At 53.4% G+C, this 55620-nt stretch carries 62 protein-coding genes and 1 rRNA gene (1 of these 63 only partly in view); 27 read left to right on the forward strand and 36 right to left on the reverse strand.

Going from position 1 to position 55620, the window contains the following annotated elements; genetic code table 11:
- The 7 genes from ACFQI7_RS28265 to ACFQI7_RS28295 all read right to left on the reverse strand — a co-directional run.
- A 16S ribosomal RNA gene (locus ACFQI7_RS28265) occupies window positions 1-105 on the reverse strand; the annotation flags it as partial.
- 493 nt (window positions 106-598) lie between these two features.
- Window positions 599-1459, reverse strand: a complete 861-nt coding sequence (locus ACFQI7_RS28270; RefSeq protein WP_218100831.1) for an inositol monophosphatase family protein — start codon at window positions 1457-1459, stop codon at window positions 599-601.
- 258 nt (window positions 1460-1717) lie between these two features.
- The gene (gene fabI, locus ACFQI7_RS28275) at window positions 1718-2485 is read right to left on the reverse strand and encodes an enoyl-ACP reductase FabI (protein ID WP_218100832.1); all 768 of its coding nucleotides are present in this window, start codon (window positions 2483-2485) and stop codon (window positions 1718-1720) included.
- Between the two features lie 120 nt (window positions 2486-2605).
- A complete protein-coding gene (gene uvsE, locus ACFQI7_RS28280) occupies window positions 2606-3604 on the reverse strand; it encodes a UV DNA damage repair endonuclease UvsE (RefSeq protein WP_218100833.1) in 999 nt (332 codons plus the stop codon).
- 151 nt (window positions 3605-3755) lie between these two features.
- A complete protein-coding gene (locus tag ACFQI7_RS28285; protein ID WP_218100834.1) occupies window positions 3756-4073 on the reverse strand; it encodes a hypothetical protein in 318 nt (105 codons plus the stop codon).
- 76 nt (window positions 4074-4149) lie between these two features.
- On the reverse strand, window positions 4150-5274 hold the full coding sequence (locus ACFQI7_RS28290; protein ID WP_218100835.1) for a D-alanine--D-alanine ligase: 1125 nt from the start codon (window positions 5272-5274) through the stop codon (window positions 4150-4152).
- 73 nt (window positions 5275-5347) lie between these two features.
- Window positions 5348-6367, reverse strand: coding sequence for an amidase domain-containing protein (locus tag ACFQI7_RS28295; protein WP_218100836.1), 1020 nt, complete (start codon window positions 6365-6367; stop codon window positions 5348-5350).
- Window positions 6368-6607: 240 nt separating this feature from the next.
- Here ACFQI7_RS28295 and acnA point away from each other — a divergent pair, with 240 nt between their 5' ends.
- The gene (acnA, locus tag ACFQI7_RS28300; protein ID WP_218100837.1) at window positions 6608-9316 is read left to right on the forward strand and encodes an aconitate hydratase AcnA; all 2709 of its coding nucleotides are present in this window, start codon (window positions 6608-6610) and stop codon (window positions 9314-9316) included.
- Window positions 9317-9566: 250 nt separating this feature from the next.
- Here acnA and ACFQI7_RS28305 read toward each other — a convergent pair whose 3' ends face one another.
- Window positions 9567-10310 (reverse strand): IclR family transcriptional regulator, encoded by a 744-nt coding sequence (locus ACFQI7_RS28305; protein ID WP_218100838.1) that lies wholly within the window; start codon window positions 10308-10310, stop codon window positions 9567-9569.
- A 349-nt stretch (window positions 10311-10659) separates the two neighbouring features.
- On the opposite strand from ACFQI7_RS28305, the gene ACFQI7_RS28310 reads away from it, so the two are divergent.
- On the forward strand, window positions 10660-11685 hold the full coding sequence (locus tag ACFQI7_RS28310; RefSeq protein ID WP_218100839.1) for an alpha/beta hydrolase: 1026 nt from the start codon (window positions 10660-10662) through the stop codon (window positions 11683-11685).
- 82 nt (window positions 11686-11767) lie between these two features.
- The gene (locus tag ACFQI7_RS28315; RefSeq protein ID WP_218100840.1) at window positions 11768-13045 is read left to right on the forward strand and encodes a Fe-Mn family superoxide dismutase; all 1278 of its coding nucleotides are present in this window, start codon (window positions 11768-11770) and stop codon (window positions 13043-13045) included.
- Window positions 13046-13205: 160 nt separating this feature from the next.
- Here the strand turns inward: ACFQI7_RS28315 and folE are convergent, their stop codons facing one another.
- From folE to ACFQI7_RS28355, 8 genes are all read right to left on the reverse strand, one after another.
- Entirely contained in the window at window positions 13206-13796 is a 591-nt protein-coding gene (folE, locus tag ACFQI7_RS28320; RefSeq protein ID WP_218100841.1) for a GTP cyclohydrolase I FolE, read from the reverse strand.
- Window positions 13797-13856: 60 nt separating this feature from the next.
- Window positions 13857-14069 (reverse strand): YneF family protein, encoded by a 213-nt coding sequence (locus ACFQI7_RS28325; protein WP_218100842.1) that lies wholly within the window; start codon window positions 14067-14069, stop codon window positions 13857-13859.
- 114 nt (window positions 14070-14183) lie between these two features.
- Entirely contained in the window at window positions 14184-15215 is a 1032-nt protein-coding gene (locus tag ACFQI7_RS28330) for an HD-GYP domain-containing protein (RefSeq protein ID WP_218100843.1), read from the reverse strand.
- Entirely contained in the window at window positions 15212-15745 is a 534-nt protein-coding gene (locus ACFQI7_RS28335) for a methylated-DNA--[protein]-cysteine S-methyltransferase (protein WP_218100844.1), read from the reverse strand. The genes ACFQI7_RS28330 and ACFQI7_RS28335 overlap by 4 nt, the downstream gene beginning before the upstream one ends.
- Window positions 15726-16952, reverse strand: coding sequence for a tRNA epoxyqueuosine(34) reductase QueG (queG, locus tag ACFQI7_RS28340; protein WP_218100987.1), 1227 nt, complete (start codon window positions 16950-16952; stop codon window positions 15726-15728). The genes ACFQI7_RS28335 and queG overlap by 20 nt, the downstream gene beginning before the upstream one ends.
- 14 nt (window positions 16953-16966) lie before the next feature.
- Window positions 16967-17563, reverse strand: coding sequence for a signal peptidase I (lepB, locus tag ACFQI7_RS28345; protein WP_218100845.1), 597 nt, complete (start codon window positions 17561-17563; stop codon window positions 16967-16969).
- 1 nt (window position 17564) lies between these two features.
- Window positions 17565-18116, reverse strand: a complete 552-nt coding sequence (locus ACFQI7_RS28350; protein WP_218100846.1) for a DUF402 domain-containing protein — start codon at window positions 18114-18116, stop codon at window positions 17565-17567.
- A 219-nt stretch (window positions 18117-18335) separates the two neighbouring features.
- Entirely contained in the window at window positions 18336-18773 is a 438-nt protein-coding gene (locus ACFQI7_RS28355; protein WP_218100847.1) for a GNAT family N-acetyltransferase, read from the reverse strand.
- Between the two features lie 350 nt (window positions 18774-19123).
- Between ACFQI7_RS28355 and ACFQI7_RS28360 the strand changes: the two genes are divergently transcribed.
- Both ACFQI7_RS28360 and ACFQI7_RS28365 read left to right on the forward strand, forming a co-directional pair.
- Window positions 19124-19336 (forward strand): hypothetical protein, encoded by a 213-nt coding sequence (locus ACFQI7_RS28360; RefSeq protein WP_218100848.1) that lies wholly within the window; start codon window positions 19124-19126, stop codon window positions 19334-19336.
- An 80-nt stretch (window positions 19337-19416) separates the two neighbouring features.
- Entirely contained in the window at window positions 19417-20031 is a 615-nt protein-coding gene (locus tag ACFQI7_RS28365; RefSeq protein WP_218100849.1) for a superoxide dismutase, read from the forward strand.
- A 391-nt stretch (window positions 20032-20422) separates the two neighbouring features.
- Here ACFQI7_RS28365 and mutY read toward each other — a convergent pair whose 3' ends face one another.
- Window positions 20423-21559 (reverse strand): A/G-specific adenine glycosylase, encoded by a 1137-nt coding sequence (gene mutY / locus ACFQI7_RS28370; protein ID WP_218100850.1) that lies wholly within the window; start codon window positions 21557-21559, stop codon window positions 20423-20425.
- A gap of 81 nt (window positions 21560-21640) precedes the next feature.
- Here mutY and ACFQI7_RS28375 point away from each other — a divergent pair, with 81 nt between their 5' ends.
- The 3 genes from ACFQI7_RS28375 to ACFQI7_RS28385 all read left to right on the forward strand — a co-directional run bounded on the left by ACFQI7_RS28375 (window position 21641) and on the right by ACFQI7_RS28385 (window position 23648).
- Window positions 21641-22495 (forward strand): AraC family transcriptional regulator, encoded by an 855-nt coding sequence (locus tag ACFQI7_RS28375; RefSeq protein WP_218100851.1) that lies wholly within the window; start codon window positions 21641-21643, stop codon window positions 22493-22495.
- A 160-nt stretch (window positions 22496-22655) separates the two neighbouring features.
- Entirely contained in the window at window positions 22656-23258 is a 603-nt protein-coding gene (locus ACFQI7_RS28380; protein ID WP_218100852.1) for a hypothetical protein, read from the forward strand.
- On the forward strand, window positions 23259-23648 hold the full coding sequence (locus ACFQI7_RS28385) for a c-type cytochrome (protein ID WP_218100853.1): 390 nt from the start codon (window positions 23259-23261) through the stop codon (window positions 23646-23648).
- A 191-nt stretch (window positions 23649-23839) separates the two neighbouring features.
- Here the strand turns inward: ACFQI7_RS28385 and tatC are convergent, their stop codons facing one another.
- The 11 genes from tatC to ACFQI7_RS28440 form a co-directional block, all read right to left on the reverse strand.
- The gene (gene tatC / locus ACFQI7_RS28390) at window positions 23840-24574 is read right to left on the reverse strand and encodes a twin-arginine translocase subunit TatC (protein WP_218100854.1); all 735 of its coding nucleotides are present in this window, start codon (window positions 24572-24574) and stop codon (window positions 23840-23842) included.
- Window positions 24571-24819, reverse strand: coding sequence for a twin-arginine translocase TatA/TatE family subunit (locus ACFQI7_RS28395; protein WP_218100855.1), 249 nt, complete (start codon window positions 24817-24819; stop codon window positions 24571-24573). The genes tatC and ACFQI7_RS28395 overlap by 4 nt, the downstream gene beginning before the upstream one ends.
- Before the next feature lie 24 nt (window positions 24820-24843).
- Entirely contained in the window at window positions 24844-26517 is a 1674-nt protein-coding gene (locus ACFQI7_RS28400) for a PhoX family protein (RefSeq protein WP_218100856.1), read from the reverse strand.
- Window positions 26518-26734: 217 nt separating this feature from the next.
- A complete protein-coding gene (gene acpS / locus ACFQI7_RS28405) occupies window positions 26735-27154 on the reverse strand; it encodes a holo-ACP synthase (RefSeq protein ID WP_218100857.1) in 420 nt (139 codons plus the stop codon).
- A 20-nt stretch (window positions 27155-27174) separates the two neighbouring features.
- Window positions 27175-27984, reverse strand: a complete 810-nt coding sequence (gene nadE, locus ACFQI7_RS28410; RefSeq protein WP_218100858.1) for an ammonia-dependent NAD(+) synthetase — start codon at window positions 27982-27984, stop codon at window positions 27175-27177.
- A gap of 115 nt (window positions 27985-28099) precedes the next feature.
- Window positions 28100-28534: a BrxA/BrxB family bacilliredoxin gene (locus tag ACFQI7_RS28415; protein WP_218100859.1), complete on the reverse strand. Its 435-nt coding sequence runs from the start codon at window positions 28532-28534 to the stop codon at window positions 28100-28102.
- A gap of 84 nt (window positions 28535-28618) precedes the next feature.
- Window positions 28619-29080 (reverse strand): DUF3905 domain-containing protein, encoded by a 462-nt coding sequence (locus tag ACFQI7_RS28420; protein ID WP_218100860.1) that lies wholly within the window; start codon window positions 29078-29080, stop codon window positions 28619-28621.
- Window positions 29081-29111: 31 nt separating this feature from the next.
- Window positions 29112-29255 carry a hypothetical protein gene (locus ACFQI7_RS28425; RefSeq protein WP_218100861.1) on the reverse strand — a complete coding sequence of 48 codons (144 nt, stop codon included), beginning with the start codon at window positions 29253-29255 and terminating at the stop codon, window positions 29112-29114.
- A 161-nt stretch (window positions 29256-29416) separates the two neighbouring features.
- On the reverse strand, window positions 29417-30664 hold the full coding sequence (locus tag ACFQI7_RS28430; protein ID WP_218100862.1) for a DUF445 domain-containing protein: 1248 nt from the start codon (window positions 30662-30664) through the stop codon (window positions 29417-29419).
- Window positions 30665-30822: 158 nt separating this feature from the next.
- A complete protein-coding gene (locus ACFQI7_RS28435) occupies window positions 30823-30993 on the reverse strand; it encodes a hypothetical protein (RefSeq protein ID WP_218100863.1) in 171 nt (56 codons plus the stop codon).
- A 63-nt stretch (window positions 30994-31056) separates the two neighbouring features.
- Window positions 31057-31215 carry a hypothetical protein gene (locus tag ACFQI7_RS28440; protein ID WP_218100864.1) on the reverse strand — a complete coding sequence of 53 codons (159 nt, stop codon included), beginning with the start codon at window positions 31213-31215 and terminating at the stop codon, window positions 31057-31059.
- A gap of 584 nt (window positions 31216-31799) precedes the next feature.
- Here ACFQI7_RS28440 and ACFQI7_RS28445 point away from each other — a divergent pair.
- Window positions 31800-33125 (forward strand): hemolysin family protein, encoded by a 1326-nt coding sequence (locus ACFQI7_RS28445; RefSeq protein ID WP_218100865.1) that lies wholly within the window; start codon window positions 31800-31802, stop codon window positions 33123-33125.
- 155 nt (window positions 33126-33280) lie between these two features.
- Window positions 33281-34552 carry a BaiN/RdsA family NAD(P)/FAD-dependent oxidoreductase gene (locus ACFQI7_RS28450; protein ID WP_218100866.1) on the forward strand — a complete coding sequence of 424 codons (1272 nt, stop codon included), beginning with the start codon at window positions 33281-33283 and terminating at the stop codon, window positions 34550-34552.
- A 35-nt stretch (window positions 34553-34587) separates the two neighbouring features.
- Here ACFQI7_RS28450 and ACFQI7_RS28455 read toward each other — a convergent pair whose 3' ends face one another.
- On the reverse strand, window positions 34588-36282 hold the full coding sequence (locus tag ACFQI7_RS28455) for an ankyrin repeat domain-containing protein (RefSeq protein WP_218100867.1): 1695 nt from the start codon (window positions 36280-36282) through the stop codon (window positions 34588-34590).
- 278 nt (window positions 36283-36560) lie between these two features.
- On the opposite strand from ACFQI7_RS28455, the gene ACFQI7_RS28460 reads away from it, so the two are divergent.
- The 4 genes from ACFQI7_RS28460 (at window position 36561) to ACFQI7_RS28475 (ending at window position 38439) form a co-directional block, all read left to right on the forward strand.
- Window positions 36561-36785 (forward strand): PspC domain-containing protein, encoded by a 225-nt coding sequence (locus ACFQI7_RS28460; RefSeq protein ID WP_218100868.1) that lies wholly within the window; start codon window positions 36561-36563, stop codon window positions 36783-36785.
- Between the two features lie 47 nt (window positions 36786-36832).
- The gene (locus ACFQI7_RS28465; RefSeq protein WP_218100869.1) at window positions 36833-37531 is read left to right on the forward strand and encodes a PspA/IM30 family protein; all 699 of its coding nucleotides are present in this window, start codon (window positions 36833-36835) and stop codon (window positions 37529-37531) included.
- 237 nt (window positions 37532-37768) lie between these two features.
- The gene (locus ACFQI7_RS28470; RefSeq protein ID WP_218100870.1) at window positions 37769-38074 is read left to right on the forward strand and encodes a ferritin-like domain-containing protein; all 306 of its coding nucleotides are present in this window, start codon (window positions 37769-37771) and stop codon (window positions 38072-38074) included.
- 14 nt (window positions 38075-38088) lie between these two features.
- A complete protein-coding gene (locus ACFQI7_RS28475; RefSeq protein ID WP_218100871.1) occupies window positions 38089-38439 on the forward strand; it encodes a spore coat protein in 351 nt (116 codons plus the stop codon).
- Window positions 38440-38602: 163 nt separating this feature from the next.
- On the opposite strand, the gene ACFQI7_RS28480 is transcribed toward ACFQI7_RS28475, so the two are convergent.
- Window positions 38603-39031 (reverse strand): SgcJ/EcaC family oxidoreductase, encoded by a 429-nt coding sequence (locus tag ACFQI7_RS28480; RefSeq protein ID WP_218100872.1) that lies wholly within the window; start codon window positions 39029-39031, stop codon window positions 38603-38605.
- Window positions 39032-39181: 150 nt separating this feature from the next.
- On the opposite strand from ACFQI7_RS28480, the gene ACFQI7_RS28485 reads away from it, so the two are divergent.
- The 3 genes from ACFQI7_RS28485 to ACFQI7_RS28495 all read left to right on the forward strand — a co-directional run bounded on the left by ACFQI7_RS28485 (window position 39182) and on the right by ACFQI7_RS28495 (window position 41424).
- A complete protein-coding gene (locus ACFQI7_RS28485; protein ID WP_218100873.1) occupies window positions 39182-39673 on the forward strand; it encodes a MarR family winged helix-turn-helix transcriptional regulator in 492 nt (163 codons plus the stop codon).
- Between the two features lie 241 nt (window positions 39674-39914).
- Window positions 39915-40817: a putative RNA methyltransferase gene (locus ACFQI7_RS28490; RefSeq protein ID WP_230415275.1), complete on the forward strand. Its 903-nt coding sequence runs from the start codon at window positions 39915-39917 to the stop codon at window positions 40815-40817.
- Window positions 40818-40932: 115 nt separating this feature from the next.
- Window positions 40933-41424, forward strand: coding sequence for a dihydrofolate reductase (locus tag ACFQI7_RS28495; RefSeq protein WP_218100874.1), 492 nt, complete (start codon window positions 40933-40935; stop codon window positions 41422-41424).
- A 122-nt stretch (window positions 41425-41546) separates the two neighbouring features.
- Here ACFQI7_RS28495 and ACFQI7_RS28500 read toward each other — a convergent pair whose 3' ends face one another.
- Window positions 41547-41681, reverse strand: coding sequence for a hypothetical protein (locus tag ACFQI7_RS28500; RefSeq protein WP_268966843.1), 135 nt, complete (start codon window positions 41679-41681; stop codon window positions 41547-41549).
- A gap of 167 nt (window positions 41682-41848) precedes the next feature.
- Here ACFQI7_RS28500 and ACFQI7_RS28505 point away from each other — a divergent pair, with 167 nt between their 5' ends.
- Complete coding sequence (locus ACFQI7_RS28505; protein WP_230415277.1) at window positions 41849-42004, forward strand: helix-turn-helix domain-containing protein; 156 nt, start codon at window positions 41849-41851, stop codon at window positions 42002-42004.
- Window positions 42005-42083: 79 nt separating this feature from the next.
- Here the strand turns inward: ACFQI7_RS28505 and ACFQI7_RS28510 are convergent, their stop codons facing one another.
- A complete protein-coding gene (locus ACFQI7_RS28510; protein WP_218100875.1) occupies window positions 42084-42467 on the reverse strand; it encodes a winged helix-turn-helix transcriptional regulator in 384 nt (127 codons plus the stop codon).
- A gap of 251 nt (window positions 42468-42718) precedes the next feature.
- Here ACFQI7_RS28510 and ACFQI7_RS28515 point away from each other — a divergent pair, with 251 nt between their 5' ends.
- The 5 genes from ACFQI7_RS28515 (at window position 42719) to ACFQI7_RS28535 (ending at window position 46761) form a co-directional block, all read left to right on the forward strand.
- Window positions 42719-43258 carry an NAD(P)H-dependent oxidoreductase gene (locus tag ACFQI7_RS28515; protein ID WP_218100876.1) on the forward strand — a complete coding sequence of 180 codons (540 nt, stop codon included), beginning with the start codon at window positions 42719-42721 and terminating at the stop codon, window positions 43256-43258.
- Between the two features lie 178 nt (window positions 43259-43436).
- Window positions 43437-44258: a MerR family transcriptional regulator gene (locus ACFQI7_RS28520; protein ID WP_218100877.1), complete on the forward strand. Its 822-nt coding sequence runs from the start codon at window positions 43437-43439 to the stop codon at window positions 44256-44258.
- A gap of 154 nt (window positions 44259-44412) precedes the next feature.
- Window positions 44413-45177 (forward strand): SDR family oxidoreductase, encoded by a 765-nt coding sequence (locus ACFQI7_RS28525; RefSeq protein WP_218100878.1) that lies wholly within the window; start codon window positions 44413-44415, stop codon window positions 45175-45177.
- A 201-nt stretch (window positions 45178-45378) separates the two neighbouring features.
- Window positions 45379-46479: a WD40/YVTN/BNR-like repeat-containing protein gene (locus ACFQI7_RS28530; RefSeq protein ID WP_218100879.1), complete on the forward strand. Its 1101-nt coding sequence runs from the start codon at window positions 45379-45381 to the stop codon at window positions 46477-46479.
- A gap of 6 nt (window positions 46480-46485) precedes the next feature.
- Window positions 46486-46761 (forward strand): MoaD/ThiS family protein, encoded by a 276-nt coding sequence (locus tag ACFQI7_RS28535; RefSeq protein ID WP_218100880.1) that lies wholly within the window; start codon window positions 46486-46488, stop codon window positions 46759-46761.
- A gap of 406 nt (window positions 46762-47167) precedes the next feature.
- On the opposite strand, the gene ACFQI7_RS28540 is transcribed toward ACFQI7_RS28535, so the two are convergent.
- Together ACFQI7_RS28540 and ACFQI7_RS28545 are read right to left on the reverse strand one after the other, a co-directional pair.
- Complete coding sequence (locus ACFQI7_RS28540; protein ID WP_218100881.1) at window positions 47168-48058, reverse strand: cation diffusion facilitator family transporter; 891 nt, start codon at window positions 48056-48058, stop codon at window positions 47168-47170.
- Window positions 48059-48380: 322 nt separating this feature from the next.
- Window positions 48381-48803, reverse strand: a complete 423-nt coding sequence (locus ACFQI7_RS28545; RefSeq protein WP_218100882.1) for a hypothetical protein — start codon at window positions 48801-48803, stop codon at window positions 48381-48383.
- A 189-nt stretch (window positions 48804-48992) separates the two neighbouring features.
- Here ACFQI7_RS28545 and ACFQI7_RS28550 point away from each other — a divergent pair, with 189 nt between their 5' ends.
- From ACFQI7_RS28550 to ACFQI7_RS28560, 3 genes are all read left to right on the forward strand, one after another.
- Window positions 48993-49337, forward strand: a complete 345-nt coding sequence (locus ACFQI7_RS28550) for a hypothetical protein (RefSeq protein ID WP_218100883.1) — start codon at window positions 48993-48995, stop codon at window positions 49335-49337.
- Window positions 49338-49666: 329 nt separating this feature from the next.
- Window positions 49667-50632 carry an aldolase catalytic domain-containing protein gene (locus ACFQI7_RS28555; RefSeq protein ID WP_218100884.1) on the forward strand — a complete coding sequence of 322 codons (966 nt, stop codon included), beginning with the start codon at window positions 49667-49669 and terminating at the stop codon, window positions 50630-50632.
- Between the two features lie 287 nt (window positions 50633-50919).
- Window positions 50920-51744, forward strand: a complete 825-nt coding sequence (locus tag ACFQI7_RS28560) for an SPL family radical SAM protein (protein ID WP_218100885.1) — start codon at window positions 50920-50922, stop codon at window positions 51742-51744.
- A 4-nt stretch (window positions 51745-51748) separates the two neighbouring features.
- Here the strand turns inward: ACFQI7_RS28560 and ACFQI7_RS28565 are convergent, their stop codons facing one another.
- On the reverse strand, window positions 51749-52678 hold the full coding sequence (locus ACFQI7_RS28565; RefSeq protein ID WP_218100886.1) for a helix-turn-helix transcriptional regulator: 930 nt from the start codon (window positions 52676-52678) through the stop codon (window positions 51749-51751).
- A 94-nt stretch (window positions 52679-52772) separates the two neighbouring features.
- On the opposite strand from ACFQI7_RS28565, the gene melA reads away from it, so the two are divergent.
- On the forward strand, window positions 52773-54146 hold the full coding sequence (gene melA, locus ACFQI7_RS28570; protein ID WP_218100887.1) for an alpha-glucosidase/alpha-galactosidase: 1374 nt from the start codon (window positions 52773-52775) through the stop codon (window positions 54144-54146).
- 94 nt (window positions 54147-54240) lie between these two features.
- Here melA and ACFQI7_RS28575 read toward each other — a convergent pair whose 3' ends face one another.
- Window positions 54241-55620: the 3' portion of an NAD-dependent malic enzyme gene (locus tag ACFQI7_RS28575; RefSeq protein ID WP_218100888.1), read on the reverse strand. It continues 24 nt past the right edge of the window; the window shows 1380 of its 1404 coding nt (coding positions 25-1404); its start codon lies off the right edge, out of view; it ends in the stop codon at window positions 54241-54243.

Here is a 55620-nt window from a genome sequence, read left to right on the forward strand (position 1 = left end):
GTTACTCACCCGTCCGCCGCTAGGGTCCGAAGACCCTCGCTCGACTTGCATGTATTAGGCACGCCGCCAGCGTTCGTCCTGAGCCAGGATCAAACTCTCCATTAAAGTTGCTCCCATCACCCGAAGGTCATGCTCGCTATAATGTAAGCTGACTAAGCTCAAAATTTAAAACTGGCGAGAATTTTCATTCTCTAATTCACTCACTCGTTGTTCAGTTTTCAAAGGGCAATTTCATTCAAGTCACTGTCGATTTATTATTACTTCCGTCGAAAGCGACTTTATTAATATAACACATTCTCTTTTGTTAATACAAGTGTTTTTTTTAACCAACTTTTCGAAAGCTCAATTCTTCACTTGCATTTTCCGTGCCTCAATCGGCCGGAAGACTAATTTACCATGCTCGTCCCACAATGTCAACCCTTAAAATAAATAAAGCATGCCTCTTGCAAAAGGGGCGCTGCACACCAATCTTAATCATTCAAGTTATTAAGATGAAGGCAATGAAATGAAGACGGAACAAGCTTCTCGATATCTATGCTGAAGAATTAACATAAAAAAAGCACAGACCCGAGTGGTCTATGCCTTGGATTTCCTGAAATTAAAAGCCGGTCGCTCCCGCTTCGGCCAATTGCTGCGCAAACTCGTCATGAATATGACCGTTCGAGCAAAGAAGATTCCTTACACCCAAATTGTATGGGTTTCCGAGCGTATCCGTAACTTTCCCTCCTGCTTCCGTGATCAATAACGCCCCGGCAGCAATATCCCAGGAGTTCAAACCGATCTCCCAGAAGCCGCTTAACCGCCCGGCGGCAACATAGGCCATATGCAAAGCGGCCGAACCGGCAACTCGAATATTGCGCACTTTTGGGGTAAGCGACTGCAATCCCTGCAAATTGATCGGCAGCGCGTGCTGCTTATCGGCCGGAAATCCCGTAGCGACCAGACTGTCGGTTAGTAAGGGTTCAGCGGACACCCGCATTTTTTTCCCTTTTAAGTAGGCGCCTTTGCCTTTCTCAGCTACATAAAGTTCATTATGAATAGGGTTATACACAACACCCACAATAACTTCGCCTTTGTGCGCCAATGCAATCGAAACCGAAAAAAACGGAAAGCCGTGCACGAAGTTCGTCGTACCGTCAAGAGGATCGACGATCCACAAATATTCTTCTCCTCTCATCCGCTCCAAAGCGGATTGAGAAGCGGCCGGCCCAGGCTCGACACCCTCCTCCCCCAATATCGCATGGGTCGGAAAATGTGTCTGGATCAAATTGCGTATCATCGTTTCCGCGCCTTTGTCCACTTCGGTCACTAAATCATGGACTGAATATTTGGTCTGCAGGGTGTTGAAATCCCCTAGTTTACTTTGTATCCATTCCCCTGCTTTGGAGGCGGTATTAATGGCAACAGCGGTAAAACTTTTGCTACCGACGGAAAAACGCGTTGTATTTTGATTCGACATTGGATCATTCCTTTACGAAATTCATTTCAATCGCCTATCTATTAAAATGATCTGTTGTAAAGCTATAGCTATTGGATTCTTAAATAGTATAGTTAATATACGTAATTAATGCTACGTCGTTTCACCCAAAAAGCATCGTGGGTTTTAACAAAAGCGTGAACTCGCAATAGACATGGTTATTGTTCAATTTTTGTAAAAAAAACATCCGCCGCGATGGGACGGATGTTTTTTGGAACATAAACGGTATGCTGTTGTACTCTAAACGCCGACGATGTGATAGCCGCCGTCCACGTAGATCACTTCTCCCGTAATACCGCGTGACAAGTGGCTCATCAGAAATAATGCCGTATCGCCGACTTCCGCGGTTTCGGTCGTGCGGCGCAGCGGCGCTTTTTCCTCCACCGTTTTCAAAATGGAGTTGAAGTCCTTGATGCCTTTGGCCGCCAACGTACGAATCGGACCCGCCGAAATCGCATTAACGCGAATATTGAATTGTCCAAGATCGTTCGCCAAATAGCGCACGCTTGCTTCCAGCGCAGCCTTGGCGATCCCCATGACGTTGTAGTTTTTCATTGCACGCTCGGCGCCCAAATAGGTCATCGTCATGATGCTACCGCCTTCGGTCATGAGCGGGTACAGCTTTTGCGCGACGGCGACAAGCGAATAGGCGCTAATATCGTGGGCAAGCGCGAAGCCGTCGCGGGATGTATTGACGAACAAGCCTTCCAGCTCTTCCGTGCGGGCGAAAGCAATGCTGTGAACGATGCCGTGCAGCACGCCGAACTGCTCGCGAAGCGCCTCCGCCAATTGATCGATATCTGCATCCACCGTAACGTTGCACGGCAAAATCGATGCGTTCGGGATCGTATCGGCCAGCTTGCGCACCCGTTCTTCCACGCGTTCGTTCTCATAAGTAAACACGAGTCGCGCTCCCTGACTTGCCAAAGATTGGGCAATGGCCCATGCAATGCTGCGGTCGTTAGCCACACCCATCACAACTATATTTTTACCCGCTACCAAATTCATAGTAATGTTCCCCTCTCGCTCACAAATTAGGGCTCGGACATAGATTCCCTCCTCAAATTACCTGATTTTACCGAATATTTCAAGTCACATTTACCGAGCTTATTCGCTATTTTCCGAGCATTACATTTCGAAAGACGCCTGGGTCAACACGGTTATGCCCGGCTCATTGCGAACCGATTCCATCAGTTGGAGCAGAGCCTCATCTTTCCTCTTCGCTTCCAGCATAATATCAAGCCGCGGGGTTAGCGGAGCAATGGCGCGCAGAAAGTCCATCAGCCGCGATGCGTCGACATAGTCGGCATGGCTGCGAACGTCTTTGTCGCTCTTCGGGCTGGACACATGAATTTTCGGCGGTAAAGGCGCCTGCTCTTCCGAGACACTAAGGTCTGCCTGCTCTGTCTCTAGACGCCAAGTCTCTGCGATGCGCGGCCAAAGCGCTTCGGCGGATTCGCCGCATGGGTTGACGTCATGATGATGCAGATCCAGAACCATCGGCACTCCCACATCTTCGCACACTTCAAGCGTTTCAAGGGCGTTGAATGTTTTGTCGTCATTCTCCAGCGTAATGCGTCGCCTGATGCGTTCCGGCATGGAAAGGAAATTATCGATAAATCGTTTTGCCGCGGTTTCCTTGTTCCCGTAAGCGCCGCCGATATGTATATTGCATTTGGCCGACTCATCCAGTCCCATGGCCTCCAGCATTTGCACATGACGATCGAGATCGGCGAACGAGTTAGCCAGAACATCCTTGCGCGGCGTACTCAGCACTGTAAAATGATCGGGATGGAAGCTCAGCCGCATTCGATGTTCTTTGGCATAAGTTCCAAGTTCGGAGAAGACATCGCGAAGTTCGGGGATCGGATTCCATTCCTTCAGCATCTCATGACCGATCAAAGGAATGAGTCGGGACGACATACGGTACATTTCGATCTCATACGCCCGGTTATGCTTCAATAGACGGAGTGTATTGTGAATATTTTCGCCGGCTATGCGTTCAAGCTTGCGAATCGCCGCTTCGCGATCTTCCACTTTGGCGAAGTTCGTCGCCGTCATCGTTTTCGAAGGCGAAGCATTGTTGACGAGCATGGACATCGCCACATAACCTAAACGGACAATCATTGTAGGATCACGCTCCAGTACTCCGGTCTTCGATTAGCTTGCCCATCGTCGTACGGAAGTACCATTCTTAATGCAAAGAAAAAAGCATCCTTTCCCGAAGAATACGGAGAAAGCAATGCTTTTGTTGTGTGATTCCTGCATCATGGCCTGACTACTCTCTGGCACTGAAAAACATTTCTTGAGCGAGAGCGGTCTGCACCCGCGCTTCTTCATCATTAAGCTTGCGGACAAGCTCCATTTCCACCTGTGTCACTTCTTCGCCTTGAAAGTTAATTTCGGCGATGGAGGCGACGATTTTGACGATGGCGATCGCCTGATTGTCCGGCGTATAAGCGATGACCTTCTGTCCCGTCGGAAACACGCGGAAGCCGCTTTTCATCATTTTGCCTCGGCCGTACTCGAGCAGTTCATACAGCTCTTGTTCGGATTTGAATTTGCAAACGGAATTGAATTCGGTTTGGAATCCCATACATTCGCTCCCCTCAGCCTGATCTTCTAAGACTTAGCATAAAGGATTGTGCAAGGCAAAAGCAACTGGCTGCGCATTACACATCAGGCACATCAAACGTATACTGCAGGCTCTGCTTCTCGGCATGGCGCTGCAAGGCAAGCAGAATCAAGTTATCCAGCAGCTCGCTGTACGGCTTTCCGCTTTCTCGCCACAATAGCGGGTACATGCTAAAGGGAGTGAAGCCGGGCATCGTGTTGATTTCATTGATGAATATTTTCGAATCCTCTTTCCTCAGGAAAAAATCAACCCGTGACAGCCCGGTGCCGTCAATGGCCTGAAAAGCGCGAATGGCAAGCGCGCGAATCTCGTCCGCTAAGGACTGCGGAATTTCCGCGGGAATGATCATTGAAGATTTGCCGTCGATATATTTGGCTTTATAATCATAAAATTCATTGGAGGAGACGATCTCTCCGACAACGGAAGCTTGCGGCTCATCGTTGCCCAACACTGCCACTTCAAGCTCGCGAGCGTCAATAAATTCTTCCACGACCACTTTGCGGTCATATTGAAACGCGGTTCGAACCGCTTCCATAAGTTCGGCGCGGTTCCTTGCTTTGCTTATGCCGACGCTGGAACCGAGATTGGCCGGTTTGACGAAGCAAGGGTAGCCGACGGAAACTTCAATTTCGAGCAAATATTCGTTCATCTCTTTTTCCCACTGCTTCTTCGTAAAATGGCGGAATACGCACTGGGGCAATTGTTCCTGAGCGAACATTTTTTTCATCATGGCCTTGTCCATGCCGACGGACGATGCCATAACGCCGGTGCCTACATAGGCGATGTCTGCCATTTCCAGCAGTCCCTGAATGGTGCCGTCCTCTCCGAACGTTCCATGCAGCAGCGGAAAAACGACATCGAGGGGCACAACCGATGCCCGGGTGTCTTGACCGGGCCCCTGAACCGCGCCGAAAAAGGGCTGCAGCGCGAATGCTCCCTCTTCTTCAGATTGCTCTTGGAACGTAAGGGCGGCTGCCGACTGTACCGGTCCGGTCAGCTGCGGTCCCGAACGCCATTCCCCCTGCTTGGTTATGTAAAACGGCTGAACGTCGTATTTGTTCAAATCGAAAGCTTTAATAACGGCAAGTGCAGTTTGAAGCGACACCTCATGCTCCCCAGATTTGCCTCCGTAGATTAAGCCTACACGAATTTTGTCGCTCATAAGTACCTCCGGATGGATATGGTGAAATCGGTAAACTCTAATGAAATGAAAAGAAAAAGGAAGTAGGAAGCCGTTACATATCGACGATATGTAAAAATCGGTACCGCGTTCGATCGGTATAGGCCGGGGAATCCGTATAGCTCCAGTAACGATGCTTGCTGCTGACCGTGTGCGCATTAACAAGCGGCATCCCGTTCGCGTCTTTCGCCGTGACGATCGTGCTATGCTTGAATCCGCTGGTACCGTCCCAGTCATAGCTGATCACATCGCCGAGCTCCAGCTCCTCCGCTCGCTCAACTTCCCGCGCGCGAAGCCCGCTCCGGCTTGTCAGCAAATAAAACTGCAAGCTGTCGGCTACGGCCCAACTGTAGCTCCACAGCTCCTGCCCGCCGACGCGGCCTTTATACCACCAGCCCGCATTCCTTTTACCAGTATAGTTCATCGGCGCCCCGCCTGCAAAGAGGCACTGGGACACATAATTGCTGCAGTCGACTTCGAAAGTCAAGTAGGCCGGGTTTCCTTTATCCCACCACCGGTCCGCATAGCGTGCCGCCGCCACCCGGTTGTAGGGCGCACGAGGCGCAGCATATTGGAATTGCGGGAGGACATTATAGTTGAGGTAAGGCACGGAAGGCGCGCGCATCAAATCGACCGCCGTAAACGTGTCGTCCGCTTCCATCAGACCCCCTGCCTCTAAATGGCGGAGCCGCAGTGTATCTTCATGATCGAGAAGCTCCACGCTCTCGATTCGATAGTCGCCTTCATCCGCGGTTAAGGTGAGGCGTTCTTTTTCAATCCGCTGCTCTTCATGCGGGGTATGGCGAATGTCGCCGACAATCGTTCGCATCAGCTTAATATCGGCGATGATGCGGCCTCTTTGTTCGGAAACGGAGGAGACAGACAGGCGGGTTTCATGTTTCACAGGAGTTAGACCCCGCATCCAGTCGGATTGCTTGAGCCGTTCTAGCCGCTTCGCTTGCGTTTCCAAAAACGAGGCGTCACCAACAAACGGCAGCATGGGCTCAATCGAGTAGTCGATATCGGTTTGATTGCGGCTGTGAACATAGTTGTAAAGGGTCGTTTTCCAAGACATGGCACCCCTGGCCCCCTTCGCATAGTAACGAACAATACATGTAATTTAGCCGTTTTCCGTCATCCGGGTATAAACATTCTTTTCCATTATATGAAGGTATTCATGCAAAAATGATCGAAATCAACCTTTACGAAAAGGACCAAAAGCATGTATACTGTAACTAGAGCTTATAATGAAATCGCGTTTCACTATATGAAACAAGATGATTGCAGCTAATATAATCAAGGAGGAATAGCTACCATGTCTAAAAAAGACACTTTTTCGGCCCGTAAGCAGCTGAGTGTTGGCGGCAAGTCGTACAACTACTACAGCCTGCAAGCGTTCGAAGAGCAGGGCAACGGTAAAGTATCGAACCTGCCTTTCTCCATTAAAGTGCTGCTCGAAGCGGCGATTCGTCAATTTGACGGCAAAGCGATTACGAACGAGCACGTGAAGCAAATCGCAAACTGGGCTTCCGAGCGCGATGCGAACAAAGAAATTCCTTTCATTCCTGCACGGATCGTGCTGCAGGACTTCACCGGCGTGCCGGTTGTCGTCGACCTTGCAGCCATGAGAGATACAATGAAGCGCGCCGGCGGAGACCCGAAGCGGATCAACCCGCTCGTACCGGTTGACCTGGTTATCGACCACTCCGTTATGGTCGACGCTTTCGGTTCCAAGGACGCCCTTGAGTACAATGAGAAAGTCGAGTTCGAACGAAATGAAGAGCGCTACCGCTTCCTGCGTTGGGCGCAAACGGCATTCGATAATTTCCGCGCGGTTCCGCCGGATACGGGTATCGTTCACCAAGTTAACCTGGAGTACCTTGCATCCGTCGCCGCTACCAAAACCGTAGACGGCGAAACGGAAGTGTATCCGGACTCTCTGGTCGGCACCGACTCCCATACGACGATGATCAACGGTCTTGGCATCGTGGGCTGGGGCGTTGGCGGTATTGAGGCGGAAGCCGGCATGCTCGGTCAACCGCTGTACTTCGTAACGCCGGAAGTTATCGGCTTCAAGCTGACAGGTACGCTGGCGGAAGGCGCAACGGCGACCGACCTCGCTCTTACCGTTACGCAAATACTGCGTAAAAAAGGCGTTGTCGGCAAATTCGTAGAGTTCTACGGCCCGGGCCTTTCCAACATCAGTCTGGCTGACCGCGCTACAGTGGCCAATATGGCTCCGGAGTACGGTGCAACGATCGGTTTCTTCCCGGTTGACGCCGAATCTTTGAACTACATGAGAAGCACAGGCCGCGACGAAGCGCAAATCGCTCTCGTAGAGGCTTACTATAAAGAACAAGGCATGTTCCGCACGGACGCTACGCCGGATCCGGTGTTCAGCGACGTCATCGAGCTTGACCTCGGCTCCGTCGTGCCAAGCTTGGCCGGTCCGAAGCGTCCGCAAGACCGCGTTGAACTGACGAACATGAAAGAGTCGTTCAACTCCATCATTCGCACTCCGATCGAAAAGGGCGGCTACGGCTTGTCCGACGAGAAGATCGCGGAATCGGTGGAAGTAAAACATCCAAGCGGCGAAAATAGCAAAATGGGTACCGGCGCAGTCGTTATCGCAGCGATCACATCCTGTACGAATACGTCCAACCCCAGCGTTATGCTCGGCGCCGGCCTCGTAGCGAAAAAAGCGGTAGCCCGCGGCCTTCGCAAACCAGGCTACGTGAAAAGCAGCTTGACTCCGGGTTCCCTCGTCGTAACCGACTACTTGACGAAAGCCGGTCTCATCGAGCCGCTTGAAGCGCTTGGTTTCCACGTGGCAGGTTACGGCTGCGCGACATGTATCGGTAACTCCGGTCCGCTGCCTGACGAAGTCAGCAAAGCGATCGCCGATAACGATATGACCGTTGCCGCCGTTCTATCCGGTAACCGGAACTTCGAAGGCCGCGTTCATGCGCAAGTGAAAGCCAACTACCTGGCTTCTCCGCCGCTCGTAGTCGCTTATGCTTTGGCCGGAACCGTCAACATCGACCTGGCGAACGATCCGATCGGTTACGACCAATCGAACCAGCCGGTGTACTTGAAAGATATTTGGCCGACGTCTCAAGAGGTGCAAGAAGCGATTCAATCCGCGATTACGCCTGAGATGTACCGTTCGAAATATGCGGACGTATTCCGTTCCAACGAGCGCTTTAATGCGATCAACGTACCGGAAGGCGATCTGTACGCGTGGGATGAAAAGTCCACTTACATCGCCAACCCGCCGTTCTTCACGAACCTGGGCTCCGAATTGAACGATATCGCCGATATTCGCGGCGCAAAAACGCTCGCGCTGATGGGCGACTCCGTTACAACGGACCACATCTCGCCTGCCGGCAACATCAAAGTCGACAGCCCTGCCGGTAAGTTCCTGATCGAGCATGGCGTGAAGAAAGAAGACTTCAACTCGTACGGCTCCCGCCGCGGCAACCACGATGTGATGATGCGCGGTACGTTCGCGAACATCCGCATCCGCAACCAAGTGGCGCCTGGCACGGAAGGCGGCGTAACGACTTACCTGCCGACCGGCGAAGTGATGTCGATCTACGACGCATCCATGAAGTATCAGGAGCAAGGCACGAACCTCGTCGTTATCGCAGGGAAAGAATACGGCACGGGAAGCTCCCGCGACTGGGCCGCTAAAGGTACGTTCCTGCTCGGCGTGAAAGCCGTTATTGCCGAGAGCTTCGAGCGGATTCACCGCTCCAACCTCGTAGGCATGGGCGTGCTGCCGCTGCAGTTCGTCGAAGGGCAAAGCTGGAGCTCGCTCGGCTTGACGGGCCGCGAAACGTTCGACATCGTGGGCCTCAGCAACGATGTACAGCCTGGCCAAAAAGTTCCGGTTAACGTAACGCGCGAAGACGGATCGACCTTCAGCTTCGAAGCGATTGTTCGTCTGGACAGCTACGTGGATGTAGATTACTACCGCAACGGCGGTATTCTGCAAACCGTATTGCGTCAAATTATGGCGTAACACCCGGTAATCCTTCGGATCACCGGCCGGAACGGGAATAAATACGGAACCCCCGAATCTCGAATTATTCGAGATTCGGGGGTTCTTTTGTGTTACAGTGCACGCAGGCGTGCGCCCGTCCGAGAGAAATCGGAGAACGGCGGGGTTTGACCGCCGTCATGCGACTCCGAAACGTTCGCTCGGGATTCTCGCGGTACGTTGCATCGTTTGGAGACGTTCCGCCGCAGATCGCGAACTGGTACGATCGGTGTTATTTCAGCATCTTGCCCATGCGCCGCGCCGCTTCCATCAGGAGCGGTGCGAATTCTTTCATCTTCTCCACCGTCAGCCGGTTGGAGGGACCGCTCGCCGCGAGCGCGGCGATCAGCCGCCCGCCCCGCGCCAGAATGGGCGCGGAGACGGCCGCTGCGCCGGGCTCACGCTCTTCGACGCTGGTAGCGTAGCCCAGCGTCTTCACCTCCTGCAGCTGCTGCAGGAACGCAGCTGTGGCCACCGCCTGCGGCCAGGCCGGGTCGCGCAGCAGCGCCAGCTGCGCTTCGGCGGCCTCGAAGGCGACGAGCACTTTGCTCGACGCGCCGACGTACAGCGGCAGTCTCGCCCCGATCGGCGCCACACGGCGGATCGCCTGGTTGCTCTGTACGGCCTGGACGCGGACCCGCTCCAAGCCGTCGCGTACGTACAGGCTGATCGTCTCGCCAAGCTGGTCGCGCAGCCGTTCCATCTCCGGCAGCAGAATGAGCGCCGGATCATCGCTGTGCGTCAAATTCGCGGACAGCTCCCAAATACGGAAGCCGAGCCGATACCGCTCCGATGCCGGGTCGCGGATAATAAAGCCTTTCCCCTCCAGCGAGGCCAGCAGCCGGTGAACGGTGCTCTTGTGCAAGCTGACCCTGCCGGATATCTCCGTCAGGCTGAGATCTTCCGCTTCCGCAAAACATAGCAATATATCGAGCGCTCGCTCCACGGCGCGAACGGTTAATTTGCCATCCTCCACCCATACCACTCCTCGAAAAAATGTTTCACTAGTTGAAATCTATTATAGCCCATTTTTAATCATTTTAGTAGATTGTTTTGCAAATGTTGCCCCCTCGGTTATAACTCACAAGCCGCTTTCTTTTTATAAGCAGATTACAGTTTGTTTACATTTGCACCATATGGGTTGACTCCACACGCATGCCGATTTACTATAAAATGAGCAGGATCTCTATCCTTGAATGGCCGGAATGCAACCTATCCCCAGACAGTACCGGTGGAACCGCATCATGTTAAGCGGGAAGCTCTTTCCGTTCCGAACCAGTCGTCCGTCGCACACAGTCATCATTGTTATCAAGGGGGAGATTACGATGGAAACCAACTCTTACTCGTCCGTACCGATGAATCAATCAGCGGTTGCAACCGCTGTCAGGCGCACTTCCTTTTTACGCCGCCATAAGACGCTCCTCATGATACTGCTGTCCGCACTTCTTCTTCTGTTCAGCTTGACGATGGCGTTCCACGCGTTCGTCGCTTATACGCTTGCTAGGCCGCATATCGATCCGCTTCGATCCAACCCTGCCGCAGCTTTCGGCGCCCCTTACGAAAATATTCAATTTCCGAGCATCACCGGCTCCTCGACCTTATCGGGCTGGTATATTCCCGCTGCAGCTGCAGCTTCCGGCAAGGAGCAGCAAACCGTCGTGTTCTCCCATGGCTACGGCGGCAACCGGGAAGAGATTTGGGTGCCGATCTACGATCTGGCCAAGGCTGCGCGCAATATGGGCTTTAACGTGGTCATGTTCGATTACGGCTATGTCCAGCCGCAATGGAACGTAACCGGTGGACTCCGCGAATCCGAAGAACTGCTCGGCGCCGTCAAATATGCGAAAGATCAAGGCGCAAAAAAAGTATTCGTCTGGGGCTTTTCGATGGGAGCGGGCACCGCGCTGCAAGCCGCATTGCAAACGAGAGACATCGACGGCATGATTCTCGACAGCACGTTTATTCTCGAGCCGGACACCTTGTATCACAACATGAAGCAAGAAGCGAAGCTGCCCGAATTTTCCCAGCCGTTGGTCCATATGTTTTTCCCGCTCATCAACGGGGTCAGCTTGAAACAAATTCCGTATCAAACCGTGAAAGAGACGCAATACTCGATGCCGATTTTTTTCATTCACGGCAAGCAGGATCTGAAAGCGCCCTACGATATGGCGGAGAGCATTTTCGCGCACCAGAAAGCGGATTCAGGCTCTCAGCTGTGGCTGCTCGAGAACGACGGCCACGAACTGATCTACCGCGCGCATAAAAAGAGTTATTTGCAGCTGACTACCGGCTTCCTGAAGACCTTATCCGAAGCCCCGCCCGCGCCGATCAAGTACAGCGGAGCGCGATAAGCGACATAGGACAACAACCTTCCCGAATACAATGTCTCGTAGAGCCCGGTCCCGGGCGACGAGATGACGGGGAGGTTTTTTTATGCTGCGCGTATACGGTTCCCTGATGCCGCTAAGGGTGTTGGAAGAAATCCGTTTTTGGAAAATGCAGGAGAGGGAGCATACGATCGTTATCCGGGAATTGGCCCCTGCGCTGGAGGCTCCGTATGTCGCGCTTTTGCAGCAGTGGGAAGGAACGTTCGGCCAAACGGAAGCGGCTGCCCAGCAGTGGATCGAAACCGTGGTCCGTTTGCAGCCCCCCCTAAGTCCCTATATTGACGGGCGGGTTCGGGAGCTGCTGCAAGTAGCGGTACTGGAGTCCGGGGAATTCATTCGGCAGCTGTTTATGCTGATGGAGCACAGCGCCCCGATCAAAGCCAGTCCGGTCATCAAAACCGTCGTTATGCATATTATCCGGGAATCGGAATATTTTCTCGGCGTTTTGCAAGCGGCGCAGCAGCATGAACCGGATTCAGTAATGGATGGTTTGCGCGAGCAGGCATTCGGTCCGGCAGCGCCCACTGCGTTTTTTTCGGAAGACAGCGCCGAGGACGCTTCTTATGTCCCTAATAGGCCGGAAGACGATGAACCGATGCCGCTTAACGCGTCTGCCGAGGCGGATCGTTCTTCCGAGCTTACCGCTACGCAGGAGGGCCTTTGGTCGCTCGGCACGGCACCGAACGTCGATTCCGCACCGGTTCCGATCGGAGGACACCGGCTGCCGGCGCTGCCCTATGCGTACAATGCGCTCGAACCTTATATCGATACGGACACGATGAGGCTGCACCACGACAAGCATCACCAGACGTACGTGGACGGCTTGAACAAAGCGGAGAAAAAGTTGGCTGAGGCGCGGGAGTCCGGCGACTACGATCTGATCAAGCATTGGTCGCGGGAAGCAGCGTTTCATGGCGCCGGCCATTATTTGCATACGATTTTTTGGGAGAGCATGAAGCCGGGAGGCGGCGGAAAGGCGACAGGCGACATCGCCGGAGAAATCAAGCGGTCCTTCGGCAGCTTCGATGCGTTCCGGAAACAGTTCGGCGCCGCTGCAGACAAGGTGGAGGGCGGCGGCTGGGCGATTCTCGTTTGGAGTCCGAGAAGCCATCTGCTTGAGCTGCTTCAGGCCGAGAAGCATCAGAACTTGTCGCAATGGGACGTCATCCCGCTCCTGCCGCTCGATGTATGGGAACACGCGTATTATCTCAAATATAAAAATGCGCGAGGAGCCTATATCGAGGCTTGGTGGAACACCGTCAACTGGGACCGCGTGAACGAACGATTCAACGCTGCGCGCCAGCTGAAATGGCTGCCGTATTGACGCTGATTGCACATCGATTCCACTGATCGCAACCGGAACAGCCAGAACAAAGCGCCCTTCGCAACGCCCCTATAGGGGTGACGAAGAGCGCTTATTTGATCGGCGCGGGATCCGTTCCGGCAGCCAAACGGGCCGGCCGGTCCACCAAATCCAATGCTGCTTACTGTTTGATCAAGGATAAAAATTCCGACCGCGATGCGGCCTCTTTGCGGAAAACGCCGCGAACCGCCGAAGTGACGGTTTTGCTCCCCGGTTTTTTCACGCCGCGGGCGCACATGCACAAGTGCTCGCCTTCCACCACGACCATGCAGCCGTGCGGCTCCAGCACTTCCTCGATGATATCCGCGATCTCGGACGTAATGCGTTCCTGCACCTGCAGGCGGCGGGTAACGGCTTCCACCAATCGGGCAAACTTGCTAAGCCCGGCGATCCTCCCGCTCGGAATATAACCGATGTGGATTTTACCGAAAAACGGCGCCATATGATGTTCGCACTGGCTGTAGTAGACGATATCTTTCACGATGACAAGCTCCTCGTGCTTCTCATCAAAGGCTACGCCTAATATTTCTCTGACGTCCGCTTCATATCCGCCAAATATTTCTTCATACATGCGAGTCACCCTCGCAGGGGTTTCGAGCAACCCTTCCCGATCGACATCTTCACCGATCAAGCGCAAAATTTCACGTACATGGTACTCTACCTGCTCGCGGTTTTCAGCTACCCGGTTGTTTTTGTATTCCTTCGCCGGCATGCGCATTCCCTCCCCTTGTCCGTCTCCCGAGAAGAAGCCTGCAAGTCCGATTGTCAGGCTTTACGGACGAAACTTTTTGTTTTTCATCATTTGCTGCATCTTGTTCATCTGCTGCTTGTTCAAGTTGTAGCCCATCTGCTTCGCCATCCGCTGAAGCATCTCGGGATCGCCTTGCATTTTCTCCATCTGCTTGCGCAAATACGTTACCCCGATAAAAAATCCTCCGACGCCGCCTGCTATTAAGGCAACGATCGCTGTGACAGCATACCACATAATCTCGTACCCACCTCAAAAAATTAATCAATGTTCATCATAGCACGACTGCCGTTCCGTTACAATCGGCACCTGTCGCTGAAATTCGCAGAAAGCCAGAACGACCCGCTCGGACTACATCAGCACGTTTTCGATAAAAACGGTGTTATGCTTCGCCAGATCGATTTCTTTGATTGCGAGCTCACGGTCCCCGCTGTTCTTCACGATGCGGACGACCGGACGACCGGGCAGCCCGCGGTGTTGTCCGACCACAACGCCCGTCTCCTTCGTAGACAAACGAACGGAAGTTCCCGTCGGATAGACGGAAACGCTGCGCAAAAACGGAATGACCGCTTCGCGGTCGAGCTTCGTCCCCGCAAGCGCCATCATATATTCGCAAGCTTCGTGCGGCAGCATCCGCCGCCCCTGCGAAAGGTCGAACAGCAAGTTGTCGTACGTATTCGCAACCGCCACAATGCGCGCATATAAATGAATCTCCTCCATTTTCAAACGGCGCGGCTTCCCTTCCCCATCCATCGTCTCGTGATGCTGGAAGGCGACATGCGCAATAAGCAGGCTCAGCTCGCGTTTATGCTTGAGCACTTCGAAGCCGCGCCATGCGTGATGCTTGCGGGAATCTTCGCTCTCATCGTCGGCCGTGAGCTCGAGCTTGCCGACATCGTGCAGCAGCGCGCCGATGGCGAGTTCGCGCAGTTGGCTCGTCGGCAAGCCCATGTTGATGCCGATCAATGTGGACATCATGCAGACGTTCACCGCATGCACATACATCTCGTTGTCCTTGGAACGAATGTCCGACAGCTGCACGAGCACTTCCTTGTTCTTCATGATCTCTTCCAGCAAGGAATCGACGCTCTGGTGAATATACTTGGTATTGATATCTTTGCCCGAACGGATCGACTCGAACGTTTCGCACATGCGCTGAATGACGACCCGTTTCGTTTCCTCCGACACCAGCTCCGGAATTTCAATATCGTCAAATTGCTGGTCTTTTATGAAAATCATCGTTACGCCGATCCGTCTCAGCGTGTTGATCATATATACCGTCAACTGCACGCCTTCGGACAGCAAAACGGCTCCGTTGCTCGAGAAGATCGTCCGCCCCAAATACTGGCCCGATTCCACACTTTCGATGTCAACATATCTCATAAGGCGCCCCCGCTCATTATACCTTCGTGTTGGAGCAAATACGTTTTGATATCGAGCCCGCCGCCGTACCCCACGAGCGCCCCGCCCGAGCCGATAATGCGGTGGCAAGGGACGATCAGCGGCACCGGGTTGCGGTTGTTCGAGCCTCCGACCGCGCGAACCGCCTTCGGAGCTCCGATGCGCTCGGCAATTTGTTTATACGAACGCGTCTCGCCGAAAGGAACTTCGAGCAGCGCCTGCCACACCTTCACTTGAAACGGCGTCCCGCGCAGTGCGAGCGGCATGTCGAACCGCTCCCGCGTGCCGGCAAAATAGTCCTGCAGCTGTGCCGCCGCCTCCGATAACGCCTCCGGGTCACGCTGCCACTGCACAGTGCTGTACCAACGCTTCGACCAGTTGCTCAGCTCACGTTCTACGTCCGCGAACCCGCCGAACTCCACATGGCAAAGCCCCGGCTGTTCTCCACCGCTCCAGCCCAGCGTCAGCACGCCGATCGGCGACTTGATTTCATCATACTTCATCGTTTCCATGCTCGTTCACCCGCTTGCTTTCATCGAATGTGTCCAGTGCCTTCCCGATTTCGCTGCGCGCGGCTTCGTCGCGCTCCCGTTCCTGTGCGGCGGCGAGCGCCTCCCGCGCCGCCCGGCCGCCGATGCGGCCGAGCGCCCAGGCCGCCGTAGCCCGTATCTCGGGACGCTCGTCCCCCAGCAGCAGCTCGGTGAGCTGCGGCACGCTGCTCGCGTCCCGGAAATTGCCCAGCGCGAGAATCGCATTGCGCTGGATTGGTTTGCGCCCGCGCCAGGAGGCCGCGCTCGTGCCGAACCGCTCCTTGAACTCGCGGTTCGACATGAAGAGCAGCGGCTTCAGCAGCGGCTTGACCTGTTCCGGCTCCGGGGTCAGCTCCGGATGATGCGCGAAATGCACGCCTTTGTTTTTCGGACATACGATCTGGCACGTATCGCAGCCGTACAGCCGGTTCCCGATCTTCCGCTTAAGCTCGTCGTCCTCGATGATCCCTTTCGTCTGCGTCAAAAACGAAACGCACCGCTGCGCGTTTAGCTGACCCGGTCCGACGAGCGCGCCGGTCGGACAAGCGTCGATGCACAGCGTACAATCGCCGCAGCTTTCCGTGACCGGCTTGTCCGGCGGCAGCGGGATGTTCGTGATCATCTCGCCGAGATATACCCACGAACCGAACTCCGGCGTAATGACGGAGCAGTTTTTGCCGACCCAGCCGATGCCGGCGCGCTCGGCGACCGCCCGGTCGACAAGCGCCCCCGTGTCGACCATGCTCTGCACCCGCGCTCCCGGTACGCGGGCGAGCAGCCATGCTTCCAGCCGCTCGAGCCGGCTGCGCAGCACGTGGTGATAGTCCGTTCCCCAGGCGGAACGGGATAAAATGCCGCGGTACGCCCCCGGCTCCGATCGCGGCGGATTTTCCAGCTTCGACGGATAGGCGATCGCGATGGACAGGATCGACTTCGGCTCCGCCAGCGTCAGCGCCGGGTCCACCCGCTTCTCGATGTCCTTCTCTTCGAAGCCCGATTCGTACCCCTTCTCGCGGTGCTTAAGCAAAATATGCTTGAGCTCGGTGAACGGCTCGGCACTCGCTACGCCGAGCTTATCGATGCCGAACTCAGGCAAAGCAGCCATCAGCTCTTCTTTCAGCCGCTGCCAATCGGTTCGAGCGCTTCCGTCTGAAGCCGCGTTCCATTGTTCGTCCGAGTGATTCATCATGGCCTTATTACGCCTTACAGGCTCCTCCACTTCTGCAGCGGCCACACGATCCATTCCGCCTTCCCTTCCACCTGGCCGATCGAGACGGCGCCAAAGCTGCGGCTGTCATAGCTGGCATAGCGGTGCCGGTTGTCGCCCATGACAAACAGATGGTTGTCGGCAACCGTATACGGCTCAAAACGGCCGTCTTCAATGGCGGAATCCGTGTAAGCTTCCTGCACTTCTTGGTCGTTCACGTACAGTTTTCCACTGCGGATGGACACTTCATCCCCTGCGACGGCGATAACCCGTTTCACAAGGTACGGGTGCGTTGAAGCGATACCATCCGCCTCCTTGATCACAACGACGTCCCCTCGTTTAAGGAAGCCGGTAAAACGGACCGTTTTGTTAATGAAGAGCCATTCCCCTTCTTCCAGCGTCGGCTGCATGGACGCCCCCCGCACCGTGGAAAGATGAAAACCGAATTGATGAATGACAACCACGGCAATCAAGGCGATAACGATCGACTTCATCCAATCCCATACTTCAAGCAGCAGCCCGGTGCCCTCGTCTTCGCCCACCGGTACGCCAGAAAATTCGTCGCTGCTTTTTTTAGGAGAAAACAGCCGCATCTTATCCCTCCGCTCCGTGTTCTCTCCATTTATTATAGTAGAAAAGCACCAGATCGTCCTGAAAAGGTGAGTGTCCGCCTTTGACGCGTTCAAGCAAATCTTTGAGGCCTTGCTTCACTTTGACCTCGACAACCGGCGAATAATGATAGCTCAGCTTGTGCCGTTCATATTCTTCCTGATCTACGACATGGACTTCGCCACCAGGCATGCGGATCACATCGAGATCGTAATCAATATAAGTAATCACGTTGCCGTTCACATAGGGCGGGGAAGCGACGTTGCAGTAATACCGTACACCGTTATCTTCGATCAACGCCACGACGTTAAACCATTGCCCCGGAATAAAAAAAGAAATGCCCGGTATGCGGCTAACCCATTCTTTGCCGTCCGCTTCGACGATTTTGGTTTGACTGTTGATCAGCACCATCATCGACTCCGCCAAATGCGATTCATGCATCTGCGATTCCGGAACGAGCCAGTTTTGAAGCCACATCCGGTGCAGATGTCCGTCATGTTTGAAGCTTTTAATAACAAACGAGGAAAAAGTCGTCATGAGGTCCAGACCCTTCTACTTACGGTTTCGGCTAGTGCATCGAGCGGCATCGATTGTTCACGCTCCGTTTGTCTTGCTACTAGCATAAACGTAAGCGTCCCCGCTTTCAAGAGCAGCGCGGCGGCGACCGGCCCAAAACAGAAAAAGCATAACCACAGCAAGCGGACAGCGCTTCGTGTTATGCCTTAATAAATTTGAATGGTAGCTTACGGATTGATGTTATCCGTTAACGATCTGTAGGCGGTGCGTCGTCCGGGAAAAGTCGCTTGCTTGGTATCCGGCCTTCTCGTACACCGGAATGACGACTTCATTGTAGGCATCCACGGTAACGAGGATACGGCGCACTTTCCGTTGCAAAAATTTTTGTTTCAGCGACTCGATCAGCTTCTGGCCGATGCCGCGCCGCTGATGCTGCGATTGTACCGCGATGCGGTAATAATATCCGTTCTGATTATCGATGGTCCCTACAATGACTCCGACAATGCCGCCTTCCTCTTCGGCGACCATAATCAGTTCGCTATCCCACGACAATTGTCTGGCGAATGCGGCCATCGTCTCTTCGTAACAAACCTCGGACAGCACTTCATTTAGAAGCTCGGTGACTGAAATATAATCCGACAGTTGAAACGGACGAACTTGACAGGAATTTTCAGACATATTCGACTCTCCCCGCAGCATAAATTCATCATAACTTTAAAATTACGACAAAAATCGAAATATTCCTGCTAAATTGTTAAAAAAAACACAGAAATTCATCACATTTTATACATTTGCTCTTGAAAGCGCTTATTTTGAAGCGTTTTCATGGATTTGGCATCTGTTGATTATAGTTTTGCTTCTCGGACTCTATTATTCTATATGCTCCGAACTTCCGAATTATTGCACCGGATTTGAAAGAGAGCTTCCGCAACGAAATTCGCCGGCTGTATAAAAAGTGCGGCGTCGTGAAACGATATTCATTGGGATTTTGGGCAACATTCCGCACTTACAGGAAAGGAGCGATCCTCATGAAAAACAGCGAAACCGGTTCGATACGGCCTATCCATCAATTGAACGATTTGAAGACGTCGGACTGGAATTCCGAAGAGCTTCATTACCATCAACGGGTAATGAGCGATTTGTCCCCTTGGCTCAATGCTCAGGGCACAGCCATGCTGGGGCAAATTATTACGGAAATCGAGCACCGAGGCGGCGAGAAGGGAGCGAACACGAACACTTAATATACATAAATGTTGATTTTATATAGTAAATAGGCGATAATAAGAATGGAAATTACATATTTTATAGGAGGTTTTTGAAGATGGCACACCAATTACCGGCACTTCCTTATGCAAACAACGCACTTGAGCCTCACATTGACGAAATGACTATGATGATCCACCACGATCGTCACCACAACACATATGTAACGAACCTCAACGCGGCGCTGGAAGGCAATGCCGATCTGCAAGCAAAAAGCGTTGAAGATCTGATCTCCGATCTGAACAGCGTTCCGGAAGCAATCCGCACAGCCGTTCGCAACAACGGCGGCGGCCATGCCAACCACTCCCTGTTCTGGGAAACGATCGGCCCGAACGGCGGCGGTGCTCCAAGCGGCAAGCTGGCTGACGCGATCAACAGCGAGCTTGGCGGCTTCGACAAGTTTAAAGAAGATTTCGCCAAAGCAGCAACGACCCGCTTCGGTTCCGGCTGGTCGTTCCTTGCCGTAAGCAAAGACGGCAAATTGAAAGTATACAGCTTGCCGAACCAAGACAGCCCGATCATGGAAGGCGAAACGCCGATCCTCGGACTGGACGTATGGGAGCATGCTTACTACCTGAAATATCAAAACAAACGTCCTGACTACATCGCCGCATTCTGGAACGTAGTCAATTGGGCAGAAGTCGGCAAACGTTACGAAGCTGCAGCGAAATAATAATGCCGCAAACGGCGAAGGCTTGGTTCCTAATGGAATCAAGCCTTTTCTGTCATTACGCGATATGTTTTGAGCGATGCACCAGCAGCGTCGTCATGATCCCCACGAGCAAAACCTCGACCATTCTTTTTTTATCGACCGCTTGATCCAAATGATCCAGGGGACAATGAAAAAAGCAAGCAAAACGCGTCTACAAATTCCCTCGCTTGCTCCATCTTCTCTTTCATCGCCAGTCCTCTCCCCTTTCCACGTTATGAAGCTAGAGCAGAAGTTATCGGTCGATAGGAACATGATCCTGGTAAAAACGTTAAATCACTTGATGCGAATGATGTATAGACATTAAAAGCCACATCGGTCCGAATCGTCGGACGGATGCGGCTTTGCCGTACCTTTATGACTTTTGTCGAAAATACGTATTCAGGATTCGAAGGAAGACGTTCGGAAACGCAAGCTGCGCCATGTCGTCCGGACCGATCCAGCGGTAATGCGTTGGCAATAGCGCCGGATGATCCGGCAGCAGCGCCGAACGTTCCGGACGGCATACGTAGACGTCCAGCTCCCAATGGATATGGCTGAACGTATGCTCCGCCTGCATATACCAGGCGACCGGAGCAATGGCAAGGCTCTCCTCTTCGAGATGAGTCGCAAGCACACTCTGCGCCAGCGACGGATCATCCTGCGCCGATGGCACTGATGCCTCAAACGGAGCCAAGGCGTGCGGCAGCTCCCACATGCGGGCAAGGAGTCCCTCCTGCGGACGCTGGCGCACGAGCACGCACCCCGCTTGCTCGCCGTCGCCTTCGACGAGAGCAACGAAGCGCCGCTCCGGCCGGGGCGGCTTCGCCTTCTTCTTGACCGGCAGCGACTCCTCCATGCCCGCGTCCCGTCCCATGCAGTGCGCCATGACCGGGCAAGTCAGGCAGCTTGGCGATTTGGGCGTACAAACAAGGGCGCCCAGCTCCATGAGCCCTTGATTGAAATCGCCCGCCGCCCCTTCGGGGATCAGCTCCTGCGCCAGCTTCTCCATCGCAACGCGCGTGCTGCCTTTCATAATATCGTCTTCAATCAGGAAGTACCGCGACAGCACGCGCATCACATTGCCGTCCACGGCCGGCTCGGGCTTGTTGTAAGCGATGCTCAGGATCGCCCCCGCCGTATAGGGACCGACGCCTTTGAGCGAAAAGACGTCCTCCTTCGTGTCGGGAACGACGCCGCCGTAATTTTCGCGCACTTCGCGCACGGCGCTTTGCAGATTGCGGGCCCGGGAGTAATAGCCGAGGCCCTCCCACATTTTGAGCACTTCCTCCTCCGGTGCTTCCGCCAATGCTTCGACCGTAGGGAACTTCTCCACAAACCGGTTGAAGTACGGAATAACGGTTTCCACTCTCGTTTGCTGCAGCATAATTTCAGAAACCCAAATATGGTATGGATTCCGGCTTCTGCGCCAAGGCAGGTCGCGTTTATGCCGGCGATACCAGGCCAGAAGCTCGGTGGAAAAATAATGTTTTTTTTGTTCCAGCAGATTCATGATTGCTCCTTCTTTTGCACACGTATTCGATATATAATGATTCATGACAAATTGATATGTTCACGAAAGGGGCCGCATCCGATGCTGACTCCCGGCGAACTCGCCTCACGGCTGAACAAGATGGTGATCTCCATCCTGCTCGTCGGTCATCAAAAATGTGAAGAAAACTGGCATCAGAAGCCACGCACCATCAAATACCAGTCGCTGTGGCTCATTATACGAGGAAAAGGTACGTTTACGATCAACGGCACGCATTATCCGGCGGAGGCCGGAAGGCTGTTCTCGTTCGCTCCCGGCATGGTCGTGGAACGCTCATCCGATCCCGAGCAGCCGCTCGAATATTACTTCCTACGCTTTCATTATACGGAATGTTACGAAGAGAAGGAACAGTGGATTTACCGCGGCGCCGCCGAATCGCGGTTTCCGCTGGAAGGCATGTATACCTGCACCAACACGCCTCAGCTGATCTATTTGTTCGAGCAGCTGGATACGTTATGGAAGCGCAGAGGTCATATGACGGCCATGCGCCGCAAAATTATTATGCAGGAGCTGCTGCTGACGCTTGTCGCCGATTTCCGGGCGCAAAAGGCGGAAGGCGACACGACGGCCGCCATCGAGCAGACGCAGGACTACATGGTCAGTCATTACCAAGAGCCGTTGACGCTGGAAGGTCTCGCGCAGATGGCCGGCCTCAGCGTCAGCCATTATTCGCGCTTGTTCAAAAAATATATCGGCTACAGCCCGATCGACTATTTGACGCACTTGCGGGTCGACCGGGCGAAAGAGCTGCTCGTTTTATCCGAGTACCGGTTGAAATCGATAGCGGGCAGCGTCGGCTATACGGACGAATTTTATTTCAGCCGCATCTTCAAAAAAGTAACCGGCTTTTCCCCAAGAGAATATGCGAAGCAGCACCGGTTCACGCCTGATAATTAATGATGACATGAAACCCGGAGCGCGGCCGATTCGGGTTTGACTTGCGCCGCCGGAAAGTGTACGCTACCTGTACAATAAGGATATCGGTTTGTCCGGCAACTTGCGCGCTTCTCGGCTTATGCCGGATATCGTTATGTGCCGGAAGTAGTGGGGTGAAACGATGAACAATATGAATTCGGCCGCCGGCGTGACCGGGAGCGGTCGAAGCGGCGAAACCGGCCGAACAGTTCTTGCGGAACGGCGGGCCGCCGCGAAGCCTTACGCCGTCTGGCTGTACATATGGGGATTGGAATGGCTGCTCTCCGCGATGATCTCGTTCTTCGATCCGGGCGATGCGTACGGCGCTTGGCGTGTGGGCGTGCTGCTCGCCGCGGTCGCGGCCACCGCCGCCGTATGGCTGCGGCGCAGCAAAAATGCGGACAAGCCGTCCGTCCGGCATACTGCGCCGTTAAGCGCGGCAATGCCCGTGCTGGCCTGCACGTTGATCGCGGCCGTGCTGCTGCGAACCGGGGTCGTCAGCCCCTTGTATATGCCTTTGCTGAAAGGCATCGTTCTCGCCGCCGCGTACGGCGTGCTGAGCGTGAAGCTGGGGACACCACTTCTCTATATGGGCTTGTGGATGCTGGCCCTTACGTTTACGGTCGCCTATGCTTACCTTGGGTATGCTTCCGTACTGCTTGGCGGTTTTGGCGGGCTCAGCCTGCTAACGCTCGGCCTTCTGTTGAACTTCTGGCATACGTTATGGAAAAGGAGAATGGGGTAGATGCACATTCGTCTCGAATGGAAATGTCTAGGGGTCCTTGCAATGACCGTAGCCGCCTGCGCGGCGCTTGCTTCCTGCAGCCCGAAAAACAGTCCGGACCCGTTCGGCGGCAAAACGGGGCAAGAAGGAGCCGCGAATGCGAATGCGATGACTGGAGCGTCGGAACAAGTGCAAGCCGTTTATAAGCAGCGCTGCTTGTCCTGCCACGGAAACGCGCTGGAAGGCAAAATCGGACCGACAACGAATTTGCAAAAGGTCGGCGGTCGGCTTTCCAAAGAACAAATTGTAAAGCAAATCAACAGCGGCGGCAACGGCATGCCCGGATTTGCCGGACAGATCAAGCCCGACGAAGTCGAAGCGTTAGCCAGTTGGCTAGCCGAGAAAAAATAACGATGAGGATCGTGTGCAAAAGGGGCAGCCTGCAGGCTGCCCCTTTTATTTGCATTTGCTGGTTTTTTAAATCCGATACAATGGAATCCCGGCCTGGCCTGCAAAGTATGGGTGCTGACCCAACTTTGGCTAATGATAGCTTGGCAGTTTGGCGGCTTGCCAATTTTCAGGGCTCCATGTCGTTACGTTTCTTAATTTACGCCCTGCGCGCCTTGTACGCCGTCTGAAAGCTTTTTCCGGTACACCCATTTGGATAGCGATATGCTGATTTCATAAAGGATCAACAGCGGTACGGTCACGAGGATATCGGACACAAAGTCCGGCGGCGTGATGGTAATGGAAATGACGACCAGTAAGAAATACGCCATCTTTCTCGCTTTGGCGAGCCGCACCGGATTGAGGATGCCGAGTCGCGTCAGAAACATGACAATGACCGGCATTTCAAACAGCAATCCGAAAGGAACCGTCAAATTGATCATAAAACGGAAATATTTATCCGCCGTATACATCACTTGAACCTGATCCTCCGCCATCGCCTTCAAAAAGCTCAAAACCATCGGAAACAACACAAAGTAACCGAAGCAAACTCCTACCGCGAACAGCACCGCTAACGCAGGAATAAAACCAAGCGTCGCTTTTTGCTCATCCGGGGTCAGACCGGGCTTCACGAACTTCCAAACTTGATAGCCGGCCACGGGGATCGTTACCGCGATCGCGAACACGCCCGCAATCATAACGTAAACCCATAGCAAATCCGTAGGCCCCAGCACGGCCAGCTGCCCGTCAAAGCCGCTAACGAGCCAGCGATATATCGATTTGGCATACAGAAACGCGCCGCACAACGCGACGAGAAAAGAGACCAGCGTAAACAGCAGCCTCTTTCTCATTTCCTCGAGATGTGCTACAAATTGCATTTCCCGATTCATTTGCGTTCGTCCAATGAAGCGACCTTGTTCGAATGGACAGTCGGTACGGTTGGCTGGTCCGGCTTCTCTTCTGCCGGTTTATTCTCGTCTTCCGAATTCATCAAGCTTCTTGTGGCGCTCTTGAATTCGCTCAGCGTGCGTCCGAACGCGCGTCCCAGCTCCGGCAGTTTTGACGGCCCGAAGATGATCAGCGCAATAATAAGTATAAGGATTAAGCCGGGAACTCCAATATTTCCAAAAGGCATCGGGATGTCATCTCCTTACGCAATTTAATTGAAGCGGAACCCGCTGATGGCAACAACGCCGCAGCGCGCTTTCGCATCGCCTGCGCGATGCGGCCAAAGGCTAGTCGGCTTGCTCAAATCGGTCGTATTTTCACCGGGATGCTGAACGGACAGGAACAGCGTGTTCTCGTCAGGCGCAAAAAACGGTCCCGTCAGCTCGCAATCTTTCGGTCCTGAAGCAAATTGCATGGCGATTCCTTTGCTTGGCCCCGCCGTCGGGATGACGAACAATCCGTTATTCATAAACGATTTGTACACCCCTTGATTATGGCTGCTGCTGGAAATGTCCGTGACGACCCACAGATTGCCGCTAGAGTCAAAAGCCAGATTGTCCGGGGAGCTGAAGCCGGATTGGCGGCCGCCGGCAGCAAAAATCTCAAAATCGAATTCAAGCGACCCGAGGTCGTTGTCTAACTCAAAAATGCGTGTAATATGACCATGAATGTTGCCATGCGCATCATTGTTTGTATGGCTGATAAACACAGTATTATCAAAAGGAGAAATTTCGATATCCTCCGGACGGTCCGTCGGCATGCCGCCTAGCATAATAGCCGCTTCATGGCAGTACGTTACGACGTCGGCTTGGCTCTGGTACTGCTTCATCAGCTCTTCGCGGGACCCTTTCACACCGGCAGGGGCTTTAAACTTCTCGTTGGACAAAACTTTGGCGAGCGCCTCGTACGTCACCGGAATCCATTTGCCGTTTTTCAGATTAGCCACGTATAACGTTCCGTCCGTAAGCAAAGCCGAGTTGCTGCGGCCTTGTTCGGGGACGTACTTCCCGTTCGAAATGTACTTGTAGACGCATGCATCCTTCTTATCATCGCCCATATACACGACGACCCGGCCGTCTTTGGCAAGACCCATCGCGGTATTTTCATGATTGAAGCGGCCCAGCGCCGTATGCTTTTTCAAGAAGCTGCCGTCGAACGGATCGATCTCTACGACCCAGCCATAATGGGTTGGCGGCAGCTTGGAGGCGTCCGCCGTTTCACTGAAATTCTCTTCACAGGACAGAACCGTGTTCCAAAATGTAACACCGCCCGAGCAGTTGGCGAATGTACCTTGCGCCGTTGAGGCGTTGTTCAGCGCCGCCGCTCCGTTCGCCGGGCCTGTGAATTCAAATTTGGTGAAACCGTTGATGCGTCGCGCATACTTGGAGGACGTATCCATCTTCCAAGTGCCGGACTCATCGCGGAACACTTCGATAACGGACATGCCTTGGTAATATAAACTTTTTTCTGTTTGCTCCTGCGTCATTTTTCCATCGACGATCGGTCCGAGACCGAAGATGTTCGTGTATTCGTGATTATTCACAAGAAGCCCGTGCACATTCGAACCGTCGATCGGGAAAAACGCGTTGTAATCCGAGCCTTGGCCGAACTTTTCTCCCGCTTCGTTAATTACGTCGTCGAATGCCGCGACGACGTCATATTTAAATCCTTTCGGCAATAAAAGCTCGTCTGCTTTGGAAGGCTCAATCGGGTCGAAGTAACCGCTGACTTTGTTCGTACGATATCCGAATAAATGATCGGCTGTCGGAGACATCGCGGAAGCTTTGCCTTCCAGCGTTCCAAGCCCGGCTGATGCGGCTGCAAGCGCGGCGGCTCCGGTTCCCAAATACGATAAGAACGTACGGCGATCCATATTTTTGTTCATGAGTACACTCCCCATTCATGTAATGAGTATCCATAAACAAGCATAAGCGTGAATTGTCAAAAGCGTGTTACACCGATATGGTGTTTTTGTAAATCCAAGGGAAGCCGGGAAAGTAGGGGTCGGAAGGCAAAAAAAAGAATCCCCGCTGCGCTGGATGTCAGGGGGATTTGTTATGGCGATATATTTGTACAGCCTTTGCTACAAGTCAGCAGTGCGTCTACCGTTCCACCACCGAATAAGCCATAGCCATCGTCTCGGTATGCGTGATGCTTACATGAATTTGCAGCCGTTCCGCCGGGTTGCCGTCCGGGCAAAGCGCTTGCCCTGCGGACCGCGCAAGTCTCTCCCACGCGACCGCGGACAAGCGGCAAACGGGCTTCCCTTTCGCATCGGGGAGCACCTCTACGTCGCGGAACGTCACTTCCTTGCCGATGCCGCAGCCGAGCGCCTTCACTACTGCCTCCTTGGCAGCGAAGCGTCCGGCCGTGAATTCGGCAAATCGCCCCCGTTTCTGCGAGGCCAGCTCCCGCTCCTTATCCGTTAGCACGCGCTGCAGAAACCGCTCTCCCGAAGGCTGTGCCAATATCGCCTTCACTCTGGCGATTTCCAACAAATCGGTGCCGATTCCAATGATCATGCGTTCGTTCCTTCCTCGTCTTAAATGCCCGGAATCGGTGTGCGCTTATGCTCCGTGCGCAAATACTGCTTCTCGAGCTTCTCTTTTGCCTCAGCCGGAATGGATTTGCCTTCCAGGTAGCTGCTGTTGTCTTCGTAAGTGATACCGAGCTCGTTCTCGTCGGTTTGTCCTTCCCACAGCCCCGCCGTCGGCGCTTTATCAAGGACGCTTTGCGGAACGCCAAGCTTCGCCGCAAGCTGACGCACCTGCCGTTTGTTGAGTGAGCTAAGCGGCGTAATATCGACGGCTCCATCGCCGTATTTCGTGAAAAATCCGGTGATCGCTTCCGAAGCGTGGTCCGTCCCGACCACGAGCAGGTTTAATTCAAACGCGAGTGCATATTGGATCACCATGCGCGTCCGCGCCTTGACGTTCCCCTTGCCCCCGCGGCTCAAATGCTTGTGAATGCCGATCGATTTCAAGCCGTACTCGGCTTCGAGCGCAATCTCATTAACCGCTTCCTCAATATTCGTCTCGATCCGGTATTTCAAGTCGAATGCTTCCGCCGTCGCGTAGCTGTCGGAAATGTCCGCCTGTTCCCCGTAAGGCTGGAACACGCCGACCGTCTTGTACTCGCGCCCCTTCTCGGCCGTCAGTTCATCGGTCGCCAGCTTGCACAGCCCCGTTGTCACCGAGCTGTCGATCCCTCCACTGATCGCGATCAGCAGGCCGTCCACACCGGACTTCAGCACATATTCTTTCAAAAAATCAACGCGCTTGCGAATTTCCGCATCTACGTCGATCTCAGGCTTCACACCCAATTTGGCAATAATATCCTGTTGCAAGCTCATCCGTCGAACACTCCTGTCGTGGAATATTTTCTCACATTATACCATGCCGCCGCTCAACAAAAAACTCCTGCCGTCGCCTCCAAAAGCGCGGTACAGGAGTTTGGTGTATAAACGATTATTTGCAGTATTGTTCGAAAGCGCCGATCAAATCGCCGGCGATCATCTCAGCCGATCGGTCTTCGATCTGGTGACGTTGAATGAAATGCACCAGTTCGCCGTCCTTGAACAATGCGATGGATGGCGAAGACGGCGGGTACGGGGCCAAATATTCGCGGGCTTTCGCGGTCGCTTCTTTGTCCTGACCGGCAAATACGGTGAACAGCCGATCCGGCTTCACTTCGTTTTGCAGGGCGCGGGCAACGCCCGGACGGCATTGGCCGGCGGCACAGCCGCAAACCGAATTGATTACGAGAAGCGTAGTGCCCTTTGCATCTTCAAGCGCCGCTGCCGCTTCTTCCGGCGTGCGAAGCTCCTGAATGCCGATCCGTGTAAGTTCATCCCTCATGGGCTGAACCATATCTTTCATATATGACTCAAAAGACATAGACATCGTTAGCTTTCACTCCTTTTTCAACATAAAGGTATACAAACTTTGTTATGTCCATTATACAACGGCAGGGAGTGAAAGCAAAGCTTATTTCTTCTTCGAGGCAGCGTTCGGAGCGGACGGCGGCGTTTCTCCTTCGTTCGCCTCCTTGCCCTCTCCGTAATACGTTTGATACGCCACGTCTTTATCGGGATGCATGAACGGGTGCGCCTGAGGCGGAATATTTTGCTCGAACAGCTCCTGGTTCTCGGCGGTTTGAAAGCCTACGTCTTTGAAAGGGTGCACCCACTGATCGCCCGACATGATCGACGGGTCCGTCTCCTCGCTCCATTGTTCCAGAGGCGAGTGGGCCGATTCGTATTCATGATCGCCGATCAGTACGCCATACTCATTGACAAACGGCTCCCGCGGGCCGCGCCCTTGCTTGTGCTCGGGCAAAAAATTAATTTCGAACGGATCGAGCTCCGGGTCGTTCTTCTCGTTATAACGGATATTCGTGTCCACCTTATCGTAAGACGCGGTTTCGTTGTTGTTCTCATGTTCGCTCATAACGGGCTCACTCCTCTCATCGCAAGGTCGCTCAAACAGATGGACGGTTCGGACCGTTCAACTTTTTATCGTAGCCGCCTGCCGTAGGGTCAGCCTCATGCTGTTCCTGCTTGTTTTCCTTTGCCTGAAGCTTCTGTTCTTTCGATGCATTGGCGCTGGAATCGTGATGTGCCATCTCCATAATCTCCTTTGGCTGTGGGAATATAAGCTTAGTATGCTTAATTGAGCAGCAATTCAATCACAATCCATGGAAGCGTCGCCGAATCCGCGAATACGCTATGCAGATGGTCCATTTTTGTATGGAAAAACACCGATGCCAAGCAGCCCCGTGACAAGTTACACCGCTGCTTTCAAGCCCTCCAACACGATGCCGATCAAAAATCCGCATAATGCCCCGTTCACCCGAATCCACTGCAAATCGCCGCCGATCTTATCCTCCATGAGCTTGATCAACGTCTCGTTATCGAAACGGTCGATATTTTCCCGGATCAATCCGCCGATTTTGGAGTGGTTCGCCTCGATCCACCGGTTCAGCTGCTCATGAATCCAGTGCTCCAGCTTCGCCATAAGTTCCTCGTCGCCGCGAACGCGTCTTGCCGCCTGCTCCAGCAGCGGGATGATGTAATGCTCGGCGAAATCCGGCTCGCGTACCCACCCGAGCAACCGTGAATGCAATTGCTCGACCCAGTTGGACGACAGCTCCGCCAAATTCCATTCCGAGAGCAGCCGCTGCTTCCACTGCTCCAACGTTTCTTCCGTCTTCGGATCCTGCGTCAATCCGTCAATCCGCTCACGAACGGCTTTAAGGAGCGCTACCCGGTTGCTGTCGCCTGTTCGCTTCAAATCATATAAAGCGGACAGCAAAAACTGCTGGATCATGCCGCCCAGCTTGTCTTCGCTGTAAAAACCAAGAAATGCGTTCACCGCCAGCTGCATAAAGCCGTTCGTCTGCATCCGGCTCATCGCCTGTCCCGCCATGGCGCCAAGGCGCAGCCGCGTCTCTGCCGTCAGCGTCCATTGCTCGGCCAAATCAAGTACAAAATCAAACGCTTTCTCGTCGTATTTATGTTCGTACACCAAACCGACTACCGTATCGAGCACCTGCTTGGCGTCCAAATGGTCGAGCCGCTTGCGGATCTCCCGTTCCAACAAAACGGCCGCCTTCTCCTTTGGAATCGATTCCAGCAATTTTTCAGCCGCGTTCCGGATGCCGGCCTTGAACTGCTCCGTGCCGATCTGCCGCATCGCACCGTCCACCAAACGTTCGGCAATGCGGAATTGCTCCAGCTTGCTGTGAATGCTCTCCTTGCTGAGCAAATCCTCTTCCACCGTCTTCACTAGCGCATTCGTCACCTTTTGCCGGTTGCGCGGCAGCAGCGCCGTATGCGGAATCGGAATGCCGAGCGGATGCCGGAACAATGCTGTGACCGCGAACCAGTCGGCCAGCCCGCCGACCAAGCCCGCCTCAAAGCCGCTCTGCATAAATCGAACCCAAGGTATATCGAGAAAAGGCATCGTAGCGACGAATCCCGCTCCCATGACGCCTAATGAAACCGCTGCCGTATATCTGGCTTTACCAGCCATAAGCTCACCTCTGACCATATCTTTACTTGGTATCATATCGTAATTCGACACAAAAAAACAATGTGCAGCGGCAAGGGAACTGCCCGCCATGTTCAACCCTTCCCTTTAAATAGTTCAGAGCCCGGCGCATACGGCGCCAGGCTCTGAAAGATGTCGGATTACGATTCCGATTTGCGGCGTTCCTCGCGCATTTTCTCGATCGCCTCATGCGTATCTATCTGGTCCGGAAAAAGCGAGTTCACGAAGGCGACCGCTTTCGTTTGTCGGAGCATCGCATCCTGTAAGTTATCGAGTATCGTCTGCTCGTCTTGTTCGTTGTTATTCGCCATTTCAGCTTCTCCTCCTGTACAAGCAAACCAAGTTTCCTTTATATTGTGCAGCTTCCGGCCCGTCTAACCGCCGCCGCGCAAACGAAAAAAGACTTCTGCCGATGTTTCCCGGAACCGGCGGAAGTCCATGTGCGCAATTGCGCTTGCATTCGTACTGCTCTCAACCTTTGCTGCCGATGCAGAAGACAGCTCCTTGCCCCTTGCTTGCGTAATGTTTCTCATGATATTGCTGCCTAACTAAAACAATGAAAGCCCTGCCTCTCTTTCATCCTTGCGGCTCCGATGACCGCGCCAGTGTGAATCAGTGTACTTACAGTCTGTTCATGGAAGCTTTACCGATAACGATAGCGGGAAAAATCTGACGATTCTCTGGAGGAATTTCGTTAGGGGCATTGCGGGGTTGTATGTTCCAAATTTGGAACTTCATAATAGTATACAGCACATTTCATTCAGAGTCAACCAGTCGCATTGATCATCCATGCAAAAGTGCCGATTTATGTGTCCGTTTATTGTACAAACACCTACTGCGCGGCATGAAACCGTTTCATGCATTCTTATCCGCGAAATTCATATTTATGCTCGTTTTACGACAAAAACGGGCAAAATCGAATCAGACGGGTGGAATTACGGGAAAAGCTTTGAATATATGGCTTGCCGTGCGCCGTCAATTCCCCTTAGTACCCCCTACAATATTTGAGCGCACTTTAACAATCCTTTATAATAAAATAAGAAGAACTTATATTTTTATATTTGAAGGATCAAGGGAGGTGTACCTATCCGTCTGACTCAGGCGAGATAGGGATTGATTGAGTAGTGACCCGTTACCTTTATTACTCAACGTTGTATTAATTTTGGCTTTGGTGCTTATCAACGGTTTTTTCGTTGCCGCGGAGTTCGCGATGGTGAAAGTCCGGGGCAGCCGCATCGAAACGCTCGCGCAAACCGGAAATATGAGAGCCCGGTTCGCCCAAATGATTTCGAATAACTTAAACGCTTACTTGTCCGCTTGTCAGTTAGGTATTACTTTGGCATCGCTCGCACTCGGATGGCTCGGCGAACCGACCATTGCCGCCATTTTGGAGCCTGTGCTTAAAGGCACGCTCGGCCTAAGCGATGTGGCCCTTCATACGATTTCTTTCATAATTGCATTCTCGATCATGACGACCCTGCACATTACACTCGGGGAACAGTTCCCCAAAACATACGCCATCCGTCAATCGGAAAATGTGACGCTCTGGTCGTCGATTCCGATGATCCTCTTCTACAAGCTGATGTTCCCGTTCATTTGGCTGCTTAACGGGATGTCCAATGCGATGTTGAAGATGGTGGGGATAGAGCCCGCGGAAGAACATGAATCAGCCCACACCGAAGAAGAAATACGCGTCCTGGTGAAAGAAAGCCACAAAAGCGGGTTCATCGACAACACGGAGCTTACGCTTTTTGACAATATATTCGAGTTTACCGAAACGAACGCGCGGGAAATTATGATTCCCCGTACGGAGATGGGCTGTCTATATGCCAACCTCTCCTTCGAAGAAAACATGGAAATTGCGCAAAGGGAAATGCGCACGCGCTATCCCGTATGCGATCCCGACAAAGACAACATAATCGGCTTTTTGCATATCAAAGATTTGCTCAAGCATCAGAACGAGCTGACGGACATTCGCCACATCACGCGGGCCATCACGAAAGTGCCCGATTCGATGCCGATCAGCAACTTGCTCAAGCTGATGCAGAAGAAGAAAGTGCAAATGGCGATTCTCATCGACGAATACGGCGGTACTTCCGGCCTTGTGACGCTGGAAGATATTCTCGAAGAGATTGTCGGCGAAATTCAGGATGAGTTCGATCTGGAGCAGCGCCCGAGCATTGAGAAGAAAGATGAGCTTGTTCACTCCATCGACGGCCGACTGCTGATCGACGAAGTGAATGATTATTTCGGAATGGAAATCCAGTCGGAAGATTACGATACGATCGGCGGATGGATTTATGCCCAAGTCGAGCTTCCTCCGAAAAAAGGGCAAAAGGTCAATTATACCGACCAATATGAATTTGTAATCGAAGAAACGGATGAACTGCGGATATCGAGGCTGACCGTCAAGAAAATGCAGCCGCAAATCCAAACCGCATAACAAAACGACCCGGCCGATCGCCGGGTCGTTTTGTTATGCGTCGCCAAGCAGCACGTATTACCCCGCAAAGGCGCGTGAGCGGCATCATTTTTAAACGAAACAAAATCATGGTATGATCTAAAAAAATGCATTGGCGTAGGGGTTGTGTGGTGTTCATGATGTACGATGTGATTGTCATCGGCGGAGGCTCGGCAGGATTGATGGCCAGCGTCGCCGCAAGCGAGAGCGGAGCGAAAGTGCTGCTCATCGATAAAGGGGACAAGCTGGGACGAAAGCTCGGCATCTCCGGCGGCGGCCGGTGCAATGTAACCAACAATAAAGAGCTGGATGAATTAATTAAGCATATTCCAGGAAACGGAAAATTTTTATACAGCGCGCTTTCGAACTTCGGCAACAAGGACATCATTGCATTCTTTGAGCGGCTCGGCATTCGCCTGAAGGAAGAGGATAACGGCCGCATGTTTCCGGTGACGGACAAAGCCAAGACGGTAGTGGATGCCCTTGTTCGGCAAATCCGGCAGCAAGGGGTCGACATCCGGGTGAACGCTCCGGTCGATGAAGTGCTGTATGAGCGAGATCAAGTCGCCGGCGTTCGGCTGAAATCCGGGGATCAGCTGCGCAGCCATACGGTGATCATCGCTTCCGGCGGCAAATCGGTCCCCCATACCGGCTCAACCGGCGACGGGTATATTTGGGCGGAGCGGGCGGGGCACTCGATCACGGAGCTGTTTCCGACGGAGGTGCCGCTCACTTCGAAGGCGCCTTTCATCCGCAGCCGCGAGCTGCAGGGGCTGTCTTTGCGCGAGGTCTCGCTAACGGTATGGAACGCAAAAGGGAAAATGCTGGTGTCCCACTACGGCGATATGATCTTTACGCATTTCGGCATATCGGGGCCGATCTCCCTCCGCTGCAGTCAGTTCGTCGTGAAAGAGCTGGCCAAAACCGGCGCAGGCGAAGTGCTGCTGACGATTGATTTGTTTCCCGACAAGTCGGTCGATGAAATTTATGAAGAGACGCTGCGGCTTGCGAAGAACGAGCCGAAGAAAGCGGCGAAAAATGTGTTGAAAAGCTTCTTATCCGACCGCCTCATTCCGATCTTGCTTCAAAAAGCGAATTTGGACGAGCAAGTGACCTACGATCACATTCCGAAACAACAATGGCTGGAATTGAGTAAAATCATTAAAAATTTCCCCGTCCCTGTTGACGGTACGCTGTCCATTGAAGAAGCTTTCGTTACCGGCGGCGGCGTTCATCTGAAAGAAATCGACCCCAAGACGATGGAATCCAAAAAGATGCGCGGCCTGTACTTCTGCGGGGAAATCCTTGATATTCACGGCTATACCGGCGGATACAATATTACGGCGGCTTTCTCTACCGGCTACGCTGCAGGCAAAAGCGCTGCGGAGTACAGCATCAATCCGACATGACGATGGCTTCGCCGCAAGCCATCGTCTTGCACATTTCACCGTCTGGAACGGAGCAGCGCTGCGATCTCCTCATGCCCTTTCCGTTCCGCCCAGGCCAGCGGCTGCGACCATGGTTCATCCGCCGGAAGGCCGGCGTCCGCCCCTTTGTCCAGCAACAACCGGACCAGCTCGGTTTTCCCATATTTGGCCGCCCATCCGAGCGGCGTAGCATTGTATTCCTCGTCTATTGCATTCAGATCCGAACCGAACTCAAGGAGCAGCTCAGCCCATTCGGAATGCCCCAGCCAAGCAGCTTTATGTAGATAAGTAACGCCTTGCCAGTTGCAGTTATTCGGGTCAGCCCCGGATTCGAGCAGCAGTCTGACCATGTCCAGACCGGCGTCCGCAGCATAGCCCATATAATTGTTGGCATACCAAGCTGCATTCAGATCGGCTCCGGCGCGCAGCAGCATCCGAACGATTTCCGTATGCCCGTTTCCTGCAGCCATACAAAGCGGGCCGTAATCGCCGCCGGCATTAACCAGGGATGGATTGGCGCCTATGATTTCGCCTGCGAGATCGATTTTCCCGAGCCAGCAGGCCGAATCCAGTTGTAGCGTTGCCCCGTGCGCATAGAGCAATTTCACCAACGAGTCGTACCCCTTATGCATTGCGATGCCCAGCGGATTGCTGCTCGATTCCAGCATGGCGTTCGGATCGGCTCCGTGCTCCAGCAGCAGCTTCACGCACTCGCCATGGTTGCCGGCAACGGCATTCCAAAGCGCGCTTCCGCGCGGAGCGCCTCTCTCTTCCGCATTCGGGTCGGCGCCTTGCTCCAGCAGCAGCTTCAAGGTGTCGGTATATCCTCGTTTTGCCGCGTAGCCGAGCGGTCTTTTGTCTACGGCATTTTTAGCATGGACCATTGATGGATTCATTTTCAATAAAGCCGCGATATGAGCGGAATCCCCGACAGCCGCTGCGGCGCAAATGTCGTATTCGGCGCCCCGGGCGATCATGTACCCGACAAGAAACCATTCGTTGCGCAGCGCCTGTTTGTTTAAATCCCGGTTCGCCCGAAACCAGTAGTCGCCCTCGATTGCGAGAAGCGTTGGCGTCGCTCCGTCCGCCCTCTTCGCCTCTATATCGGCCCCGCGGCGCAGCAATTCGTCAATTAGCCCGATTTGCCGGGTAAGAACAGCCCAATGCAGCGGCGTATTGCCGCGCTCGTCCCCCGCATGAACAAGCTCCGGGAAACCGTCCAGTTCGCGCAGCAGCTCGTCATGTCGTCCCTCTTTTATCCAATCCGCGACTTTGCGGCCGGCAGGCGAGCTTTGAAAGCGCTCGGCAAGATGCCGATCCAATAAATCAGCGATATCTTCGTATCCTCGATCTCTCGCTTTCGTCAGCATATCGTCCTGCCATCCGAGCGTTCTCTCGGTCGAATCCGCTCCATATTCCAGCAGCAGCCGTACGGCTTCCATGTTCCCAGACCTGACGGCAAAATGGAGCGGCGTAAAATATCCCCAGCTGCAGTTGGCAAGCCCCGCATCCTTTTGCAGCAGCTTGCGCAGCATTAATGTCTCCCCTGCCATAGCATGGATCATCATGTTCCATACGTCCGTTCCTCTACCTCCGCTGAAAGCCACGTTTTCGTCCGTTCGCAGCGCGTTCGGCTGAATCAGCCTTTGCGAAGCTCGCGCGTCGGCATCTCTTCCGATCGGCTTTTTTTCGGTAAAACGGTGGTCCGTCATTCACTCATCCTCCCATGATCGAGTCCAACGTCGTTTTGGATATGACTCGGCATTGCTTAAGTGCAGTTTCTTCTGTACGCTGCAGTGCAACGTTTCGATACCATTACTTTAATTCAGTTAGTCCTAAGTAGTAAAGCGTCCCCGCCTAAGGTCCAGTGTCAAAAACCGCCACAGGTCTGTTTCGGCAAAGGTCCGCTCCCTCTACAATAAAGACATGAAGTTCAGTCGAATCCGGCTAACGGCCGAGATAATATACATGTTGAGAGGAGCCATATCAAATGAACAAATTATACCGTTCCAGAACGAACAGCAGATTGACAGGTCTTTGCGGGGGGCTTGCAGAATGGATGGGCTTCAGCCCTACATTTATTCGCTTGGCGGTGGTGTTCGCAGCCCTGTGCAGCTTCGGAACCGTCCTGCTGATTTACTTCATCGCCAGCTTGATCATACCGAAAGAGCCTTACGGTAACTACGATTTCCACAATCCGTATCACAACTATTAATACGGCCTGGACGAGCCGACTATAACACAGAAGGAGTGGACAATACGATGGGAGTATTTTCGAGAATTATGGATTTGTCTAAAGCGGCGGCGAACGAGGCGCTGAACAAATTGGAAGACCCGGTGATGATGCTGAATCATTATCTTCGCAGCATGAAAGAGGAAATCGTCGCCGTTGAGCGCACATTAAGCAAGCAAATCGCCACCGAGCGGGCATTGAAGCAGCGCATCGACGAATATAACCAGCTTGCTGCGCAGTGGGAGAATAAAGCGGCTGATCTGGTTGCAAACGGGCTTGAAGCGGAAGCACGCCACGCGCTTAGCACTAAGCTTCATTATGTGGATAAGGCTTTGGAGTGCGCGGAACAGTATGGAGCCGCACGACTGCGTACGGAGGAACTGAACCAGCAGCTGGAGCAGACGAAATCGGAGTATGCCGTTATGCAGGAAAAACGCACGGAGCTGGCCGCACGCGCGCAAAAAATGGCGTCGCAACAAGCGAAGACTTCCCCCTCGGCCGGTCATTACAGCTTTGAAGGCGGCTACGCTGCAAGCGGCTTTCAGCGAATCGAAGAAAAAATAATGCAGTGGGAAGCGCAGACGGAACTTGCAGGCCAATCGTATACACGGGGAAATGCGCCTTTCGCCGATTCGACAGCGGACCATCCGTCGGAAGCGAGCCGTGACGCCCGTGTCGAAGAGCAGCTGGCAAGACTCCGACAACAATCATCCGTTAAAGAACAATAATTTGCCGCAGCCGTTTGCAGCGAGCATCTATGCCACAAAATATGGCGAAGATGCTCGCTTTTCATTTTATTGAATTTCCCCCCAACAACGCCCTTCCCGCTCTACATCCCCCCCTTCCCACGCAGTTGCCCCGAATATTTCCAATGAAAATGGATGGCGCTTGGAGCATAGTCGGTCCGTTATTGTTCATTCTATAGCTGAGCAGCACATTCCACACATCACGAAAGGGGCTTCCTCATGTCGATAACCATGAACCCTCCGGCTCAGCAGGCGCAGGTGCCGATTCCCGCGCCGCCGCGTGTCATTACGACAAAAGATTTGATGTACCTGAAAGATGCTTTGTCCTGGGAACTGAACGCGTTCAAGAAGTTCCACTTTTACGCCCAGCAGGCGACCAATCCGCAAATCAAGCAAGCGCTCGATAAAGCGGGGCAAATGCATCAGCGCCATTACCAAAAGCTGCTGACCCATCTGCAAGTGGACAACAACGCCGCCATGGCCAGTCTGCCTCGCCCGCAGCAGACGCAGCACGCGTCCCAATAAAGGAGAGCGAACCTATGCAATCACAACAATGGCAAAACAATAACCAGATCGCCAACCCGCAAACCGGTCAGCTGCCTCAAGTGAAAGGCCCGGAGATGAACGACCGCGACTTTCTGAATGACGGTCTCGCGACATGCAAATATTTGACCGACAGCTTTACCGACGCCGTCCGTGAAGCAAGCCACGAGCAGCTTCACGCCGACATGCTGCAAATTTTGACGGAAACGCATCAGAGCGCGCGGGAGCTGTATAATTTGATGTTCCAGAACGGCTGGTACAAACTAGAAGCCGAAGATCAGCAAAAAATTCAGCAAGCGCAGCAGCAATTCAGCGGCTATTCCTCGCAATTTCCTTATTCGGTGTAGCCGTCATCGGCTACAGCAGCAAGCGCGCCTTCTTGAAGCCGAAGGCGCGCTATTTTTGCGCAAACTTATCGTGAGTGGCTGTCCGTTGCCCAGTCCATTCCGCCTAGAACGGAGACGGCGCTGGAGCGGTCCAATTCGGACACCGGCGGAACGGAACCTTTGTCTACCTGCGGCCTCCGGGCGTTTCCTGGATGCGGCAGTTATGGAACGCGGTAATTTTCCATGATCCGTTTTGTTTAATAACGACATTCGTATTGATCGAACCCCGGTCCGCAGCATCTTGCGAAGGGTCGGCCAATTGGGCTTCACCGATCCCATGTATGACGGCTACTTCCGATGTAATAAAGCGAGGCCGCAATTGTGCGGGAACGCTAGATTCCAGCTTTGAGCCTTTAAGCGGTCCGTTAAACAGCCATTGGTGAACGTCCGCTATTTGCCCCCTTCCTTTCAAATGTTGTCCATTGAACGTAACGTAATCGGCATCTTCTGTGAAGCACTCGCCGTAAGCCGCTCCGTCCCCGTTATTCCAAGCTTCGCTCAATGCCGTAAAAAGTTCGCTGATTGCGCCCATATCCTTTTGATGATGTTCCATACATGATCCATTCCCTTCTCCATAAAATGGTGATGCCCGCTTGACTGTGATATACTGTTGATGAATATTACCTTAATCAATAATTATTCTTATCAAATTATATATCTTAATTAATTAAGATATATTCATGTTACCACTGGAGGTTTTGTCATGTCAACAGAGAATCACCAACCTTCGTCCACGGATCTCACTGCGCTGCAGTGGGAATTGCTTCACGAATTGCGTCACAACAGTTCCCGCGCCGTCATGCTCCATCAAATGATTGCCGACCAGCTCGGCCTCAATGCCACAGACCACAAATGTCTCGATTATTTGAACCGGTCCGGGCCGGTTACTGCCGGGCAATTGGCCGAGTTAACCGGACTCACCACCGGAGCCATCACCAACGTCATCGACCGGCTGGAACAGGCCGGATATGTGGTAAGAGATAAAGATCCTACCGACCGCAGACGCGTTGTCGTCAAGCCTGAACCCGGCGGAAGCGGGAATATATCTCCGCTGTTCGAGTCGCTATTCCAATCGACGCTTACCCTTGTTTCCCGTTACACGGAACAGGAATCTCGCGTGATCGTCGACTTTCTCAAGCAGTGCAACGAAATCGCATTGGAGGAGATGAACAAGCTCAAGGAACGTCGCCCATAACGCCAAGATCATTAGAAATGATTGTCCGTTTATTTCAAACAGCCCTCTATGATATGATGGAATGGCAACCATCTCATGTGATAAGAGGAGTTCAAACTAATGATCATCCAATTCATTCGATATCGGTAAGTAGAGGTACAGCGCATTAAACCCGCCTTTTTTTCAAAAAAACAAAGGCTGCGGGTTTATTTGTCTGTGCCTTTATTCATTCACCGATTACGAATGAATGGGGTGTTTGGGTATGTCTTCAAACAAAATAAATCCGTCGGCAGCCGATACCATGGCGGCGTTCAGCAGCCTGTTCCGCTGCCCTATCTGCTTCCTGCCGATGCATGTCATCGAACGTAAAAGCTTGGTTTGTGCCGGCGGACATAGCTTTGATCTGTCCAGGTACGGATACGTCAACTTTCTTTCCAGGCCCGTCAAAGCGAAATACGATAAGCAGTTGTTTGCTTCCCGTAAAATCTTAAGCGATAACGGCTTCTTCAAGCCGCTCGATACGTATATCTCCGAACAGATCATACAATCATTGCAACCGGGAATCGCTCCCGTTCAAATGATCGATGCGGGGTGCGGGGAAGGTTCCCGTCTATCCTCCATAAAGGCGCTTGTTAACAGTCAAACAACGAGGGATATAACAGCGATTGGATTGGACATTGCCAAAGAAGCGGTCGCCATGGCGGCCCGGCATGATCCGCAATCAATCTGGTGCGTCGGCGATCTTGCCAGATGTCCGCTCGCAAGCGAACAATTTCAATTTATCATCAACATCCTGTCTCCCTCGAATTACAGCGAATTTCAGCGCATGCTGGCGCAAGGCGGAATCATGGTCAAGGTTGTGCCCGGCAGCCATTATTTACGGGAACTTCGGGAGCTCGTATACGGCCTCAGCCCTCGGCCTTATTCCAATAGCGATACGCAGCAGCTTTTCGAGAAGCATTTTCACCTGCTGCATAAGGAGCAATTGCAATACGCCGTTCGTCTGAAGCGCTCGCTCATTACGCATTTGGTTCGCATGACGCCGCTCTCCTGGGGAGCGACGGATGGAGCGCTTCAGCATGTGCTGGCGTTGGATTTCATCGATTTGACGATCGATCTGACGATACTAATCGGCCAGAAGAGTAACTGCTTAAAAATGAGCTGAACGGTATTGCGCTGCCGCGTTTTCCAGCTATGGATGCACTTGTAATGAAGGAAGGCTCGACTTGCAGGTCGAATAACCTTCCGTAACGATTTTGCCGCAGGGAGTGACGCGTTAGATGATTCTATCCATTATCGTTGCTATGGGCCGTAACAGAGCGATCGGCAAAAACAATTCGATTCCGTGGAGATTACCGAAAGAACAAGCGTATTTGCGAAATGTGACCATGGGAAAACCGATAATTATGGGCCGCAAAAACTATGAATCCATCGGCAAGCCTCTGGATGGCAGGACAAACATCGTGCTGACACGAAAGAGCGACTACAAGGCGCCGGGCTGCGTTGTCGTTCATTCAGCCGAGGAAGCGCTGAAGGTTTGTGCCGAGGAAGCGGAAGCGTTCATCTTTGGCGGGGAAGAAATTTACCGTCAGTTTTTGCCGCTCGCCCAGCGGCTCTATCTTACGGTCATCGACCATCATTTCGACGGCGACACGTTTTTCCCGGAAATCGACTTGTCCGATTGGACGGAGCTTTCGGTTCGCAAAGGGATCACGGACGCAAACAATCCGTACGATTACCATTTCTACGTGTATGAGCGAACAACGTCGTAGCGACGCATATAGGACGACAAAGACCGGAGGCGCCAAACCAGCGCTCTCCGGTCTTTGTTTCATGTATGGCCTTGCAGCCGATGCTACCGATCTTTCCTATATAACCATCGTCGTTATTGCCGCTATTCAATGTCGAGAAACAGCTCAAGATCATCTTGACCTTTGCTTTCCACATGAAAGCTAAGAAAAGAGATGCCTTTCGCCTTTAACACCTGCTGCAGATGCTCGATGCTGCCGGGTTCATTCCTGATTTTCATCGTCAGATGCTCGGTTTTCGGCGTGGCCAACCAGTTGTACCGGGTATGCAATATCGAAGGAGATTTGAGATTGCAGGCCATCGCGGATGTGGTCGACCTGCACCGCGTCTATTTGAGCCAAGCAGGAAACGGGGCTTAACCTGTCCGAGTATATTACCGAGGTTCGCATGGAGCGGGCCAAATATTTGCTGACCCACACCCAGCTCAAAATTTATGATGTCGCCCGGTTGTCCGGCTACCAAAGCCCGAAGCATTTCTCGCTCGTATTCAAGCAGCATACGTCAAGCACGCCGGGCGCTTTCCGCACGGAAACGAGCAGCTAGCCGGCGCTCATCCGGATGGAGCTGACTCCGGTTTACCCGCGATTCGGGCGGCTCGCAAGCCTGGCACGCCGCATGCGGCCTATATTGAAGGTGCCGCTCCCGGGCTTCCTTCTCCTGCCGAACGTTCGGAACGGTTCATGTATTCGATATGCTTGAAGCCCCATCCGCACATATCGTGCAACACGGCGCTTAACGTGGTCCCATGATCCGAAAGCGAATATTCGACCTTCGGCGGAATTTCCTGATACACTTTGCGCACGATCAGTCCGTCCTGCTCCATCTCGCGCAGCTGATTCGTCAGCATGCCCTGCGTTACATTCGGCAGCAATCTGCGCAGCTCCCCGAACCGTTTGGTCCCCTGATTCAGCAAAATAAATAAAATGAGCGGCTTCCATTTCCCCCCGATCACCTGCAGCGTCATCAATACCCCTTGCGTTGCCGATTTATCTTCATGATCGCTCATCCGTTCCACTCCCATGCCAAGTGTTCTAACAAATTCCTTTATGCGATACTTTATCAAAGTATACGGATGAATGTTAGTACTCTTCATTTTCGTACTTAGTATGGTTTATAGTACTCATTCTGAATGCACTCGCCGTGCATCGTACGGTTTACCGTACAAAGTATGAAGAAAAAGCGTACTTTTCAAAAGTAAGATTCTAAACAATAATGGGATGTGAACGACGATATTCCACGACAGAGAGGAAGAAAGCAATGAAAACCATGGTCATCGCAGCACATCCGAATCTGAACCAATCCCGTGCCAATCAAGCTTTCACAAAGGAGCTGGCCCGTCATACCGGCATTGATGTCCGCAATCTTTATGAAGAGTATCCTAACTGGCTAATCGATGTGGCCAAAGAACAGCGGCTGCTGCTCGAATATGACCGAATTGTTTTCCAGTTTCCGTTCTATTGGTACAGCTGCCCGCCTTTGCTGAAAAAATGGTTTGACGACGTGTTTACGTACGGCTGGGCTTTCGGACCCGGTGGCGATCATTTGAAGGGCAAAGAGTTTATCGTAGCGACAACGACCGGGGGCTCGGAGAACGGTTACCGTTCGGGCGCGCACAACGGCTTCACGATCAGCGAATTGATGCGGCCGATACAAAGTACAATTGACCGCTGCAACGGAACGTTCCTCCCGATCTTTGTCACCTACAACGCCGATGAGGGTACGGACGACTATCTCCGCCAAGAGGCGCAAAGATATGCGGTATATATTCAAGCTTCGATGGCGGTAATCGCACATTAAACTTCATTTTAAAACCACAGGCCACCGCTTCAGCATGGTTGTTGACGGACACATATGTTCGACTTTGCCGCACCCCGGCGATCATATCGCCCCTTGCCGTCGTCTCCCTTTACGTACAATGCCCTAAGAGCTATGATGGTTGTAACAGCCATTGATCAGCGAAAGGGGGCCGGTATTTGTGCTTAAGATTAGCGCTTTTTCTCAACTGAGCCATGTATCCGTCAAAACATTGCGCTACTATGACGAGCTCGGACTGCTGAAGCCGGCCGTCGTAGACGACAGTAACGGCTACAGATATTATTCCGAGGATCAGCTGTTGACGGTAAAGCGAATCGCCGCTTACAAAGAACAGGGCTTCACATTAGAGCAGATGATGCCCTTTTTGAAAGAAAATATATCTGCGGATGTTGTTGAAAACAAATTAGCGGACAAACGGTCGGAGCTGGAGCGGGCCATTCGCGAAGCGCAGCAGCAACTGGACGCCATCGACGGAAGGCTTTCCCGCGTCAAAGAGGCGGTTCCGCAGCAGAAGGCCGTTTTTTCCGTTACCGTTCGCAGCGTAGCGCCTGAACTCGCCGCCTCCATTCGCGATACGGTTCCGCGCCACACGTTATGCGTGCTGCTGCACGAAGTTACGCAGTATGTCCGCGCCCACGGGGAAAGTGAAGACCGTCCGCTGACCGTATTATGGCATGACGGCGAGCAGCCATCCGGACTCGTCGATGTGGAGGTTGCCATACCGGTAACGAATCCCATTCCAGGCAAGGGCAGCGTGAAGGTTGGTCTGCTTCCCGAAGTGAACATGGCCGCTTCCGTTGTCCATTATTGTGATCCTTACAGCGATTGCTGCATGGCAGAGGGTGAGCTGCGCTCATGGATCGCCGCCAACGGATTCGTTACGGCGAACGCGCCCGTGCGGGAAACGTATTTGACTTCGGATAAAGACATTTACGGGACATTGCGGCTCTCGGAGCTGCTCATTCCCATCGAACGCGCTTAACCTCGCTGCCGTTCGTACAGCGCCATGCTTATTCCGCATTATGCGGTTTGAGCATGGTTTTTTTTGTATGCAAAAAAAATTCGCAGGTCTCTTGACTCTCCCCTTAACGGGAGGGTGTACAGTACAGTTACACATTTCAAAGGAGTGAAGAACAATGAAACGATTGGATGGAAAAATCGCTTTGGTTACCGGTGGAAGCAGAGGGATCGGAAAAGGCATTGCGCTGCGCTTGGCGGCGGACGGGGCACTGGTCGCCGTTCATTACGGAAGCAACCGTGAGGCCGCGGAAAGCGTTGTCCGCACGATTGAGGCACAAGGGGGGCAAGCGGTAGCGATCGGCGCGAAGCTCGATTCCTTGGCCGGCGTGGAACAGCTGCTTCACGCATTCCGGGAGGAGCTTGTCCGAATGACTGGGGATCGCCGGTTCGATATTATCGTGAATAACGCGGGGATCGGGACATCGCAAACGTTCGAAGATACGACCGAGCAATCATTCGACGAACTGTTTGCCGTTAACGTGAAGGCGCCGTTCTTCCTCGTCCAGCAAGCACTGCCGCTTTTGCGCAGCGAAGGCCGCATTATCAACATTTCTTCCGGCGTGACGCGAATCGCGTTTCCGCATATTATGGCGTACAATTTGACCAAAGGTGCGATCAACACGTTCACGCTGCATCTCGCGCAGCTGCTCGGACCTCGCGGCATTACGGTCAATGCGGTTCTTCCCGGCATCGTCGATACCGATGTCAACGCACCTTGGCTGCACACGCCCGAGGGGCAAAAGATGGCAACCGGCATGTCCGCCCTCGGCCGGGTCGGGCAGCCTTCCGATATCGCGGACGTCGTCGCCTTCCTCTCCTCGGACGACAGCCGCTGGGTAACGGGACAGATGATCGACGCTACCGGCGGCTCGCATTTGTAACACTTTTGCTACGTCGTTGATCTGCCGCCCGATCGCTCGCGCATCGACTCCGCCCCTTGTTCATTGACCGACTAGCCAAGAAGGGAGTCCGTTTGGACTCCCGCTTCCCCTAACAAACACGCCAATGTGCGATCAGGAAGGATTTTTCTGCCCATTTGTCGTATTCAGTAATATCTGTAAATTTGAGGAGGAATGAATGCAATGGGCAAACAGGTCATTTTGCTGGTCGGTACCAACAAAGGCGCTTTTATGTATACCTCGAATGAGCAACGAAAAGAGTGGAGTCTCAAAGGTCCCTTCCTGCCGGGGTGGGAAGTGTACAGCATCCTCGGGGACAGCCGGAACGGCCATCGTTTGATAGCTGGAACGTCACATGCCGCTTACGGCGCAACGATCCGCATCAGCGACAATTTCGGGGAGGCGTGGAAGCAGATCGAACACAGCCCCCGGTACTCCGCTGAAAGCGGTTTCTCGCTTACCCGCATCTGGCAGCTTGTGCCGGGTCATTCGTCCGAACCGGATACCGTATTCGCGGGAACGGAGGAAGCGGGCCTATTCGTCAGCCGTGACCGCGGCGAAACGTGGACGGAACTGGACGCTTTGACGAAACACCCGTCGCGGCCGGGCTGGTTCGGCGGCGCAGGCGGCATGTGCCTGCATACTATCCTGATCGACCCGGTAAACAAGCAGCGCATGTGGGTCGCGATGTCTGCTGTCGGCGTGTTCCGCACCGAAGACGGCGGCGAGACATGGCAGCCATGCAACAACGGCCTCGCGCGCGTGCCGACGGGACAGCCTTATCCCGAAGTCGGCTACTGCATTCACAAGATGGTATCCGATCCGGACGATCCGAATACGCTGTACATGCAGGAGCACGGCGGCGTATTTCAATCGACGGACGGCGGCGACTCGTGGTTTGCGATCGAAGAAGGCTTGACGCTGCGCGGCGAGGACAGGCCGTTCGGCTTCCCGATCAGCGTCTCGCCTTCCGGTGATTTGTTCCTGCTTCCGCTGGAGAGCAGCGAAGTTCGCTCGACACGCGGCGGCAAGCTGCTTGTGTACGGCAAACACCGCAGCGAGAGCCGGTGGGAGCCGGTTGGAGACGTGCTCCCGGAGGAGCAGCGCCATGTGAGCATACTGCGCGACGCGATGACGATCGACGGGCTCGACCCTTACGGCCTGTACTTCGGCACCACCTCCGGCGAGGTGTTCTGTTCTACGGACCGCGGCCGTACCTGGGACAAGCTACCCGGGCAACTATCCCGCATTTTGTGCGTGAAAACGTGGATCGTGGAGGACTGAAGGGCGATGAGACTGGAGGTAAGCGTGCCTTCGCTGCTGCGCGACTGCACGGGCGGGCAAGTGTCGTTCCCGCTCGATGCGGCCACGCTTCGGGAAGCGCTGGACGCGCTTCTCGCCGCCTACCCTCTGCTGAGGCGGCATCTGTTTACGGAACAAGGCCAGCTGCGGCAGCACGTATTGATCTATTACAACGAGGACAGTCTGTCCTGGCTTGACGATTGGAACATCCCGCTGCAGGAAGGCGACCAGTTGCGGGTGCTGCAGGCTGTCTCTGGCGGCTAAGCGGGAATAAGAAGCCCAATTTGATATCTTGCACACGGAAAAGAAATAAGAGGATAACCTTCTGCGCTATGCGCAGGGTCATCCTCTTATTTCTTTATGGCAGCTCTCTTGGCCGGATTAGAGTTCGGTGAATAGTTGAATAAGATAGTACGGCAGCATTCCAATGGAGATGAAGGCAAAGAAAAAACCTTTAACGAAAGCAGTCACATGTTTCATAACGCTTGCCTCCTCCTTGCTAATTATGTCCAATCTGTGAACTTACTACAGAATACTCCTCAATTATTACGAAAAGCTGAAAAGAACCTGAAAATAAGATGAAAAAAATGAAAAGCCTTACAGCGGTGCAAGGCTTAAAGACAGTAATCTATGGCTTATTTCAAGTTTGGATTATCTTTTGAAAGGGGCTTCAGCGCTGCTTCTTCGCTTCCGGCTCCACATACGGTTCGATATGCACATGAACGTTGCCGATCTGATGCTTGTCTAGCATGCGTTTCTCGATATTGTCGCTAATCTGATGGCTTTGCTCGACCGACAGTTCCCTGCCTACTTCCACGACCACATCGAGCAGCACGTTGCTGCCGTGGACGCGGGCGCGGATGTCCTTAATGCGCCGGACGCCCGGCGTTTCCTTCACCGTCTGGCGAAATTCTTTCAGACGCTTCTCGTCGAAGCCGTCGGTGAGCGCGTGCGAAGCTTGGCTAAAAATATCCCACGCGGTTTTGCAAATGATGATGCCTACCGCAAGCGCCGCCGCCGCATCGAGGATCGGAAATCCAAGCCGCGACCCGATAATGCCTACCGCCGCGCCGATACTGACGAGCGCATCGGACCGGTTGTCCTGCGCCGCCGCCATGAGGGATTGGCTGTTGATGCGCTTCGCCAAATTGCGGTTGTACATGTATACGCCGAACATGACGACCGCCGATCCGAGCGCGACCCACGCTGCCGCCATATTCGGCGCCGAGTGCTCCCCGGACAAGAAGCTTTTCCCTGCCTGAATGACGACCTGCAGCCCAGCAGCCGCCATGATGAACGAAGCGACCATCGAAGCGATCGTCTCGGCCCGCATGTGACCATACGGATGGTCGGTGTCGGGCGGCTTCCGGGAAATGCGCAAACCGATCAATACCGCAACAGAAACGATAATATCCGTTGTATTATTAACGCCGTCGGCGGTTAACGCCTCGGAACCGGTAACATAGCCCATGCTGATTTTAAATAAGGATAAGAGAATGTACGCGACGATGCTGAGCCAGGCGCCTTTCTCTCCTTCCTTTAAAGAACCGTATGTTTCCACAATGCCAATACCTCCGCCTCTGACTTCATAACTGATAACCGATGACAGAACAGCCGGTTCGCGAACGTCCGCGGCCGACGTTTTGTTTCTTAACTCCAAAACATCGTATCAAATGAAATCCGTGTGGGTCTAGAGAAACAGTGTTTTCCCCTCTTATAAAAATAGGGCCGGCGCAACTTTGTTACATCCGGCAAACGTTGTAGGGCATATCCAAAAAAAAAAGAAACAGCGACTCCGCCGCTGGCTGCCGTTTCACCTTGGATGAAAGCCTCAGCCTTGCAGAAAACCGCTGCCTGATCGATGGGCCAAGCCAGTCGTCGCCTTACAGATGCACGCCGGGATCGAAGCCGTTGTAATCGTTGCCCGACGGATCAAAGGGCGGGTTGGCATCGTTATAGGCGCCGCTTGATTTGTTCACGTACTCCGAAGAAGACAAATCCGGCTCTCCGTCTTCCTGCTCTTCCCCGATGAAATGGGCAGGTATCGCAATAAGATCTTCCTGGTTATATGCCATGGCGTAAGCGGACGTTTCGCCAGGAGAACCTTCATGCTCAACAATCAGACCTCCGTACGCCTGTACGATTTCGAGCGCGGAAGTTAAATCATGCCGATCCACGATCACGTGCAAAATGGGCTGCGCTTCTTGATGGAAACTCACCCGGTAGCCTAACTCGTCCAGCATATCCTGGGCTAGATGAGCCGACTCCTGCGTTTCGAATTGGAAAAATATCGGTGCGCTGCTCATTGATCTACCCTTCCTATGTGAAATGAATTTTAAGTATCGGCATTAGCATACCCACAAGGACAGGAAGCTTATTCCTTTCTTGCATCCGGTCCCCGCTCTGACATAGTGTCTTCTCTTGCAGCATAGGATGGTAGCAGCATAGGGGATATTCGCCCCTAACCGACTTTTATAAAAAAGAGGTGTGTTCGTGTGTCCACTTTCCCGCCAGAACAACCCGGCCCCGTGTCACAGGAAGATGTGCAGGCAAACAAATGGATCGCTGCGGCTGCGTACATTTTGTTTTTTCTTCCGCTGCTTGCCGCCAAAGAATCACGTTTCGCCATGTATCACGGCAATCAAGGGCTTGTACTGCTGCTGACCTCGATCGCGGCGAACATTGTGTTCAGTCTGATCCCGCTGCTCGGGCTGCTGCTCGTACCGCTCGCTAACTTGGCGCTGCTCGTGCTCGCGATCCTTGGTATTTTGAATGCCGTGAACGGAACCATGAAGCCGCTTCCGCTGATCGGTAGCATCAGTATCATTAAAGTTCCGTAAGTAACGAACGCATAAAAAAAAGCAATACACCGTTCATACGAATGACGTTACATAAACCGTTCTCCGGCAAGTCCTTGGCAAAAGGGCTTTCGTAGACCGCGGTTTTTTTTGTTGATTCATGAAATATTAATACATTTGCCGGTTGTCTGAGGAATTGAAATTTGTTATTCTTGACAAAATGAATGGGATATGTAATATTTAGTAGTACTAGTTCCACTTTACCGCTTAAAAGCTTAAAAGCCGCGAAGCGATCCCGTTATCATCATTCATTTTGGAACGATGCCCGGTTCAGTTGTACCGCGGCGCTACATGAGAGGAGTTAATGATTCATGACCAGAGACAACCACAGCATTCTGGACTGTACCATCCGTGATGGCGGATTAGTCAACAATTGGGATTTTAGCGTCCAATTCGTTAAAGATATGTATTACGGACTTAGCGAAGCTGGCGTTGAATATATGGAAATCGGCTATAAAAACTCCGCGAAGCTGCTGAAAGGCGCGGATGCGGGACCTTGGCGCTTTTTGAACGAAGACTTCCTCAAAGAAGTCATTACGAACAAGACCGATACGAAGCTTTCCGCGCTTGTCGATATCGGCCGTGTCGATGAGAAAGATATTTTGCCTCGCGACCAAAGCTTGCTCGATCTGATCCGCGTCGCCACTTACATTAAAGATGTGGATAAAGCGCTTGACCTGGTTCAGAAGTTCAACGGCTACGGATACGAAACATCGATTAATATTATGGCGCTCTCCCACGTTATGGAGAACGATCTGAACGAAGCGTTCGAGGAAATCAACAAGAGTCCGGTAGACGTCGTCTACATCGTGGATTCGTACGGAAGCATGGATTACAAGGATATTGACTACCTCGTATCCAAATTCCAGCGGCTGCTGCCGGACAAAAAACTCGGCGTACACATGCACAACAATATGCAGCTCGCCTTCTCCAATACGATCATGGGCGCAAGCAAAGGCGTTCAATTCCTTGACACGTCCGTGTACGGCATGGGACGCGCAGCGGGCAACTGCCCTACCGAGCTGATCGTAAGTCATTTGAAACATCCAAAGTACGACGTTCGTCCAGTCCTCGGCATTATCGAGAAGCATATGATCGCTATGCGCGAGAAATGGGAATGGGGCTACATTATCCCTTACATGATCGCCGGTGTATTGAACGACCATCCGCGTGCCGCGATGGCGCTTCGTTCCAGCGACGACAAAGATAAGTTCGTCGAATTCTACGACAAGCTGACATCGCCTGAAGTGATGCCGACGAATCATCATTCCGATTAATCGGTAACCGTACAAGACAGCCCGGCTCTTGTTCCTTTCGGAGGAACAATGCCGGGCTTTATTTGTTGCCGTAGCAGGCTGCCATTCATTGCGGGTGCAATCCTAATGCCCATGTGCCTGTTCGGGGCAGACTTCCCCTCGCGCCAAACGAATACGGGCACTTGCACCTTCATGATACAATGAAGATAACTAGAGCGAGCTTCCTTGCGATCTTTCCCAATACGCCGACTCCTCCATTGGATCGATGCTTTTCCCGATGTTCACGATAAAAGGAGAGTGCTCTGCTAATGACGCCAACCGTTGCTTTCAAAATGCCGAAGCAATTACTAAACCCCGCCAGCGGATATTTGACAGGCTACAGTCATACGCTCAATCCGTATGTCGGCTGCGCGTTCGCCTGCTCTTACTGCTACGTCCGTGAAATGCCGGTGGCCAAATTTCGCGGCGAGCCGTGGGGCACGTGGGTGGACGTGAAGCAATCGGCCGCTGCGCTGCTCGCAAAAGAGCTGAAGAAGGCGAAGCGGAAAGGACCGGTAACGATCTTCATGTCGTCCAGCACCGACCCTTACCAGCCGATCGAATACAAGACGCAGCTCACCCGCTCGCTGCTTGAGCTGATGACCGCGCAGGAAGCGCCCGACTTCCTGTTTGTCCAGACGCGCAGCCCGCTCGTGACGAGGGATATTGATCTGCTGCAGCAGCTCGGTTCGCGCGTTCGCGTCAGCCTTACCGTCGAGACCGATCTCGAGCCCGTGCGCAAGGCATTCTCTCCGGCAGCACCGCCGATCGCAGCTCGCTTGCAGGCGCTCCGCCGACTAACGCAGGCCGGCGTGCCGGTGCAAGCCTGTCTATCACCGGTGCTGCCAAGCAGCGATCGGTTCGCCGAAGCGCTCGTCTCGACCGGGGTAACCCGGTTCTGCATCGACGACTTCTTTATGGGCGACGGCAGTTTGGGCAAGCGCACCGAGCGTCTTGGCATACGCCGTATTCACGATCAGCTTGGCGCCCAAGAGTGGTACGACCGATCCGCTTATTTGCAAGTAGCGGAGCAGTTGAAGCGACTTGTTCCCGAAGAGCGCGTCTTTATTAGTCAATCCGGCTTCCTGCCCTGATCGGCTACGGCTCTACCCGCAAGAAGGAGACGGGGTCGACTTTTTTGCCGGACCGATACTCGCTTGGTGTCGCCCCGACGAGCGTCCGAAATACTTTAATGAAATAATTGGCATACTCAAACCCGCACTCCGCGGCAATCATTTGTACCGTTTTACCCGTATGCCGCAGCATCCAGGCTGCCTGCTCCACCCGGATTTTCCGCAAGTATTGACTTGGCGTCAAGCCTGTCTTCTTATGAAACTGGCGGCAAAAATGATATTTCGTCAGCCCTGCCGCCGACGCCATATCGTCTACGGACAAATCGTTTCGATAGCTGCCCTTCATCAGCTTCACCGCAGCCCGGATCGGTCCAGGCAGCTCCTCCGTCGCACGCACGATATCCCGTCCTTCCGCCAACCGATGGAGCCCCATCATCCACTCGTACAGCCGCGCCGAAATCGTAAATTTATCGAGCTGCGGGTTGTCGTATATTTCTTTGTACAATCGGCTGAGCACGGCGACGGGTTCCAGATGCTCGCGGAAGCTCAGCACAGGCCCCATCTGACGTATAATTTCCGTGCAATGGTTCACCGCATCGATCCCATTGATCACAACGTACAGAAACTCCCATTCCGCTGCGTCTTCGGGCAAATAATACTCCTGATCCCCCGGTACGACCGTCAAAAATCCCGTATCCTTCGTAAGCGTATAGAATGCTTCACCGTCCCGAAGCATTCCGCGTCCGGCGAGCGTGTACTGAAACACGGCATAGCCGCCTCCCCGCCGCTCGCCATGCCATCGATACGCCGGCGAGCTGACCCGATCCCATCCAATATTGATCAACCGGATCGGCAAACCAGCCCCGCTCCAATATTTGAACCCGAAACTCGACCGGCTGCAAGCTTCATGAGGATAGAGCAATATCGTCGCATCCTTTCGATAATATGTTATCATTGTAAGCCCTTACCGATTTCCTTTATTATGAAATTGCCTTGGACGTCATGTCAATGAAAAATCCATATATCGTAATCATGGAGGGGAATGCATTATGTTGCAAATTGCTATGATCGGTGCGGGAAGCATCGGCTTCACCCGCAGGCTTGTGATGGATCTCTTGGCGGTGGAAGCATTTCGGGATGCGCAATTTCGTTTCATGGATATCAACGAAGAGAATTTGAAGATGGCCGTAGACTTGTGCCGGCACATGATCGAGCACAATCAGTTGCCCGCAACCATTACCGCCACTACGAACCAGCGTGAGGCGATTGCCGGGGCGGACTACGTCTTTTGCACCGCACGCGTCGGCGGGCTGGAAGCGTTCCGTCATGACATCGAGATTCCGCTGCGATACGGCGTAGATCAATGCGTCGGGGATACGCTTGGACCCGGCGGCATTTTTTTCGCGCTGCGCACCATTCCGGTTGTGCTCGATATCGCCCGCGATATGCGGGAAGTTGCGCCGGAAGCACTGCTGTTAAACTACTCCAATCCGATGGCTATGAATACGTGGGCATTGCGCCGTGCCGGCGGGGTGCGCAGCGTCGGGCTGTGCCACGGCGTGCAGCACAGTCACGCCCTGATATCCAAAGCGCTAGGCCTCCCAAAGGAAGAGGTCGACTACACCGCAGCAGGCATTAATCACCAGACCTGGTTCGTGCGCGTATCGCACGAAGGGCGCGACCTGCTGCCGGAAATCCTTCCCGCTATGGAGCGTCATCCCGAGATTGCAGAGCGGGAACCTTGCCGCATTGACGTACTGCGCCGCTTCGGCTACTTCTCGACCGAATCAAACGGCCATCTCAGCGAATATTTGCCGTGGTACCGCAAACGGAGCCGGGAAGAAACCGCAAAGTGGATTTACGATAAAACCTGGATCGGCGGCAAAACCGGAGGTTATTTGCACCACTGCCTTAGCCGCGGGGATGAATACAAGGAAAATTATCCGAGGTGGCTCAGCGGAGAAAAAGAGTTTATTCGGCTCGGCGACCGCTCGGAGGAACACGGCTCCTACATTGTGGAGGCGCTCGAAACCGGCAAAACGTATCGCGGCCATTTCAACATCGCCAACAACGGCTTGATCACCAATCTGCCCGACGGCTGCACGATCGAAATTCCGTGCTACGTCGACCGGAACGGCATTCAGCCCACCTTTGTCGGTGACCTGCCGCTAGCCTGCGCCGCCACGTGCCGCGCCAGTATTAGCGTCCAGGAAATGGCCGTCGAAGCGGCGCTGACGGGAGACCGGACGCTCGTCAAGCAGGCCGTGCTGCACGACCCGCTGACCGCCGCGGTATGTACGACGGATGAGGTGTGGCGCATGTGCGATGAGATGTTCGATGCGCTCGCGCCTTGGCTGCCGCAGTTCAACGGCGAGGGACGCACATGGCAAGACATCCCGCTGCCGAGCGGCGGCCGGCTGTAACGATGAAAGCAAGTATAAAAAAGCTCCTATATCGCGGTGAAATCCATTCACCGCGATATAGGAGCTTTTCCTTGATCGGACTTCTCAGGACGGATTAGCGGAAATCCGGCGGAATACGGCGTGCCACACCGGTTAGTATTGCCGCTTCGATAATCGCGTGCCGAACTTTCGTTACAACTTGCTCATTGAATATACTCGGAATAATGTAATGCTCGTTCAATTCCGCACTCGTTACGACCGAGGCGATGGCGCGCGCGGCGGCGAGCTTCATCGGCTCGTTGATGGAGCGGGCCCGGCAATCGAGCGCTCCCCGGAATATGCCCGGAAAGCAAAGTACGTTATTAATCTGATTCGGATAATCACTTCTTCCGGTAGCCAATACGCGCACATGCGATTGGGCTTCGTCCGGGTCGATCTCCGGCTTCGGATTGGCGAGCGCAAATACGATACGGTCCGGAGCCATCGTGCAAACGTCCTCTGCGCTGAGCAGTCCGCCGCGGGATACGCCGATGAACACATCTGCTCCGCGAAGCACTTCCTTCAGGCTGCCTTCGGTCTCTTCGACCTGAGGCTGCTCCGCCAGCCATTGCCACATCGGGTACTCGTAGCTGTTGCCCCGTACGATGGCGCCATGCCTGTCCACTGGAACAAGACGCGTAACGCCGGCGGCGAGCAGCATTTTGCAGATCGAAACGCCGGCGGCGCCGATCCCGTTTACAACGACTCTTACGTTTTCAATCCGTTTGCCGACAACCTTCAGCGCATTCAGAAAACCGGCGAGCAGCACAACCGCCGTTCCATGCTGATCGTCATGGAATACGGGAATATCGAGCTCCTCCGACAGCCGTCTTTCGATTTCGAAGCAACGCGGAGAGCTGATATCCTCCAGGTTGATGCCGCCGAAGATCGGGCTCATCGCTTTAATCGTCCGGATGATTTCTTCCGTATCTTTCGTATCGAGACAAATCGGGAAAGCGTCCACGCCCGCTAATTGCTTGAACAGCATGGCCTTCCCTTCCATGACCGGCGCCGCCGCATGCGGACCGATATCGCCGAGGCCGAGAACGGCGGTTCCATCGGTGACGACAGCGACGGTATTTCGTTTAATCGTCAAGGAGTAGGCTTTATCCGGATTTTCATGAATCGCCGTACATACCCGCGCAACCCCCGGCGTATATACACGGGACAAGTCATCCCGGTTTTTGATCGGCACATTGGGCTGTACCGATATTTTGCCGCCCAGATGAACGAGGAACGTTCGGTCGGAAACGTTAATGATTTTGATGCCGTCATACGCTTTTAACGCATCAACTACTGACGTCTCCGCCGACTCCGCCACATCCACGGTAATATCGCGTACGGAAGATTCTTTGCCAGGCCGAATGACGTCAATCGAAGTAATGTCGCCCCCGGCTTTGCTGATCGCAGCCGCTACATCGCCAAAACTGATCTTATCGTGATCCAGTTCCACCCG

Source organism: Paenibacillus allorhizosphaerae (assembly GCF_042659105.1).
Lineage (GTDB): Bacteria > Bacillota > Bacilli > Paenibacillales > NBRC-103111 > Paenibacillus_G > Paenibacillus_G allorhizosphaerae.

Coding starts and splice junctions, on each gene's coding strand:
- ACFQI7_RS28270 (WP_218100831.1), bottom strand. CDS start 1,459: ATGTCGAATCAAAATACAACGCGTTTTTCCGTCGGTAGCAAAAGTTTT.
- fabI (WP_218100832.1), bottom strand. CDS start 2,485: ATGAATTTGGTAGCGGGTAAAAATATAGTTGTGATGGGTGTGGCTAAC.
- uvsE (WP_218100833.1), bottom strand. CDS start 3,604: ATGATTGTCCGTTTAGGTTATGTGGCGATGTCCATGCTCGTCAACAAT.
- ACFQI7_RS28285 (WP_218100834.1), bottom strand. CDS start 4,073: ATGGGATTCCAAACCGAATTCAATTCCGTTTGCAAATTCAAATCCGAA.
- ACFQI7_RS28290 (WP_218100835.1), bottom strand. CDS start 5,274: ATGAGCGACAAAATTCGTGTAGGCTTAATCTACGGAGGCAAATCTGGG.
- ACFQI7_RS28295 (WP_218100836.1), bottom strand. CDS start 6,367: ATGTCTTGGAAAACGACCCTTTACAACTATGTTCACAGCCGCAATCAA.
- acnA (WP_218100837.1), top strand. CDS start 6,608: ATGTCTAAAAAAGACACTTTTTCGGCCCGTAAGCAGCTGAGTGTTGGC.
- ACFQI7_RS28310 (WP_218100839.1), top strand. CDS start 10,660: ATGGAAACCAACTCTTACTCGTCCGTACCGATGAATCAATCAGCGGTT.
- ACFQI7_RS28315 (WP_218100840.1), top strand. CDS start 11,768: ATGCTGCGCGTATACGGTTCCCTGATGCCGCTAAGGGTGTTGGAAGAA.
- folE (WP_218100841.1), bottom strand. CDS start 13,796: ATGCCGGCGAAGGAATACAAAAACAACCGGGTAGCTGAAAACCGCGAG.
- ACFQI7_RS28325 (WP_218100842.1), bottom strand. CDS start 14,069: ATGTGGTATGCTGTCACAGCGATCGTTGCCTTAATAGCAGGCGGCGTC.
- ACFQI7_RS28330 (WP_218100843.1), bottom strand. CDS start 15,215: ATGAGATATGTTGACATCGAAAGTGTGGAATCGGGCCAGTATTTGGGG.
- ACFQI7_RS28335 (WP_218100844.1), bottom strand. CDS start 15,745: ATGGAAACGATGAAGTATGATGAAATCAAGTCGCCGATCGGCGTGCTG.
- queG (WP_218100987.1), bottom strand. CDS start 16,952: ATGATGAATCACTCGGACGAACAATGGAACGCGGCTTCAGACGGAAGC.
- lepB (WP_218100845.1), bottom strand. CDS start 17,563: ATGCGGCTGTTTTCTCCTAAAAAAAGCAGCGACGAATTTTCTGGCGTA.
- ACFQI7_RS28350 (WP_218100846.1), bottom strand. CDS start 18,116: ATGACGACTTTTTCCTCGTTTGTTATTAAAAGCTTCAAACATGACGGA.
- ACFQI7_RS28355 (WP_218100847.1), bottom strand. CDS start 18,773: ATGTCTGAAAATTCCTGTCAAGTTCGTCCGTTTCAACTGTCGGATTAT.
- ACFQI7_RS28360 (WP_218100848.1), top strand. CDS start 19,124: ATGAAAAACAGCGAAACCGGTTCGATACGGCCTATCCATCAATTGAAC.
- ACFQI7_RS28365 (WP_218100849.1), top strand. CDS start 19,417: ATGGCACACCAATTACCGGCACTTCCTTATGCAAACAACGCACTTGAG.
- mutY (WP_218100850.1), bottom strand. CDS start 21,559: ATGAATCTGCTGGAACAAAAAAAACATTATTTTTCCACCGAGCTTCTG.
- ACFQI7_RS28375 (WP_218100851.1), top strand. CDS start 21,641: ATGCTGACTCCCGGCGAACTCGCCTCACGGCTGAACAAGATGGTGATC.
- ACFQI7_RS28380 (WP_218100852.1), top strand. CDS start 22,656: ATGAACAATATGAATTCGGCCGCCGGCGTGACCGGGAGCGGTCGAAGC.
- ACFQI7_RS28385 (WP_218100853.1), top strand. CDS start 23,259: ATGCACATTCGTCTCGAATGGAAATGTCTAGGGGTCCTTGCAATGACC.
- tatC (WP_218100854.1), bottom strand. CDS start 24,574: ATGAATCGGGAAATGCAATTTGTAGCACATCTCGAGGAAATGAGAAAG.
- ACFQI7_RS28395 (WP_218100855.1), bottom strand. CDS start 24,819: ATGCCTTTTGGAAATATTGGAGTTCCCGGCTTAATCCTTATACTTATT.
- ACFQI7_RS28400 (WP_218100856.1), bottom strand. CDS start 26,517: ATGAACAAAAATATGGATCGCCGTACGTTCTTATCGTATTTGGGAACC.
- acpS (WP_218100857.1), bottom strand. CDS start 27,154: ATGATCATTGGAATCGGCACCGATTTGTTGGAAATCGCCAGAGTGAAG.
- nadE (WP_218100858.1), bottom strand. CDS start 27,984: ATGAGCTTGCAACAGGATATTATTGCCAAATTGGGTGTGAAGCCTGAG.
- ACFQI7_RS28415 (WP_218100859.1), bottom strand. CDS start 28,534: ATGTCTATGTCTTTTGAGTCATATATGAAAGATATGGTTCAGCCCATG.
- ACFQI7_RS28420 (WP_218100860.1), bottom strand. CDS start 29,080: ATGAGCGAACATGAGAACAACAACGAAACCGCGTCTTACGATAAGGTG.
- ACFQI7_RS28425 (WP_218100861.1), bottom strand. CDS start 29,255: ATGGCACATCACGATTCCAGCGCCAATGCATCGAAAGAACAGAAGCTT.
- ACFQI7_RS28430 (WP_218100862.1), bottom strand. CDS start 30,664: ATGGCTGGTAAAGCCAGATATACGGCAGCGGTTTCATTAGGCGTCATG.
- ACFQI7_RS28435 (WP_218100863.1), bottom strand. CDS start 30,993: ATGGCGAATAACAACGAACAAGACGAGCAGACGATACTCGATAACTTA.
- ACFQI7_RS28440 (WP_218100864.1), bottom strand. CDS start 31,215: ATGAGAAACATTACGCAAGCAAGGGGCAAGGAGCTGTCTTCTGCATCG.
- ACFQI7_RS28450 (WP_218100866.1), top strand. CDS start 33,281: ATGATGTACGATGTGATTGTCATCGGCGGAGGCTCGGCAGGATTGATG.
- ACFQI7_RS28455 (WP_218100867.1), bottom strand. CDS start 36,282: ATGACGGACCACCGTTTTACCGAAAAAAAGCCGATCGGAAGAGATGCC.
- ACFQI7_RS28460 (WP_218100868.1), top strand. CDS start 36,561: ATGAACAAATTATACCGTTCCAGAACGAACAGCAGATTGACAGGTCTT.
- ACFQI7_RS28465 (WP_218100869.1), top strand. CDS start 36,833: ATGGGAGTATTTTCGAGAATTATGGATTTGTCTAAAGCGGCGGCGAAC.
- ACFQI7_RS28470 (WP_218100870.1), top strand. CDS start 37,769: ATGTCGATAACCATGAACCCTCCGGCTCAGCAGGCGCAGGTGCCGATT.
- ACFQI7_RS28475 (WP_218100871.1), top strand. CDS start 38,089: ATGCAATCACAACAATGGCAAAACAATAACCAGATCGCCAACCCGCAA.
- ACFQI7_RS28480 (WP_218100872.1), bottom strand. CDS start 39,031: ATGGAACATCATCAAAAGGATATGGGCGCAATCAGCGAACTTTTTACG.
- ACFQI7_RS28485 (WP_218100873.1), top strand. CDS start 39,182: ATGTCAACAGAGAATCACCAACCTTCGTCCACGGATCTCACTGCGCTG.
- ACFQI7_RS28490 (WP_230415275.1), top strand. CDS start 39,915: ATGTCTTCAAACAAAATAAATCCGTCGGCAGCCGATACCATGGCGGCG.
- ACFQI7_RS28495 (WP_218100874.1), top strand. CDS start 40,933: ATGATTCTATCCATTATCGTTGCTATGGGCCGTAACAGAGCGATCGGC.
- ACFQI7_RS28500 (WP_268966843.1), bottom strand. CDS start 41,681: ATGAAAATCAGGAATGAACCCGGCAGCATCGAGCATCTGCAGCAGGTG.
- ACFQI7_RS28505 (WP_230415277.1), top strand. CDS start 41,849: ATGGAGCGGGCCAAATATTTGCTGACCCACACCCAGCTCAAAATTTAT.
- ACFQI7_RS28510 (WP_218100875.1), bottom strand. CDS start 42,467: ATGAGCGATCATGAAGATAAATCGGCAACGCAAGGGGTATTGATGACG.
- ACFQI7_RS28515 (WP_218100876.1), top strand. CDS start 42,719: ATGAAAACCATGGTCATCGCAGCACATCCGAATCTGAACCAATCCCGT.
- ACFQI7_RS28525 (WP_218100878.1), top strand. CDS start 44,413: ATGAAACGATTGGATGGAAAAATCGCTTTGGTTACCGGTGGAAGCAGA.
- ACFQI7_RS28530 (WP_218100879.1), top strand. CDS start 45,379: ATGGGCAAACAGGTCATTTTGCTGGTCGGTACCAACAAAGGCGCTTTT.
- ACFQI7_RS28535 (WP_218100880.1), top strand. CDS start 46,486: ATGAGACTGGAGGTAAGCGTGCCTTCGCTGCTGCGCGACTGCACGGGC.
- ACFQI7_RS28545 (WP_218100882.1), bottom strand. CDS start 48,803: ATGAGCAGCGCACCGATATTTTTCCAATTCGAAACGCAGGAGTCGGCT.
- ACFQI7_RS28555 (WP_218100884.1), top strand. CDS start 49,667: ATGACCAGAGACAACCACAGCATTCTGGACTGTACCATCCGTGATGGC.
- ACFQI7_RS28560 (WP_218100885.1), top strand. CDS start 50,920: ATGACGCCAACCGTTGCTTTCAAAATGCCGAAGCAATTACTAAACCCC.
- ACFQI7_RS28565 (WP_218100886.1), bottom strand. CDS start 52,678: ATGATAACATATTATCGAAAGGATGCGACGATATTGCTCTATCCTCAT.
- melA (WP_218100887.1), top strand. CDS start 52,773: ATGTTGCAAATTGCTATGATCGGTGCGGGAAGCATCGGCTTCACCCGC.